Source organism: Shewanella sp. SM23 (genome assembly GCF_025654295.1).
In the GTDB taxonomy this organism is placed as follows: Bacteria; Pseudomonadota; Gammaproteobacteria; order Enterobacterales; family Shewanellaceae; genus Shewanella; species Shewanella oncorhynchi.
This window is the reverse complement of sequence record NZ_JAKKRM010000003.1, coordinates 1-57671: the sequence shown is the minus strand read 5'-3', so window position 1 is coordinate 57671 and position 57671 is coordinate 1. Positions and strand designations below refer to the sequence as shown.

42 protein-coding genes and 1 rRNA gene (1 of these 43 running past the window's edge) are annotated in these 57671 nt (G+C 45.2%); 25 read left to right on the top strand and 18 right to left on the bottom strand.

Annotation, left to right across the window (positions count from 1 at the left end; translation table 11 throughout):
* Both L5L98_RS05020 and sohB read left to right on the top strand, forming a co-directional pair.
* On the top strand, nucleotides 1–303 hold the 3' portion of the coding sequence (locus L5L98_RS05020; RefSeq protein WP_263139027.1) for a VolA/Pla-1 family phospholipase. Its footprint begins 2181 nt before the window's first position; the window shows 303 of its 2484 coding nt (coding positions 2182–2484); the start codon falls outside the window, past its left edge; it ends in the stop codon at nucleotides 301–303.
* A gap of 111 nt (nucleotides 304–414) precedes the next feature.
* On the top strand, nucleotides 415–1431 hold the full coding sequence (gene sohB / locus L5L98_RS05015) for a protease SohB (RefSeq protein WP_263139024.1): 1017 nt from the start codon (nucleotides 415–417) through the stop codon (nucleotides 1429–1431).
* A gap of 87 nt (nucleotides 1432–1518) precedes the next feature.
* Here sohB and L5L98_RS05010 read toward each other — a convergent pair whose 3' ends face one another.
* Both L5L98_RS05010 and L5L98_RS05005 read right to left on the bottom strand, forming a co-directional pair.
* A complete protein-coding gene (locus L5L98_RS05010) occupies nucleotides 1519–2586 on the bottom strand; it encodes a DUF3083 family protein (protein WP_028760986.1) in 1068 nt (355 codons plus the stop codon).
* 145 nt (nucleotides 2587–2731) lie between these two features.
* Nucleotides 2732–3331 carry an arylesterase gene (locus L5L98_RS05005; protein ID WP_168824178.1) on the bottom strand — a complete coding sequence of 200 codons (600 nt, stop codon included), beginning with the start codon at nucleotides 3329–3331 and terminating at the stop codon, nucleotides 2732–2734.
* A gap of 52 nt (nucleotides 3332–3383) precedes the next feature.
* Here L5L98_RS05005 and L5L98_RS05000 point away from each other — a divergent pair, with 52 nt between their 5' ends.
* From L5L98_RS05000 to lepB, 3 genes are all read left to right on the top strand, one after another.
* A complete protein-coding gene (locus tag L5L98_RS05000) occupies nucleotides 3384–4112 on the top strand; it encodes an ABC transporter ATP-binding protein (protein ID WP_263139018.1) in 729 nt (242 codons plus the stop codon).
* Between the two features lie 2 nt (nucleotides 4113–4114).
* Nucleotides 4115–6625 carry an ABC transporter permease gene (locus L5L98_RS04995; protein WP_263139016.1) on the top strand — a complete coding sequence of 837 codons (2511 nt, stop codon included), beginning with the start codon at nucleotides 4115–4117 and terminating at the stop codon, nucleotides 6623–6625.
* 266 nt (nucleotides 6626–6891) lie between these two features.
* Nucleotides 6892–7554 (top strand): signal peptidase I, encoded by a 663-nt coding sequence (gene lepB, locus L5L98_RS04990; RefSeq protein WP_113940751.1) that lies wholly within the window; start codon nucleotides 6892–6894, stop codon nucleotides 7552–7554.
* 75 nt (nucleotides 7555–7629) lie between these two features.
* On the opposite strand, the gene gltS is transcribed toward lepB, so the two are convergent.
* The 3 genes from gltS to folX all read right to left on the bottom strand — a co-directional run bounded on the left by gltS (nucleotide 7630) and on the right by folX (nucleotide 10730).
* On the bottom strand, nucleotides 7630–8853 hold the full coding sequence (gltS, locus tag L5L98_RS04985) for a sodium/glutamate symporter (RefSeq protein WP_263139015.1): 1224 nt from the start codon (nucleotides 8851–8853) through the stop codon (nucleotides 7630–7632).
* Nucleotides 8854–9386: 533 nt separating this feature from the next.
* Nucleotides 9387–10280 (bottom strand): TIGR01777 family oxidoreductase, encoded by an 894-nt coding sequence (locus L5L98_RS04980; protein WP_219234381.1) that lies wholly within the window; start codon nucleotides 10278–10280, stop codon nucleotides 9387–9389.
* A gap of 87 nt (nucleotides 10281–10367) precedes the next feature.
* A complete protein-coding gene (folX, locus tag L5L98_RS04975; protein WP_006082167.1) occupies nucleotides 10368–10730 on the bottom strand; it encodes a dihydroneopterin triphosphate 2'-epimerase in 363 nt (120 codons plus the stop codon).
* Between the two features lie 98 nt (nucleotides 10731–10828).
* Between folX and L5L98_RS04970 the strand changes: the two genes are divergently transcribed.
* Nucleotides 10829–11938: an AI-2E family transporter gene (locus tag L5L98_RS04970; protein ID WP_028760979.1), complete on the top strand. Its 1110-nt coding sequence runs from the start codon at nucleotides 10829–10831 to the stop codon at nucleotides 11936–11938.
* Nucleotides 11939–11944: 6 nt separating this feature from the next.
* Nucleotides 11945–12862 (top strand): class I SAM-dependent methyltransferase, encoded by a 918-nt coding sequence (locus tag L5L98_RS04965; protein WP_263139010.1) that lies wholly within the window; start codon nucleotides 11945–11947, stop codon nucleotides 12860–12862.
* Nucleotides 12863–13662: 800 nt separating this feature from the next.
* Here L5L98_RS04965 and L5L98_RS04960 read toward each other — a convergent pair.
* The 3 genes from L5L98_RS04960 to ackA all read right to left on the bottom strand — a co-directional run bounded on the left by L5L98_RS04960 (nucleotide 13663) and on the right by ackA (nucleotide 18040).
* Nucleotides 13663–14097: a hypothetical protein gene (locus L5L98_RS04960; protein WP_105252133.1), complete on the bottom strand. Its 435-nt coding sequence runs from the start codon at nucleotides 14095–14097 to the stop codon at nucleotides 13663–13665.
* Nucleotides 14098–14575: 478 nt separating this feature from the next.
* Entirely contained in the window at nucleotides 14576–16729 is a 2154-nt protein-coding gene (gene pta / locus L5L98_RS04955) for a phosphate acetyltransferase (RefSeq protein WP_028760976.1), read from the bottom strand.
* A gap of 111 nt (nucleotides 16730–16840) precedes the next feature.
* Nucleotides 16841–18040 (bottom strand): acetate kinase, encoded by a 1200-nt coding sequence (ackA, locus tag L5L98_RS04950; protein WP_105252134.1) that lies wholly within the window; start codon nucleotides 18038–18040, stop codon nucleotides 16841–16843.
* A gap of 141 nt (nucleotides 18041–18181) precedes the next feature.
* Between ackA and yfbV the strand changes: the two genes are divergently transcribed.
* Nucleotides 18182–18625: a terminus macrodomain insulation protein YfbV gene (gene yfbV / locus L5L98_RS04945; RefSeq protein WP_081729091.1), complete on the top strand. Its 444-nt coding sequence runs from the start codon at nucleotides 18182–18184 to the stop codon at nucleotides 18623–18625.
* A gap of 44 nt (nucleotides 18626–18669) precedes the next feature.
* Here the strand turns inward: yfbV and pflA are convergent, their stop codons facing one another.
* Nucleotides 18670–19410, bottom strand: a complete 741-nt coding sequence (gene pflA, locus L5L98_RS04940) for a pyruvate formate lyase 1-activating protein (RefSeq protein ID WP_105252135.1) — start codon at nucleotides 19408–19410, stop codon at nucleotides 18670–18672.
* 63 nt (nucleotides 19411–19473) lie between these two features.
* Entirely contained in the window at nucleotides 19474–21756 is a 2283-nt protein-coding gene (gene pflB / locus L5L98_RS04935) for a formate C-acetyltransferase (RefSeq protein WP_219234386.1), read from the bottom strand.
* Nucleotides 21757–22969: 1213 nt separating this feature from the next.
* Between pflB and focA the strand changes: the two genes are divergently transcribed.
* Nucleotides 22970–23965 (top strand): formate transporter FocA, encoded by a 996-nt coding sequence (gene focA / locus L5L98_RS04930; protein ID WP_263139008.1) that lies wholly within the window; start codon nucleotides 22970–22972, stop codon nucleotides 23963–23965.
* 154 nt (nucleotides 23966–24119) lie between these two features.
* Here the strand turns inward: focA and L5L98_RS04925 are convergent, their stop codons facing one another.
* The 4 genes from L5L98_RS04925 to cysK form a co-directional block, all read right to left on the bottom strand.
* Nucleotides 24120–26897 (bottom strand): TonB-dependent receptor domain-containing protein, encoded by a 2778-nt coding sequence (locus L5L98_RS04925; protein ID WP_263139006.1) that lies wholly within the window; start codon nucleotides 26895–26897, stop codon nucleotides 24120–24122.
* A gap of 695 nt (nucleotides 26898–27592) precedes the next feature.
* Nucleotides 27593–28591 carry a TDT family transporter gene (locus L5L98_RS04920; RefSeq protein ID WP_028760969.1) on the bottom strand — a complete coding sequence of 333 codons (999 nt, stop codon included), beginning with the start codon at nucleotides 28589–28591 and terminating at the stop codon, nucleotides 27593–27595.
* Between the two features lie 152 nt (nucleotides 28592–28743).
* Nucleotides 28744–29817 carry a methyltransferase gene (locus tag L5L98_RS04915; RefSeq protein ID WP_263139002.1) on the bottom strand — a complete coding sequence of 358 codons (1074 nt, stop codon included), beginning with the start codon at nucleotides 29815–29817 and terminating at the stop codon, nucleotides 28744–28746.
* 202 nt (nucleotides 29818–30019) lie between these two features.
* A complete protein-coding gene (gene cysK, locus L5L98_RS04910; protein ID WP_113940761.1) occupies nucleotides 30020–30988 on the bottom strand; it encodes a cysteine synthase A in 969 nt (322 codons plus the stop codon).
* A 250-nt stretch (nucleotides 30989–31238) separates the two neighbouring features.
* On the opposite strand from cysK, the gene L5L98_RS04905 reads away from it, so the two are divergent.
* Together L5L98_RS04905 and L5L98_RS04900 are read left to right on the top strand one after the other, a co-directional pair.
* The gene (locus tag L5L98_RS04905; RefSeq protein ID WP_263138997.1) at nucleotides 31239–32438 is read left to right on the top strand and encodes an RDD family protein; all 1200 of its coding nucleotides are present in this window, start codon (nucleotides 31239–31241) and stop codon (nucleotides 32436–32438) included.
* Nucleotides 32435–33556, top strand: coding sequence for a beta-ketoacyl-ACP synthase III (locus tag L5L98_RS04900; protein ID WP_028760965.1), 1122 nt, complete (start codon nucleotides 32435–32437; stop codon nucleotides 33554–33556). The genes L5L98_RS04905 and L5L98_RS04900 overlap by 4 nt, the downstream gene beginning before the upstream one ends.
* Nucleotides 33557–33655: 99 nt before the next feature.
* Here L5L98_RS04900 and L5L98_RS04895 read toward each other — a convergent pair whose 3' ends face one another.
* Together L5L98_RS04895 and cysZ are read right to left on the bottom strand one after the other, a co-directional pair.
* Entirely contained in the window at nucleotides 33656–36097 is a 2442-nt protein-coding gene (locus L5L98_RS04895) for a DUF5916 domain-containing protein (protein ID WP_411569203.1), read from the bottom strand.
* Between the two features lie 144 nt (nucleotides 36098–36241).
* Nucleotides 36242–37021: a sulfate transporter CysZ gene (cysZ, locus tag L5L98_RS04890; RefSeq protein WP_131523549.1), complete on the bottom strand. Its 780-nt coding sequence runs from the start codon at nucleotides 37019–37021 to the stop codon at nucleotides 36242–36244.
* Between the two features lie 197 nt (nucleotides 37022–37218).
* Here cysZ and L5L98_RS04885 point away from each other — a divergent pair, with 197 nt between their 5' ends.
* The 12 genes from L5L98_RS04885 to L5L98_RS04830 all read left to right on the top strand — a co-directional run bounded on the left by L5L98_RS04885 (nucleotide 37219) and on the right by L5L98_RS04830 (nucleotide 53905).
* Nucleotides 37219–40635, top strand: a complete 3417-nt coding sequence (locus tag L5L98_RS04885) for a chromosome segregation protein SMC (protein WP_263138989.1) — start codon at nucleotides 37219–37221, stop codon at nucleotides 40633–40635.
* A 23-nt stretch (nucleotides 40636–40658) separates the two neighbouring features.
* Complete coding sequence (zipA, locus tag L5L98_RS04880; RefSeq protein WP_028760961.1) at nucleotides 40659–41732, top strand: cell division protein ZipA; 1074 nt, start codon at nucleotides 40659–40661, stop codon at nucleotides 41730–41732.
* 103 nt (nucleotides 41733–41835) lie between these two features.
* Nucleotides 41836–43893 carry an NAD-dependent DNA ligase LigA gene (ligA, locus tag L5L98_RS04875; protein ID WP_263138985.1) on the top strand — a complete coding sequence of 686 codons (2058 nt, stop codon included), beginning with the start codon at nucleotides 41836–41838 and terminating at the stop codon, nucleotides 43891–43893.
* Nucleotides 43894–44140: 247 nt separating this feature from the next.
* The gene (locus tag L5L98_RS04870) at nucleotides 44141–44626 is read left to right on the top strand and encodes a DUF2919 domain-containing protein (RefSeq protein WP_263138984.1); all 486 of its coding nucleotides are present in this window, start codon (nucleotides 44141–44143) and stop codon (nucleotides 44624–44626) included.
* A gap of 222 nt (nucleotides 44627–44848) precedes the next feature.
* The gene (locus L5L98_RS04865) at nucleotides 44849–46051 is read left to right on the top strand and encodes an HD-GYP domain-containing protein (RefSeq protein WP_263138982.1); all 1203 of its coding nucleotides are present in this window, start codon (nucleotides 44849–44851) and stop codon (nucleotides 46049–46051) included.
* 56 nt (nucleotides 46052–46107) lie between these two features.
* Entirely contained in the window at nucleotides 46108–46971 is an 864-nt protein-coding gene (locus tag L5L98_RS04860; protein ID WP_198572821.1) for an NAD(P)-binding domain-containing protein, read from the top strand.
* Between the two features lie 121 nt (nucleotides 46972–47092).
* Entirely contained in the window at nucleotides 47093–47713 is a 621-nt protein-coding gene (locus tag L5L98_RS04855; RefSeq protein WP_263138980.1) for a thiol:disulfide interchange protein DsbA/DsbL, read from the top strand.
* 632 nt (nucleotides 47714–48345) lie between these two features.
* Nucleotides 48346–48612: a DUF4212 domain-containing protein gene (locus L5L98_RS04850; RefSeq protein WP_006082142.1), complete on the top strand. Its 267-nt coding sequence runs from the start codon at nucleotides 48346–48348 to the stop codon at nucleotides 48610–48612.
* 11 nt (nucleotides 48613–48623) lie between these two features.
* On the top strand, nucleotides 48624–50360 hold the full coding sequence (locus L5L98_RS04845; RefSeq protein WP_131523557.1) for a sodium:solute symporter family protein: 1737 nt from the start codon (nucleotides 48624–48626) through the stop codon (nucleotides 50358–50360).
* A 201-nt stretch (nucleotides 50361–50561) separates the two neighbouring features.
* A complete protein-coding gene (locus L5L98_RS04840) occupies nucleotides 50562–52409 on the top strand; it encodes a DUF294 nucleotidyltransferase-like domain-containing protein (RefSeq protein WP_173497354.1) in 1848 nt (615 codons plus the stop codon).
* 1 nt (nucleotide 52410) lies between these two features.
* The gene (locus tag L5L98_RS04835) at nucleotides 52411–53097 is read left to right on the top strand and encodes an exonuclease domain-containing protein (RefSeq protein ID WP_263138970.1); all 687 of its coding nucleotides are present in this window, start codon (nucleotides 52411–52413) and stop codon (nucleotides 53095–53097) included.
* A gap of 214 nt (nucleotides 53098–53311) precedes the next feature.
* Nucleotides 53312–53905 (top strand): lecithin retinol acyltransferase family protein, encoded by a 594-nt coding sequence (locus L5L98_RS04830; RefSeq protein WP_263138966.1) that lies wholly within the window; start codon nucleotides 53312–53314, stop codon nucleotides 53903–53905.
* 87 nt (nucleotides 53906–53992) lie between these two features.
* Here L5L98_RS04830 and L5L98_RS04825 read toward each other — a convergent pair whose 3' ends face one another.
* Together L5L98_RS04825 and L5L98_RS04820 are read right to left on the bottom strand one after the other, a co-directional pair.
* A complete protein-coding gene (locus tag L5L98_RS04825; protein WP_028760951.1) occupies nucleotides 53993–55060 on the bottom strand; it encodes a ketoacyl-ACP synthase III in 1068 nt (355 codons plus the stop codon).
* A 91-nt stretch (nucleotides 55061–55151) separates the two neighbouring features.
* Nucleotides 55152–55823: a GntR family transcriptional regulator gene (locus L5L98_RS04820; RefSeq protein WP_028760950.1), complete on the bottom strand. Its 672-nt coding sequence runs from the start codon at nucleotides 55821–55823 to the stop codon at nucleotides 55152–55154.
* Between the two features lie 467 nt (nucleotides 55824–56290).
* Here L5L98_RS04820 and gmhB point away from each other — a divergent pair, with 467 nt between their 5' ends.
* Together gmhB and L5L98_RS04810 are read left to right on the top strand one after the other, a co-directional pair.
* Nucleotides 56291–56839: a D-glycero-beta-D-manno-heptose 1,7-bisphosphate 7-phosphatase gene (gmhB, locus tag L5L98_RS04815; protein ID WP_105252161.1), complete on the top strand. Its 549-nt coding sequence runs from the start codon at nucleotides 56291–56293 to the stop codon at nucleotides 56837–56839.
* A 594-nt stretch (nucleotides 56840–57433) separates the two neighbouring features.
* A 16S ribosomal RNA gene (locus L5L98_RS04810) occupies nucleotides 57434–57671 on the top strand; the annotation flags it as partial.

The following is a 57671-nucleotide window of genomic DNA, read 5'->3' as shown; positions in this document are numbered from 1 at the left end:
GCAGATCAAGTGCTGCCTAATCGTGTCGATAACTTCCCATTATCGGGCACTGAGCCGCTGATCGCTGCCATCGGGCTACCTTGTGCCGATAGCACGAGCAAAGGTCATGGCGTTGTGCGTTTCGCTAAAGGTCACCACAGTTCGATTGTTGATCCTAAAGAAAAGGAATCAACGGATGGTATGGCCGCGGCTGCCACGGTTGAAATGCAGACTCAAGTGGCAACCTATGCTGCTACTGCAGGTAAGGACGACGTGACGATTTTAGTGACAAACAGTGGGGTCATTGCGACTTGTCCTAACTAATCTTGCCTTAATCGGAAAAACCCAGCCTTTGCTGGGTTTTTTTATGGGCCTTTAGGCTGTTAGAATAGCGCGCAATTGATTGAATGATGTAACGCCCTAACGGAGAACACTTTGGAATTTTTATACGAGTATGGAATGTTTTTGGCGAAAGCCGTCACAATAGTGGTCGCAATCGTTGCCGTTATTATTGTGGTGTTGGCTTCCACTGTAAAACACAAGTCAGATAAGGGCGAGCTGAGGATCACTAACTTGTCTGAAGAGTTAGAAGAACTTAAGCATGGCTTAAAAGAAGAACTTCTGTCAAAGAAACAATTCAAAGCCTATGAAAAGCAATTAAAAGCTGACGAAAAGGCCAAAGACAAGGCCGCAGATGAAGCCTGCACGGGCAAAGTGTTCGTGATTGATTTTAAGGGCAGTATCGATGCCGCTGAGGTCGCATCACTGCGTGAAGAAATCAGTGCAATTATCGCTATCGCAGAAAAAGGCGATGAAGTGGTTGTCAATGTAGAGAGTGGCGGTGGTATGGTGCATGGTTATGGTTTAGCCTCCAGCCAGTTAGATCGCTTACGCCAAGCTGATATTCCATTGACTGTCTGTGTTGATAAAGTCGCCGCCAGTGGTGGCTATATGATGGCCTGTGTAGCGAATAAAATTTATGCTGCACCTTTTGCCATTGTCGGTTCTATTGGTGTTGTTGCTCAACTGCCTAACTTTAATCGCCTGCTGAAAAAGCATGAAATTGATTATGAGCAACATACCGCCGGTAATTTTAAACGCACCTTGACAGTGTTTGGTGAAAACTCCGATGAGGGAAGACAGAAGTTTCAAGAGGAACTCGAAGAAACCCACGTCTTATTTAAAGCGTTTGTTGGTAAGTATCGCCCTGAGCTGGATTTAGTGAAAGTCGCTACTGGCGAGCATTGGTACGGTCAGCAAGCCATTGAATTAGGTTTAGTTGATGCGATTTCGACCAGCGATGATGTGATAATGTCACTCGCCACAGAGCGTACTGTGTACAAGATACGTTATCAGGTGAGAAAGAAACTTGCCGATAAAATTGCCCACGGTGCTTCTTTGTCTGTGAACGCTATTTTCAATCGCCTCATAGAAAAAAATCATCCTATGTAATTCTGTCTATTGGTGAATAAAAGTAAAAACGCCTGCATTTGCAGGCGTTTTCATTTGCTGAGCTTTCGCGGCTAATACCGAAGTGGGTTAGATTTGATAGCTGATATGTTGATGGAAACGTACGATGAGATCTTCACGCTCCGGATCGACACCTATGTCGGCTGCGAAGGCCTTCAGAGCTGTTTCAACATTGTTCATAAAACGACCGAAACCCGAATCGTCACAATCCTTAGTACCTGCCACTATGGTAAAGTGCGCAGCTTCGACTAAGTTATCGGCATCCCAGCGACGGATAACTTGTTGCTCAGTCGCATTAGGATCGAACCCTATCATTTGTACTTCGGCTTTGCTGTCGAGCTTTTCAAACTTACTGTTACGCACAAGTGGTGTTAAGCCGTTCGCTATCATAGCAAGGCGTGTCAGTTGTCTATTCGCTGCCGCTTTGAGGAAGCAGTCTTCAAGATGCTGATATAAAGGCGTAAAGTCAGTGGCTGAGTCAGGTAATAAACCCTGTTTGAGTTTGCGACTCAGCGGCAAGCTCACCGTTACATAGGTAAGAGAGCTAACGTTTTCTGGTAACTCACATTTTCTGGCTTTATATCTTGGGCCGATGGCGCGCAGTTTATAACCATAGGTTTCTTTATAGCCCTTAGCTTTTGCGAACAGATCATAGGATAAATGCTGATGGTCGCGGACCTTAACCTTAAGATCGCTTATTGGCATTAAGGGCATTAATTCAGTGAGCAACTCACGTACCTTGATATGGAAACTGGCGGAATTACTGCGAATATCGTCACCTGTGGCGAGAAACACAATGCGCAGTTTACGGGCGCGATAGTTTTCTTGCGAGAATAAGTTTTGGGCTTCGTGGTAGGCTGGGTTATAAAAAAATAGAATTTGTTCAGTGGTTTGGAAGCAATATGCTTCGGTATGGTAACGCACTACTGGCAGTTTATCGTTAGTGATCACGTGAACATTACGGAGATCGTGTTGTTCTGCCAAATTAAATATCAAACGGCTTAACGTTTGATAACAGCTTTGATAATCGGGATATTGATTGAGTAGTTCATCCGTCACCTTGATTTCGGCTGTGATGTATTGATTGGTACGGGCTTCCTTGGGTATGTACACTTTTTGCTGATGGCTAAGGGACATATTGACTCCTTGTTTGAGTTAACCATTTGCTAACACGAATTTTACTGTTTATCTATAGGGTGAATCTTGCGTTAGAACACGTTTTTATCCGTTGAACATGAGTTTAGCTAAGTAAGCGGTTCGTTAGCTTAAAATAGCAGCTATTTTATTGGGTTAACGCATTTTCTATCCATGGTTGCATCCAAGCCGCAATCTGAGCTTGCGCCTTTTCGTTGGGATGAATGCCATCCCTTTGCATTAATTCTGGATGGGGAGCGATATCCTGCATAAAGAAGGGGATCAACACTATATCTTGGGTTTTAGATATGTCTTGATACACTTGGGTGAACTTTTGGGTATAGCGAGGGCCATAGTTAGGCGGTACCATGATCTCGGTCAGCAGCACTTTTGCGCCGCTATCTTTGGCTAGGGTAATGATTTGGATTAGATTATTTTCGAGTTGCGTTGGGGGGAATCCACGTAAACCATCATTACCTCCCAGTTCAACGACCACAAGGTCGGGAGCAACAGAATCGAGCAAGGCGGGTAATCGGCGTAGGCCGCCCGCTGTGGTTTCGCCGCTCATTGAGCCATTGGTAAACTGATGTTCGGGCAGATTTTTTTGCAGTAGTGCTACCCAGCCTGACTGTTCTGCCATGCCGTAGCTAGCGCCTAAGCTATCGCCGAGGATCAGTATCTTTGCCGCGTGAGCGGGCGTGACCATGAGTACACTCAGTAGGATGAATGCCCCTAGGGTCTTCGCCATTGATTTTAATCTTAGCGATTGATACCAGAACGATTTATATAAGAAGGATCCTATGTCTAACGTCATCTTAAAAAACAGTGCCATTAATGTTGTTAACCTCGAAAAATCAGTGATTACTCAGGAAGGAACGCTCACTATCCTCAAGGGCATTAACTTAGATGTCAAGCAAGGTGAGAGTGTGGCCATTCTCGGCCCATCAGGTTCGGGCAAATCCACCTTATTGGGATTGCTTGCGGCGCTTGATACGCCTACGTCGGGGGAGATTTGGCTCGATGGTGTGGCATTATCACCACTGAATGAAGAGCAAAAAGCGGCACTGCGTAAACAGAAGGTCAGCTTTATTTTTCAATCCTTTATGTTAGTTGATACCTTAACTGCGCTCGAGAACGTCATGTTACCCGCCGAGCTTGCAGGCGTGAGCAATGCCAAGGAAAAAGCGCAGGCCATGTTGGTGCGGGTTGGTTTATCCCATCGTTTGACCCATTTACCCAAACAGCTCTCGGGTGGTGAACAGCAAAGGGTGGCGATTGCCCGCGCTTTTATCTGTGAGCCTACAGTCTTGTTTGCCGATGAACCAACTGGCAATTTAGACAGCGTCAACGGCCATAAGATTGCCGATATGTTGTTTGAGCTTAATCAAGAAAGCCATACAACCTTAGTCCTCGTTACCCATGATCTGCAGTTGGCCAAGCGGTGTGAGCGTCAACTAGTGATGGATAACGGCCATTTACAGGAAGATATCACTCAAACAGAACCGCTAGCTGATGTTAAGGAGGCTTAATAATGGAGTTAAGTCTGGCATGGCGCCTGTTTAAACGCGAGTTACAGCAGGGACAATTGTTATTGATTATCCTCGCTATTACGCTCGCGGTTTTGTCTGTGAGTGGCTTGGCGCGGGTGAGTGAACGTCTGCAAGTGGCAATTAGTGGTCAAGCTTCACAGTTTATTGCTGCCGACCGTATTATCGATTCGCCGGTTAAAATTGATGCGGCGATTTTATCCAAAGCCGAAGCGCTTGGGCTTAAGCATGTGACTAACATGCAATTTAATTCCATGGTCTATTCGGGAGATAAGTTTCAGTTAGTCACAGTACGCGCCGTAGAGTCGGGTTACCCGCTTAAGGGCGATATTGAACTCACCAGCGGTAAAACCAAGGCGTTACCTCAAGCGGATCAAATTTGGTTTGAGACTCGCTTAGGCGGACTTTTGGGTTATCCCAAATCCATCGAACTAGGTAACAGCGAATTTGTGCTCAGCAATGAGATCAGCCGCTTACCCGACGCAGGTTTTAATCCTTTTGCTTCATCGCCTGTGGTATTGATGCGGATGGAGGATGTCGCCAAAACAGGTGTTATTCAACCAGGCAGCCGCGTGACTTATCTGTATCAATTTGCCGGAGATGAAGCCTCGCTTACGGCCTTTGAACAAAGTGTTAAACCGCTTTTGAATAGCACCCAGCGTTGGGTCGATGTGCAATCCGGTGACTCGCCGATTGCGGGAGCCGTTAAGCGAGCGGAGCGCTTCTTACTGCTGGCAAGTTTGATGGGCATTGCATTGGCCTGCGCGGCGATAGGTATTGCCGCCCAGCGTTATTGTCAGCGTCATTACGATGTGGTGGCCATGCTGAAAACCTTTGGCGCCTCGGCAAAGCAAATTCGCCTGTTGTTTGGTACTCATTTATTGTTGGTAACGCTACTGGGAATTGGTCTAGGCCTTATTGGGGGAGGGTTACTCGATTTTGGGATCAGTTATCTCTTGCCACCCGAAATTGCGGCCTATTCACCGCCACTCACACGGCCATTATTACTCGGTATCAGCACTGGGCTCATCAGCGCCTTTATGTTTTCGGCTTATCCATTGATGCGTTTACTGGCTATTCCGCCACTGCGGGTGTTGCAGCGTCAGTTAGAAGGCTTACAGCTTGGTATGTGGCTGCATTTGCTACTGAGTCTAGGGGCTATGGCGCTACTGGGCTATTTGTATTCCCAAAGTTGGACTTTGACTCTGACTGTGGTCGCGGCTGTGCTATTGCTGGCTGTGCTATTAAGTCTGCTTGGATTTGTGATGATACGAGCAGGACACAGTGTTGGTATGAAGACTACCAATCCTTTGCAATTAGCGCTGGCGGGGCTAAGGCGTCGTGCGCGGCAAAATGCGGTGCAATTGGTTGGTTTTAGCGCCGCACTGGTACTGTTATTGACGATTTTAGCGCTAAGACAAGATTTACTTAACGAATGGCAAAAACAGTTGCCCGAAAATGCGCCTAATTATTTCCTTGTCAATATTGCGCCTGATGATGCAAAGCCCTTGAATGATTTCATGACGGCTAAGGGAATAGTGGCGACGGACATTTATCCGGTGATCCGTGGCCGGTTAACCCAAATTAACGGTGAACCGCTGATTTCGAATGAACAGTCCGAAGCGGGTGAAAAGGGAAGAGTGGGCATTTCGCGCGAGTTAAACCTAACGTGGCGCAATACACTGCCTGCTAACAACGAACTGTTAGAGGGGCATTTTAATCAAGCCGCTGATGAAGTATCGGTGGAGTCCGGCGTGGCGGAGCGTCTAGGTATTGGTATTGGCGATAAGCTGACTTACGTGATTGATAATCAAGAGCTCACAGTTAAAGTTGCCAGTATTCGTGCCGTACACTGGGAAACGCTGCAACCGAACTTCTTTATGATTTTCACTCAAGAAGCGCTCGCGCCTTTTGCTTATACTTCGATGGCGAGTTTTTATTTAAATGACCAGTCAACAAATGACCCCGCAACAAACGGCCAAGCGCTGAGTGCCTATGGTACGCCTAAGGATGCAGTGATCCTTGCGCTTATTCAGCAATTTCCGACGATATCTATCATAGATGTTGGCGCTATGGTGGGGCAGTTGCGGCAGATAATTGAGCAAGTGTCGCTGTCGTTGTCTTTAGTGCTGGCCTTAGTGTTATTAGCCAGTGCCTTAGTCTTGATTGCACAGACTGAGGCTGGCATGGCAACTCGGCAACGTGAACTGGCGGTGTTACGTACCTTTGGTGCTTCAGGATGGTTATTGCGCAGTGCAACGGGTTTAGAGTTCGCCTTACTTGGCGGTATTGCGGGTGTGTTAGCCGTAATTGTGGCCGAATTTGCGTTATATCTACTTAAGACGCAAGTATTTGAACTTAATGTATACATGCACTGGCCTTGGTGGGGTATTGCCCCTGTTTCTGGAGCCTTAATCGTCGCCTTACTAGGGGTTTGGCGTTGTCGACAATTACTCAGCCAATCTTGCTCTGAGCTATTAAAGGCTGGAAGCTAGGGCGGTTTGTGAACTCTGTTGATGGGCTAAAACATAAAGCTTATTAAGACAACAAGCTGAGCTAACATTAAAAGCACTGATGCGACATAAGCTCAGTGCTTTTTTGTTATGGGGTTGATTCTGCTGCACTTGAATTGAATATGCTTTTTACATCGGCTTACAAATTGATCTGTGCTTAAGCAGGTAGCAACAGAACTTAGTGCAACGCAATGGGTCTATCTAACTGAGAACAGCGACTAGCTTATATATGCCATAGAGGGAATATTATGTTCAAAGGAATAACAAAACTGCTTAAGGATAATCGCTCCTTTTTTCTGTTTATCAGCTTAATGTTAGTGTTCAGGAGCGCTGTGGCAGATTGGAATACTGTGCCATCGGGTTCTATGCTGCCGACTATCGTCGAGGGGGATCGCATTCTTGTTAATAAGATGGCTTATGATCTTAGGGTGCCATTTACGCATATCGCATTAGTTAAACTGGCAGATCCTGTTCGCGGCGATATCGTGGTATTTGACTCGAAAAAGGCCGATAAAAAGCTGATTAAGCGGGTAATAGCTGTGCCAGGCGATACTGTGATGATGCAGGATAATCGCTTGTATTTAAACGGCGAACTGCTCAGCTACACATCCCAAGCATTGAGTGCTTATGCTCCCGCTGATGTGACAGAAATGCAGGAAAATTTACTTGGTATGGTCCACAGTATTCGCCTTAACCCTGTACCCTCAAGGCTTGCCAATTTTGGACCTGTCACAGTGCCAGATGCGCATTATTTAGCCCTGGGTGATAATCGTGATAACAGCGCTGACTCTCGGGTTATTGGCTTCGTGCCCCGTGATGAGATTGTTGGCCGTTCAAGTTCAGTCGTTTTCTCCCTTGATTATGATGATTATTACCTGCCTCGGCCTGAACGCTTAATGCGTGAATTCTAGTCTTAACTATTTTGAACCATGAAATAGGGCGCCAAAGTCGGCGCCCTATTTTTTAAGTGATTGAGTTATAAACAACTACTTCATAAAGCTCAGATAGCCCTGTAAGACAATTAAGTTGACTATGTCGATAAAGAAGGCTCCGACGATAGGCACTACCATAAAGGCTTGGGGTGATGGCCCTGTGCGTGATACTAGCGCGCCCATATTCATTACTGCTGTTGGGGTTGCACCCATACCAAAGCCGCAGTGGCCGCCGGTGATCACCGCAGCATCGTAATTACTGCCCATGACTTTGAACGTCACGAAATAGGCAAAAATGGCCAACACTGCGGTTTGTACCAGTAAAATTACCAGTAGCGGGATCGCTAAATCAAAAATTTCCCATAACTTTAAAGTCATTAAGGCCATTGAGAGGAAGAGTGACAGCGCGACAGTCCCTATCACATCGATACTTTCGGTATGGGGTTTGTAACCGCGGGTGAGTTCTGTGAGATTAGCGATGAGCACGCCAAGAAAAAGAGCATATACAAAGTCGGGCATTTTTAGCCATGCAATACCCGATTGGCTGATCCACAGCGTGAGCCATTTTGATCCTGCAACACACAACAACAGTACAAACAGAGTTTCTAATATGGTTTTGGCGGTGACTTGGTCTTCTTCTAAGTGATCATAAGTGACTAAATGCGGATGTTCACTGTGATGCTTGCGGCCAACTCCATAGCGAGAAACGAGATTATGTTTACCGATTAATCGCTGCGCGACGGGGCCACCAATGATCCCACCCATGATCAAACCAAAAGTTGCCGCGGCCATAGCAAACTCTAAGGTGTTGATACCGTAGCGCTCTGCAAAGGTTTGTGACCAAGCAACGCCGGTACCATGGCCGCCCGACAGGGTAATTGATCCTGCGATAAGTCCCATGATGGGATCGAGCCCCAATAGGCTGGCTAAACTGACGCCAACGGCATTTTGAATCACAATATACATTGAGGCTACACCTAAAAAGATGAAGACTTTTTTACCACCGCTGAGCAATAGCTTGTAGTTTGCCGAGAGGCCAATGGTGCTAAAAAACATCAGCATTAAGGTATTTTGCAGTGATAGGCTGAAGTCGAGACTGATATTTTGAAAGTGAAGAAATGTGACTCCCGCGGCGACAACAAGGCCACCCACTATGGGTTCGGGGATATTATATTGCCTGAAGACACGTACATGGCGATTGATAGAGTGGCCGATAAACAGCACGAAAATGGCAATTAAAAATGATTCTAGCTCGCCAATCATATAGGTCGTGTGCATGAAAATTCCTTACAAACTGTCTTAGTGCGGGCGTTTCATTGGGCACAATGTCCAATGAGAAGTAACCCATCTTGTTATTAAGTACCTGCTAATGCTGGATGTTAAGCGCTTGATGTCGAGGACAGATCAGTGTCAATCCGATAAAAAATTTAAAGGATGAGTAGGCGCGAGTGTGTATCGTTTTATGGTCTACAGACCAAGAACAGCAGATTAAATAGCCTGTTCCTGAGCATAAATAACTGTCTATTTATGAGGTGTTGCTGAGTCTATCTGTGGTCAAGGCTGAGGCGGTTAATGCGTGCCTCCTATGACCGAATGGAGGCGAGTTTAGCAGAAAATGGACGGATTGTCGCTAAATCATAATATAAATCATGATGTTACATTCTTGTTTTTCTAGTGTTGCTAAAATAATGGCAAGATTGACGTTACAATATACCTGGTTGTTGAGCGGATTTGAGTACTAAGATGCCACCTGCATTAGCCACTGATTTTATCAGCATATTAAAGCTGAGTTTAGGCGCTAGCGTGCTAGCCTATTTGGCTAACACGTTTGTTAAGGCGTTATCGAGATCACTGAATTGAAACTGAAAACCCGCTTCGAGGGCACGTTTGGGGTAAACAAATTGCCCTTCCGTCAGCAGCTCCGACATTTCGCCCATCGCTAAGCGTAATGCAAGCGGTGGGGTCGTGATTAACGCTGGGCGATTAAGTGCTTTTCCGAGCGCTTTGGTAAACACAGCGTTACTCACTGGATTGGGTGCTGTGGCATTAAATATGCCTTTACAGTGTTGTTGAGTGAGTAAAAAATCAATAAGGGAAATGAGATCCTGCACATGGATCCAGCTCATACCTTGGCGTCCATGGCCAATTGGGCCACCGAGTCCGAGTTTAAATGGCGGTAACATTTTCTCTAAGGCACCACCTTTACCTAGCACGATACCAATACGGATAATGCAGACTCGTGTGTGCTCTGAGGTTGCATTTAGCGCTTCTTGCTCCCATTTTCGACAGATGTCATGGCTAAACTCAACATGGGCACCACTAGACTCATCGAGTAATTTATCATCGTGCCGCCCGTAATAACCGACTGCCGAACCACTCACCATGATCTGAGGAGGAGTGCTACTCTGTTGTATTAGCTGAGTTAATCTTGCCGTAATATCCCAGCGACTATCACAAATGCGTTGCTTCTGATTTTTACTCCAACGTTTAGCGACTATGGGTTCACCCGCAAGATTTACGATGGCATCAATGTGATTTAAGTTGCTTAGCACATCGAGACTCTCGAGGTAATGGTGCTGATTGCCGAGCACTTTTTGTGTTTGTTGCACTGAGCGAGTTAATAACGTCAGTTGATGATATGGCGCCAGTCGTTCGACTAATTGGCGACCAATAAAGCCGCTTGCGCCGGTGATCAGTATATTCATGGAACCTCTCTTAATTGGTTAAGCTCTGCGGATATATACCAAAATGCGGTGTGCAACGATCACTTAGTCGGAGTATTTTTAGCCAGATTATTTTTGATAACATAACTCCATCGAGACTGAATCGGCAAAGCGTAGTGCATGGGGTTTGTCTATTTCGACACTGGCAAATTCAACCCAAGGATGTTCACTGGCGATGGCCAGCGTTTGGCTGGTGAGATTTTCGAGTAATGAGAAACGGTTATTCTCAATCAGTTCAATGATCTTTTTGGTGATAGTGCGGTAATTGAGCGCATCCTCGACATTGTCACTGTTGCGGGCACGTTCGGCACAATAATGGATCACGACATTAATGATCACGTCTTGGCGATTTTGGATTTCATCTTCTTTAATGCCAATAAAAGTACGAAGTCTTAAGTTTTTAATGCGTATAATCGCGGTTTCTGGTTTCATAATGACAAATGGCTATCTTAAGCTAAAGTTGCTGAGGTTAAGTGGTTTCAAGGGTTAGCCTAACAATTTTATCTAAGATCAAGAAGGATTTTTAATAAATGACTCGACCTAATGCGCCCTCTGCTGCTTATCGTGGCTTTGCGGTTATGGCCTTTGTAGTGATTATTTTGGCAGGGATTAAGGCGGCGAGCCCTATTGTGGTGCCGTTTGTGCTGTCCAGTTTTCTTGCGGTGATTTGTAATCCTGCAATCGGTTTGATGACAAAGTTCCGTGTGCCTAAATGGCTGGCAGTGATCCTCTTGATGGGTTTTATTGTGTTGATGGGCCTATGGTTAGCCTCAGTCGTCGGCAGTTCTGTCAATGAGTTTTCTAAACAATTGCCCCAATATCGCGATCAGCTGGTGGAGCAGTTTTCGTGGATTATCCATAAATTACAGGCATTAAATATTCAGATTTCGAAGGATCAGGTATTAGCCTATTTTGACCCAGGTATGGCCTTGTCTATGACCACGAATATGCTATCGGGTGTCGGCAATGTGATGGCGAATTTATTTCTGATCATCCTCACTATCGTCTTTATGCTGTTTGAAGCTCAGTCGCTGCCAAAGAAATTGCACCTGGCATTGGACGATCCCGATATGCGCTTAAAGCAGATTGACCGCTTTTTACAATCTGTGAATCAGTACATGGTGATCAAGACGTTAGTGAGTTTGGCTACTGGGATTATCGTCGGTGTGGGATTGACCTTCATCGGCGTTGATTACGCCATGTTATGGGCGGTGATTGCTTTCCTGTTTAATTATATTCCCAATATTGGTTCTATCATTGCCGCCATTCCAGCGGTGTTGTTGGCCTTTATTCAGCTTGGCCCTGCGGCTGCGGGGGGGACTGCACTTTTGTACGTGGGTGCCAACATGGTGATGGGCAATATCATTGAGCCTAAATTTATGGGGCGCGGTCTGGGGTTATCGACCTTAGTGGTGTTTTTATCATTAATTTTCTGGGGCTGGTTATTAGGTTCTGTGGGCATGTTGCTGTCAGTGCCATTGACTATGGTGGTTAAAATTGCCCTCGAATCGAGTAAAAGTGGTAATTGGTTAGCCATTTTATTATCGGACGATATCGAAGATAAGTTCTTGGCCAGTAACACGGAAAATTCAATTCCCAATGGCGATGAAGCCAATACAAGTGCAACTGAGAGTAAGTAGTAGAAGATGCAAAGTTTTATACAAGCGCTAGCGACAATTGAGTTAGGTGATGATGCGGTGCGGTTATTCCACGGCCGCGGTGGGCATTACGTGGGTTATGAGCACCTATGTTTAGATTGGTTTGCACCCGTGCTATTGCTGACCAGCTTTACTCCCTTGGAGGATACGGATTTAACCCTCTGCCAACAGGCGATTGCAGCGCGCTGGCAAGCTATTAGGCCAGATAGCCAATTGAATTTAGTCTACCAATACCGTAGTGCGGGGGAGACGTTTACCCAATTATTGCAAGGTGAAGTGCCTGAGCCGCATATCGTTAGCGAAAATGGTGCACGGTTTCAGGTGCACCTAATGCGCGGACAAAACCACGGACTCTTCCTCGATATGGCTAATGGTCGTGAGTGGGTTAGAGCAAACGCCCGTTATAAAAAGGTGCTTAATTTGTTCGCTTATACCTGTGGTTTCTCGGTCGCGGCATTACAAGGGGGGGCCGATGAAGTTGTGAATATGGACATGAGCAAAGGCGCATTAGGCATAGGTAAGCAGAACCATTTGCTGAATGGCTTTAGCGCGGGAGCCCGTTTTTTAGGCCATGATATTTTTAAATCTTGGGGCAAACTGAAAAAGCTCGGTCCCTACGACATTGTTGTTGCCGATCCACCGAGCAATCAAAAGGGCAGTTTTGTCGCGACTAAGGATTATGTGCGTTTAATTAGGCGTTTACCTGAGTTGCTTGCCGAGAATGGCGAAGTATTACTGTGTCTAAATGCACCTGAACTCGATACCGCTTTCCTGCGTCAACAGGTAGCGGAAGCTGCACCTGCACTCGAATACATAGAGCGCTTAGCCAATCCGCTAGCCTTTATGGATGTGTCGGAAGAGAAGTCACTTAAGGTGCTTCGCTACCGCTTATCGACTCAAGCCTAGGCCTGATTTAGCTTAACTGGCCAGTATTAACTGGCCTTTTTTGTCGGCTTAGGTTGAGTGTTTAGCTTTCTACACTGTCGCTTATTACACAGCACTTATTCTTCAGTAGCTTAATCGCTCAGATAGCTGCGATCGCCCATAGGTTTCAATCACTTTACTTACTTGATGTTGGTCTAAGTGTTTGAGGGTAGAAATTTCACCATAAAGCCTGCCCTGAACATCTAATGGCATTCCCTAGATTCATTTTATGTAAGCGATTTCTGTTAATCGCTTTTGTGTATAAAGCGAATGATGAAATGGCGTCAGCATGGCCTCAATATCCTCGTAAAAAGTGAAAGTCTTTCATGTCGAATCACTGATTGTGAGCTATTTAAATGATAACCAGCTTTAAATGCCAGGCTTGGTGGTACAAAACTGAAAGTTTTCTGTAATTATGGCTTTTGCTTTGTTATACTCCCGCCCACGGAATGTATCCCTTTCCTCATAGGCAAAATGTCAGCATAGAATGGCAAGCCTCTGCGACCTTACCCAATCAAGCAGGAGTTGTTATGGAAGTTCATGAATACGAAAATGCTTATTATCAAGTGAAAGACGATGTACTAACGTCTTTACCTGCTGAAAGCGAAGAAGAAGTGATCCAAGCTTAATCGATAAAGATTAAACTGACGGTACTTATGAGTCGGAAATAACAGAACAAGCACAAAAAAATAGCAACCCTAAGGTTGCTATTTTTTTGGCTGAAAGTAAGCAGAATGATTGTATGACAAGGTATGCGCGGTGAAAGCAGGCAAGAAAGGGGGTTAACCGTTAACTTTGCGCTTTTCAGGCAGAAGTTCGACGATAATCCATTGGCTCCCAATTTTGTGTAGGCGTATGGTCCTGTCATCAATCCATGGTTGACCACCTTTAAGACCTTTCATTTTGACCACAACAATGACGTCTTTGGTAAATTTGCGGAAAAAGTCGATATCGATATCATCAATTTCCATTTCAACATTGGTCATAGATAGGCCGAGCATATTACGCTGTACGGCTGCGGCAATGTGGTAATGGGTGAGCACTTGTTTAATGGGATCGTCGACGTACTGCTTGGCTTGTTCAACATTACGATCAACATAAATCGCTTTAAAAAAGCCTAAGCTCACTTCTTCCGGTGATAACTGGCGTTGCTCTTGCGTTGAGGGATCGCCACAACCGAAGAGGAACAGGAGGGAGAAAAAAAATAGAGTTCGCATAAGTTTTAGTTATTGGAATTTGTTCCGAGTATCGCGATTTTAGCTGTAATGTACAAGTCTTGTCGTGATTCGCTGTCTATTGTGAAAAGCATTGACTCAAACCTCATGTGTGTGGCATATAGTTAGGAGTCATATAAAAAGGTTATCCACAGAAACTGTGGAAAACTATGTTGAAGACTTCAGTGATACTTTGTAAGTCACTGATATTGTCTTGCTTTATTTGCTGGTTAAAAAATGACGCTTTTCTGCTTTCCATTATGCTCCACTTCTACTTGTGGATATTTTTCGCAATTTGCCGAGCTTATTCACACTGCATAATTCGATATTTCTCGTTTTTTCTTCATCTTTTGCAATTTCGACTTATCCATTAAGCGATTCTTGCGATCAACTGTATGGTTTACGCTAAATTTGAGCATAAAAAAAGCACCGGTAATAACCAGTGCTTTTTTGTGCATAACGCTATGCAGATTTAATGCTGTTAGCCTTTCGCTGCGTCGTTTTGTGCGGCTTGAATTGCCGTTAGTGCGATAGTGTAGACGATGTCATCGACTAACGCGCCGCGAGACAAGTCGTTCACAGGTTTGCGCATACCTTGCAGCATAGGACCGATACTGATCAGGTCCGCGCTTCGCTGTACGGCCTTGTAAGTCGTGTTGCCTGTATTAAGGTCTGGGAACACGAAAACGGTAGCTTGACCAGCGACAGGGCTATTAGGTGCCTTAGAGCGTGCAACGTTTGGCATGACTGCCGCATCGTATTGCAATGGACCATCAATAATCAGATCTGGGCGTTTTTCTTTGGCAATACGGGTTGCTTCACGCACTTTATCCACATCAGAACCTGTACCTGAGTTGCCGGTTGAGTAGCTGATCATCGCCACTCTTGGCTCGATACCGAAGGCTTTTGCTGATTCTGCCGATTGGATGGCGATATCTGCTAACTGCTCAGCATTGGGATCTGGGTTAATCGCACAGTCACCGTAAACAAGCACTTGATCTGGCATCAGCATAAAGAAGATGGATGAAACTAAGCTTGAGCCCGGTGCCGTTTTGATCAATTGCAGTGGTGGGCGAATGGTATTGGCTGTGGTGTTAACCGCACCAGAAACGATACCGTCGACTTCGTTTTGCGCCAGCATCATAGTACCGAGCACCATGTTGTCTTCTAACTGTTCACGGGCAACGACTTCAGTTAAGCCTTTGCTGCGACGCAGTTCCAACATAGGTTCTACGTAACGGTCGCGCACCTCTTCTGGATCGATAATGATCACGCCTTCGCCAAGCACTACATCTTGTTGTGCGGCAATACGCAGGATTTCATCTTTTTTGCCTAAAAGTACACAGCGCGCGATACCGCGCTCGGCACAAATGGCCGCTGCTTTAATGGTACGCGGCTCATCACCTTCTGGCAGCACCACAGTCTTGTGGGCGGCGCGCGCCAATTCCGTGAGTTTGTAACGGAAAGCGGGTGGTGACAGGCGATGCTCACGGGGTGAGTTTTTAGTCACGCTTTCAATCCACGTTTGGTCAATGTGGCTGGCCACATAATCCTGCACCAGATCGATACGGACGGCGTCATCAACGGGTACTTCATGGTCGAAACGTTGAATGTTGAGCGAGGTTTGCCAAGTGTTACTGTCGATCAAGAACACAGGTAAACCAGTTTCAAAGGCCTGTTCACACAGCTTAAGAATTTCTGGCTCCGGCTCGTAGCTACCAGTTAATAACAGGGCACCAATTTTGACGCCGTTCATGGCCGCAAGACAGGCTGATACGATCACATCTGAGCGATCGCCTGAGGTTACAAGCAAGGAGTCAGTCTTAATATGAGTGACCATATTCGGAATACTGCGGGCACAAAACGTTACTTTACGCAGACGGCGGGTATGCATTTCACCAGCATTCAGAATGCGTGCACTTAAATGTTTCGCTAAATCCGACGCACGAGGAGCGACAAGATCAAGGTTGTAGGGCACGCTGCCTAAGATACGCAGCGGGCTTTTACCCGGCAGTTGGAACATGCTGGCCGCATCTGAGCGTTGAACACCTTGGTGATCAAAGACTTCAGATAGATCAGGGCGCGCGCGACCTTCGTCGTCAACGGGGGCACCAATCTTGTTGATCACAGCACCAATTAAGCGTTTATTCTTTTTTCCGCCCCAAGAGTTATAGGCGATTTCGAGGCGATTCATTAGCCCTGTGGCCGTATCACTGCCTGGTGTGGCAATAAAAATCACGTCGGCATCCATGGCTTTAGCGATGGCATAGTTCACATCATCGGCGAAGGGATGATTACGCGTTGGCACTAAACCTTCGACAATTAAGGTCTCTGTGTTGCTAGCGCAATCGGCCGCACGGGCGATGATTTGCTCCATTAAGACGTCGATTTGATCGGCGCGAATTAAGGCTTCGGCATGGGCCATGTCGAAGGGCTCTAAGGGATTTACTGTTGGCGATTTGCTCAGAATAGTGGTTGAGCGTTCTGGGCCATTATCGTTTGGACGAAGCTGAGAAATAGGCTTAAAGAACTGAACCTTAACCCCGTGGCGCTCCAGTGCGCGCACCATCCCAAGGCTTAAGGAGGTCAGGCCGACTCCGGTACCTATGGGAATTAACATAATATTACGAGACATAAAAACCTCTAGTTTCGATGGTTTTTGGCAGAATAGTTTCTGCAAATTTGCTTGTGAGTACGGCTACGTAAGGTATAAAGCCGTTTGGGTGAGCAAACGGCTTCGGCCTTTTTATTTGTTGATAAGTTTAATGGAATCTTCGGCGATAACCCATTCTTCGTTCGTTGGGATCACCATGGCAATCGTGCCTTTATCTTGGGTGATGATACCTTTCTTACCGAAACGCGCCGCTTTGTTGCGCTCACTATCGACATGGAAATTGAATATTTCCAGCATGTTGAGCACTTTTTCACGGATTAAATCTGAGTTTTCGCCAATGCCGCCGGTGAAGACGACTGCATCTAAACGGCCCAATGGCACAGTGTAAGAGGCGATGTACTTGGCTAAGCGGTAGCAGAAGATTTCTAAGGCTAAGGTCGCGCCTTTATGGCCCTCGGCGTAACCTTCTTCGATGCCACGGCAATCGTTGGTCAGCTCGGAAATACCCAGCAGACCACTTTGCTTGTTCATCAGGTTATTCACTTCTTCTAAGGTGTAACCCAGTTGATGAACTAAGTGGTAGATGATTGAAGGGTCAATATCGCCACAACGAGTGCCCATGACCAAACCTTCTAATGGGGTTAAGCCCATAGAAGTGTCGACACTTTTGCCGCCTTTGATGGCGGTGACTGACGCGCCGTTGCCTAAGTGAGCACAGATAACATTCGTTTCTTCAATTGGCTTGTTGAGCATTTTTGCCGCTTCACGGCTAACGAATAAATGACTCGTGCCATGCATGCCATAACGACGGATACCGTGTTCACGGTATAACTTGTAAGGCAGGGCGTAGACATAAGCTCTGTCTGGCATGCTTTGGTGGAAAGCGGTATCAAATACAGCAACCTGTGGCAATTTAGGGAAAGAGGCCATTGCCGCGCGGATGCCGATAAGGTGAGCAGGATTGTGCAGTGGGGCTAATGAAGCACAGTCTTCGATGCCTTTAATCACGCTCTCATCGATGATCACTGAGCGAGTGAATTTCTCACCACCGTGAACGATACGATGGCCAACGGCTTGAATTTTTGCTGCTAATTCAGGTTGTTCCGCAAGAATTTTATTAACAATGTATTCAACTGCTTCACGGTGAGCCGTAAATGCACCTAAGGCTGCTTCATGTTTTTCGCCGTTGATTTTCCATTTAATGCGAGAGTCTTCTAAACCAAAACATTCGGCTAAGCCAGAAATTTGGTCGTCACCTGTTTGCGCGTCAATGACGGCAAATTTGAGAGAAGAGCTACCGCAATTGAGAACTAAAACCAGTTTATTTGACATGTGTAAACCCTTTGCCATTGTGTTTAATATAACGATTCAAAATAATGAGGAACTGCGGTGTTTTTACCATATCAGTCTTGGGGCGATTCGCCAGATTGTGCTATGGTAAGAGCAGTATTCCATTGTAGTTGGTGTCTAAGATTGAGCATTAAGATCCTCAAAACCTTAGGTGATGGTCATCAGTATATGAAGACTTGGCCTATGGTTAGACAACTGGGTTTTTATTTTCCTGAGTATCGGGTCGTCCGAGCGACTCAGCTCGCCATACTGGTGATGCCAGTGCTGGCGATTTTTGTGAGCATGAGCCAGCTGTATATTCACGGTTGGGCATTTCTGCCCCAAGCTGTCACTCTCGGTTTATTTTTCATCAGCTTACCGTTACAGGGGCTGCTGTGGTTAGGCTGGCGAGCTCGCCATCCATTACCGTTAACTCTGTTCGACTGGATTAACCAGTTGAGTGCGAAGTTGTCATCCATGGGTATCAATTGCCACACGTTAGGCGCTAAGGCCTGTTACCTCGATATGGCACTGATTTTAAAAATAGCCTTTGAGCGTTTAGATGCCAGTTATTGGGAAGAACTTTAGGCCGTTGCCGCGGTTATCCCTTTTGGCTCTTTTGTTACTGTGGATTAATAAATCGCGTTAATCCCTTGCTGGACAAATACCGCTTTGATCTTTTCCATGGTTTCTCGACTTGGGGGGGATATCCCATCGAGTTGATAGCTTTCGCCCATGGCTTCCCACTTATGTTTACCTAATTCGTGATAGGGTAGTAACTCTACCTTTTCAATGTTTTTCATGGGCTTGATAAACTCGGCCAGTTGTAATGCCGATGCTTCATCGTCGGTAAATCCGCCCACTACGACATAACGTATCCACGTCGCTTGATTACGCTCTGCCAAATACTGCGCAAACTGTAATGTTCTATGGTTGCTGACTTTAGTTAACTCAATATGTTTTTCATCGTCCATGTGCTTGATGTCGAGCAGGACCAAGTCAGTGTGGTCGAGCAACTCATCAATCACTGGCGTGTACTTACGTACAAAACCATTGGTATCTAAACAGGTATGAATACCTTCTTGCTGACAGGCTGTGAATAATTCGGCGACAAATTCGGCCTGTAAAATGGCTTCACCACCACTGGCCGTAACACCACCATTGCTGGCATCGAGAAAAGGCCGATAGCTGATGATTTGACTCATTAACTCATCGACCAGAACTTCTTTTCCGCCATCAAGATCCCAAGTGTCACGGTTGTGGCAATATTGGCAGCGCATTAAACAGCCCTGCATAAAGGTGATAAACCGTATGCCGGGACCATCTACTGTGCCAAAGGATTCCACCGAGTGGATCCGACCGATAACTGCCATTGTGACTCCTGTTAAAATAAGTGAGGCTGTAGCACAGTGTACTACAGCCTTGACTAATTTAGCTTACAGACCTTTTGTGAATGTACGCGTGATCACATCTTGTTGCTGTTCTGGTGTCAGTGAGTTAAAGCGCACTGCATAGCCAGAAACTCGGATGGTCAGCTGTGGATACTTGTCTGGATGCTTAACGGCATCTTCGAGCATTTCGCGGTTCATCACGTTGACGTTCAAGTGTTGGCCACCTTCTTTTTTGTCACTGTGGTCGAAGTATCCGTCCATCAATGCCGCTAAGTTGGTACGGCGAGCATCATCATCTTTACCCAGCGCATTTGGCACGATTGAGAAGGTATAAGAAATACCGTCTTGAGCGTGGGCAAATGGGAGTTTTGCCACTGAGGTTAAAGAAGCGATTGCGCCTTTTTCATCACGGCCATGCATAGGGTTTGCACCCGGTGCAAATGGCGCACCTGAACGACGACCATCTGGTGTGTTACCGGTTTTCTTACCATAAACCACGTTTGAGGTGATGGTCAGAATTGACTGCGTTGGGATCGCATTGCGATACATTTTACGGTCACGAATTTTCGCCATAAAACGTTCAACTAAGTCACAGGCGATATCATCAACACGTGGGTCGTTGTTACCAAATTTTGGATAGTCACCGCTGATTTCGAAATCAACTGCAATGCCATTTTCATCACGAACCGGTTTTACGGTGGCGAATTTGATGGCAGACAGTGAGTCGGCTGCGATAGATAAACCCGCAATACCACAAGCCATAGTGCGACGTACGTCTCTGTCGTGCAGCGCCATAAGCGCGGCTTCGTAAGAGTACTTATCGTGCATGTAGTGGATTGAGTTCAGTGCAGTGACATATTGAGTCGCTAACCAATCCATTAAACCGTCTAAGCGATTCATCACATCATCAAAGTTGAGCACTTCGTCTGTGATCATGTCTGCTTTAGGGGCAATTTGGATTTTCAGTTTTTCGTCTACGCCGCCGTTAATCGCATACAGCATGGTTTTCGCTAAGTTAGCGCGAGCACCGAAGAACTGCATGTGTTTACCCACAACCATAGGGCTCACACAACAGGCGATTGCATAGTCGTCTGATTGGAAATCTGGACGCATTAAGTCATCGTTTTCGTATTGGATTGAGCTCGTGTCGATAGACACTTTGGCGCAATATTTTTTGAAACCGATTGGCAGTTTATCTGACCATAATACTGTGATGTTTGGCTCTGGACTTGGACCCATAGTGTAAAGGGTGTTCAAGAAACGGAAGCTTGATTTCGTCACTAACGTACGGCCATCTAAGCCCATACCGCCGATTGACTCCGTCGCCCAAATTGGGTCGCCTGAGAACAATTCGTCGTATTCAGGGGTACGTAGGAAACGCACCATACGCAATTTCATCACGAAATGGTCAACCATTTCCTGAGCTTGTTGCTCAGTTAAGGTGCCATTTTTCAGATCTCGTTCAATATAGATGTCGAGGAATGAAGAGGTACGACCTAATGACATGGCAGCGCCGTTTTGGCTCTTCACTGCAGCTAAATAGCCGAAGTAAGTCCATTGGATCGCTTCTTGTGCATTGGTCGCTGGACGAGAAATATCGAAGCCATACTTGGCAGCCATTTTCTTCATTTGGCCTAATGCACGGTGTTGCTCGGCAATTTCTTCACGTAATTGGATAACGTTAGATAACTCTTCACCCGCTTCGAACTGCGCTTGCAGTGAGCTAAATTGGGCAAACTTATCTTTCATCAGGTAATCGATACCGTAAAGTGCCACACGGCGATAGTCACCAATGATACGGCCACGGCCATAAGCATCGGGTAAGCCCGTTAAAATACCTGATTTACGACAGGCCATAATTTCGGGGGTGTAAACATCGAACACACCTTGGTTATGGGTTTTGCGCAGTTCTGAATAAACGTATTTAACATCTTCATCCAGTACACGATCGTAGGCGGCGCATGAGCTTTCCACCATACGAATACCACCGTTAGGCAACATAGCGCGTTTTAGCGGCGCGTCTGTTTGTAAGCCAACGATAGTTTCTAATTCTTTGTTGATATAGCCAGCGTCGTGGGAAGTGATGGTTGAAACCATCTTAGTGTCGAAATCAACAGGCGCGTGGGTACGGTTTTCCTGTTTGATGCCTTCCATGACTTTATCCCACAATTTTGTGGTCGCTTCGGTGGCACCGGCGAGGAAGGACTCGTCGCCTTCAAAAGGCGCGTAGTTTTGTTGGATAAAGTCACGTACATTGACTTCAGATTTCCAATCGCCAGGAGTAAAGCCTTCCCATGCGTTGGCAAACAGTTCAGTTTTGTCGGTCATCGTACTAATACCTTCTGGTTGAGATAAAAGGTTATTGGCGATCAGCGTTAAGCGTTAAGCAATGCTGAGTATAAGCCAATAGCTAATTCCTGAAATAAAGCTCCCTTCATGATGACGCCCTATGATGGGAACTGGATTTTGAAGCGCTCGTCACTCCAAAAGTCTGTCTATTGATACCCGATAAGATGACAAATATTCGCTTACTTTGATTATCGGCTACTGATAAATCTTTATAATTGGTAAGACCAATTGTCCATGAGCATATTAACATAGGTCTGTCGCTATCGCATCTTAAACGGCTTGGTTTATGCTCTGTTAATCCCAAATTTGCTAGCTAGGTAGCATTTTTTTACCACAATAGGGAATACGGCACGCTTTTTAACTTGGTGTGACATCTGAACCCCATTATCTCTTAAATCAGCCTGCCTATATTGTTACCATTTACTGTCCACCTTTAGCGAGGATAAATCTATCCTCGTATAGGCTGATTTTGATTGGTGGGAGTCACGGCTCGATAATGGGAGCTGTCACAGTAGGCGCAGTGGTTATGATATTAAAAATAAGTTTGATGTTAGCTATTTGTATTAATTTATTTTTCTTTGCTAACTTAGTGTCGATTTAGGATACGGCATGTCATAACGCCATCAAATAAAGCATGCAATGCTTAAATCATTCAGGAAGGGTTAAAGAGTGGCTAAATACAGTAGTTGGCTATGATGCAGGCAACTTATTACTTGCTGTTGGACTAAACTGTAAATGCTAAAGTATCGGTTCAATTTAATGAATACCGAGAGACACGCGTCAAGCTATTGGTCATTTAATGTGTCATTGCTGAGGTTTGCTTGAATCTATAGCGCATTAATTTAAGCGTTAGTTCGCTAAATATGAGATGGAAACGTGCAGGATATGCATTGTATACCATCTTAATTAAGCCACATTCTCGCGATGAAAATCGGGCTGTCATGGTAAGACCAATTAACCTTTTGTGTTTTTGGCTTCAAAGTTTTCACATTTTGGGTGTGAATAGCATCACGCTTTAGCAATATCTGCTTCACAGCATAAGCGCGTTGTATGATACAAAGCGAGACTTTAGTGAATCATCATTTAAGCAAATCATTATCTCGGTTTTGATTCGTGTTATCTGCGCAATGGCGCTGCTGGAGATACCTATGCTACGCGTTCAAGTTTGTTTATCTGAAGTTGGAGTTATGCAATGAAAAGCCCAAATCCATCGTCATCAGTTCCAACTGTGACAAACAGCGCACATGAAGCGCCACAGGTTTCAGCTCATTTTAGTTGTTACAATCAGGCTGAAATTTACGGGACAAGCAAAGTGGTTAAAGCACCTTGGCAGTCCTTTGGTTTAGCCGTGTTTGCTGGCGCATTTATCGCCTTAGCCTTTGTTTTTTATTTAACCGTAACCACTGGCGCAGGCGATGCGTCTTGGGGTTTAGTTCGTTTCGTTGGCGGAATAGCCTTTAGTTTAGGTTTAATTTTAGTGGTTGTTTGCGGTGGAGAACTGTTCACCAGTTCTGTGCTCAGTACCGTCGCCTGGGCACAAAAACAGGTCACTGGCGCTGAATTACTCAAATGTTGGTGCCGCGTGTATGCCGGCAATTTTGTCGGAGCCATGTTGATGGTTTGCTTGATCACTGCCGCAGGTATGTATGAGCTCGATGGTGGTAATTGGGGATTAAATGCACTTAAAGTGGCACAGCACAAACTGCACCATACTTGGATCCAAGCTTTTAGTTTAGGCATTTTATGTAACATGTTGGTGTGTTTAGGTGTGTGGATGACCTTTGCCAGCCGTGATGTGCTGACGAAATCGTTACTGTTAATTTTACCTGTGGCTATGTTCGTCAGTAGTGGCTTTGAACACAGTATCGCTAACCTGTTTATGGTGCCTATGGGCATGATGATCCAATCAATCGCCAGCCCAGAGTTCTTCGTGTCTTTAGGGGTTACTCAAGCACAATTTGCCGATTTAACCGTGGCAAACTTTATATTCAATAATTTAATCCCAGTCACCCTAGGCAATATTGTCGGTGGCGGTGTGATTGTTGGTTTAGGTTATTGGTGGATAGAGCAGGGTAAAGTCACCTTGGCTGAATCACACAAAGCTCATTATGAACACTTTTCTGCACCACATTCACATACTGAAAAACCTCAGCATCAGAGTGAGATTAAGCTGACTAAACATTCCTAGAACGCCTTTAATTATTAGTCTGAAGTGAAAGTGCCCAGCAGGTAGCTGGGCATTTTTTTATGTCGGTTTACTATGATGTGTAAATAATGAAGTAAATAAAAACGGCATCCGAAGATGCCGTTTTTTGATTAGGTTCTAACTAATAAATGCGAGATTAGAATTTCACATCATATTGTAAATAAACGAAGCGACCGATATTGTCATAGACGGTTTGATCGTAGAAAGGCCATTTATCTACTTCACTGAATGATGGCTGTCTATCCAGTAAGTTGCGAATACCTAAGGTAACTTTGTTGTCATCAGCAAAATAGTAAGCCGTTGTTAAATCAAACTGTACATAAGCTGCCACATGTTGACTTCTGCCTGGGTTAACTAAATCACCATTAGCATTAACTTCAGCGCCTACGTCGTAGTAACCAACTAATTGGCAAGACTTGTTACCTGTATTCCGCTTATCATACATTTCGTACCCAGGGAGGTAACGCATATTAAGTGAGGTTACAAAATCATTTTGTTCTAATGAAATGCTGCCGTTAATACGATAGTCGCGCATTGAATTATCAGCAATATCATCACATAAAGGTTGTACCGCTGAAGATTGTGTTTTATAGCTTAGGAACTGTTCTGCTTGTAAGCTTGACTTCAAAGTACCAAATGAGAACTCACTGCTATATTGAAGATCATAGTTTAAGCCAGTTGCACTTTGTTCTGTCAGGTTTTGTCTGTTAGTTTGAACATAACCGTTTCTTTCTGAGTCCGTTAGACGGCCTTCTGAGTTACGTACGACTAAGTTTGTCAAATTTCCTTTTGCTTCTTCATCCAGAACCTCTTGAATAGCAAGGCTACCTACAACGTCGTCTATTTGAAGTGACCAGAAATCGACAGATAGTGATAAGTTGTCTGTAAGCTGATAAACCGCACCTAAGTTGTAAGATTTTGATGTTTCAGGTGTTAGCTCTGGATTGCCACCGCTTTTCGAGTTTAACTCGATGCGCTGACAATCTGGGTGGCTTTGAACATTGCCAGCAGCATTACACAGCTTAGTATCAATAGCTTTAGTAACACCAAACGATGTTGATAGGAATAAATCGCTTAGGTTTGGTGCTTTAAAGCCTGTTCCGTATGATGCTCGTAGCAATAAGTCGTCAATAGGGCGATATGATACTTTGGCTGAATAAGTCGTATCACTTGCATCCGCTAGTTCCCAATCCGCTTTATCTTGGCGAGCAGCTAGGCTGACTTCTAGATTCTCAAGTACGGGTAATGAAAGTTCGATGAAACCTGCAAGGTTATCAAATTTACCACCACCGTTTGAACCTGCACCGCCGATCACTTCACCATTTACAGAGGCTGGATCTGAGCGGTCGGTATATTTCTCTTGGCGTATATCTAAACCAGTAGCTAAACCAATTTCACCACCAGGTAACTCAATTCCTGGGAGCAGTCCTGATAAGACAAGAGAAGAGAAAGAGACTGTATATTCGCCTGTACGATGAATTGATGCTTGTAGATCTCGGCATGTATCAGCTAATTCTGCTGAATTACAGTTATTAATAACGAATGGATTCAGTTTTGACTTAGGATCATTGAATGCATCTGCAACACCTGCGGATAATAATTGACCCGCTGAGCCAATTTGACGGTTGGTTAAACGAGAAAAACCAATATCAAAGTCTAAGCCCCAATTATCGTCGATGTTATAATTTAAACCACCAACAGTTTCGAATGTTTCGTTTGTATTGTCTTTTTCACGATTCCCAAAATCAAGGTAACGACGGCCGACAATAACGTTGGCTTCACCCGCTTCAACTAAACGGATAATTTCTTCAGCTTTTGCTTGGTCATCTTTATAACGGTCATTTCGTAAAAAATCCGCTAGGAATGGACTGTTAGATACATCGACTTGACCTGGAGCCGGAGCATTAGAGGTTTTAGTATATGCACGAGTGTAACGGAATTGACCATTAAACGTTAGGTCATCATTCATCTCATGATTGATACTAGTGAAAATTGACTGTCGTTCTGACTTAGGTTGTAGTTGGTATAAAGAAGATGTGTCAAATAAACAACGAGTACCAGAAATACTTTCAGGAGGGCAACTAGACCAAGGGGCTTCACCTTGACCTTTTGCAGCATTATCTAAACGCTTACCATCTACTAGTGCTGAGTTAATATTGGTAAAGCCAGGGATACCCCAAGGAGAACGGCCTTCACCACCTTCATGTCCTTCAATGAATGAAGTTCTACCAAACTCACGATCGGAGCCTTGTATTACATCGCGTGCAAAATGTTCTGCTGAGAATAAAATGCTAGTTTTTTCGTTACTTGCACCAGCAACAATTGATGTGGATAATTCGTTCCCATCCCAATGTTCAGATGCTGCGCCATATTTAGCACTCAATGCTACACCGTCGAAGTCTTTCTTAGTAATAATGTTAATTACACCAGCAACGGCATCAGAACCATAAATTGCAGAAGCACCATCATTAAGAATGTCGATTCGCTCAACGGCTGCCATAGGCACTTGGTTTACGTCAGTAAAAATACCGCCTGCGGTATTTTTTGCGATGCGACGGCCGTTCAATAGAATAAGTGTATAATCTGAATCAAATCCTTTTACACCAATTGATGAAGCACCAGCTGCTTGACTTAAGGTTGATGATTCGTTAAATCCACCAGACGCAGCATTAGTTCTTAAAAACTCAGAAACAGTAGAGAACCCTGTTTTTTCTATGTCTGCTGCAGAAAACATAGTTATTGGTGTTGATGTTTCTAAGTTAGTTCTTTGAATACGAGAGCCTGTTACAGCAATACGTTCAACTTTGGCGCCGTCTTCAGCAGCAAATACCGCTGTTGTTGATAAAGCTGCAGTAGTTGCTCCACCTATTAATGCAAAGCGAACGGCTTTGGCTAATGTAGAATTTGTGCGCATTTTATTCTCCCTTAACACATGTTGTATGTTTATTTTTTATTTTTCTTAAATGGTAACTTATGTAAATAACTAAGCGCTCATTTAATTGAGTTCAGGATATAACCACAAGAAAATAACAAGTGCAACATTGGTCACGCTGGGGTTTTGTTTGAAATTTGTTACTTAATCTATTTTTAAAATAGAAATTGAAGAGGCTGTGTGCGTGTGTGTGTGTGATTAAGGTTTTAATTTGAGGTTTTTGTTTTTTATTTGAGTTAATTGCTTTTGTTTTGACTCTTATTTGTTTTTAATTTGTTGCTATTTGTTTTGTTTTTGTGTTTTCTATTTTGTTGTTTTCAATAATAGTTTGAAACTATTTTATGTGAAAAAGTAAAAATTAATAACGATATGGTTTGTCATTCCATATATTTTAGATTGGATGGTTGAGGAGTGTTATATCAATAAGGGTTTGCATGCGGTTTAATTTTGTATGGTGATATTTTTACACCGCGTCAGGAAGCTAGAAGTAAAATTATGGAATGAAATGTTGTAAAGAATAAAAACTAATCAAATGCTATTTCTGATTATTTAATTTTGACTGTTTAAATATAAAGGCGAAGTGAATATCTATTCACTTCACTTTCGGTTTATTGTTTAGTTTTCTGAGTGAACAATTCATTTGTATGGTTAATGATTTTTACAAAAAGCTGTTCTGTTTATTTGCTATTTAGAACTGATTTGTGCTCTACCACGTTAAATTGCAGTGGAAAGTAGTGTCCTAAATAACGTAGGGCGACATAGGCAACCACTAAGGTGGCGATTACCAGTTCGAATTCTGCTAAGTATTTTATCCATATCGCTAACTCACCCATGTTATTGAACTGCGTTAACCAAGCTGCGGTTTTAAAGAGGGCGGTTGCACCGATCACCATAGGGAAGGTAAAGGCTGCGTAGCCTGGGCTAAAGGGCAGTTTTAGTAGGTGAAAGAAGGCCAAGTAGATGATGCTGGTCATCAGAATGGCGATGCTCAGTAGTAAGGCGACTAAGGGAATTGATGCCTGCTCACAAACAGTCAGATAGCCCGCGAGTGATAAACTGGCGGGAGCTGCGAGAATGGCAATGGTTGGTTTAGCTGCATCAGGTATCGCCTGACAGAAAATGAGACGATAGAGCATCAAAGGTAGCATGATTAAGTAGGCTAACATTCCAAAAACCAAAATGGCGTTTGCTAACCATTGGTAATCAGACACAGGGAAAGACACCGCCGCGACGATAATGCCAATGGGTGGTACGAACCAGCTCGGAACCATGTGCTCGAGTTTAAAATCAATGGCGCGATAGTAGATAAACGCGCTTAGGAAGATCACATGGATACCAATGGCGACTAGCCACAGGGTTAAGCCAGCTTTGGGGAAATAGTCGCCGAGTGATTTAGACACCACCATCAAGCCCATGGCGAAGGTGGGGATCACACTACCAATCACAGGGTGACTAAGCTCGTCCTTTAAAATATTAGGATGAAGCATGAATTTACCCATGAGCAATAACAGTAACACAGAGGCTATGATGGCGCCTGTGAGTTGTCCTGCGCCATTAAGTGAAGGTGTCATGTTCTCCCATGTCCAACCTAAGCTGGCAATTGCCAGTGCCAACCCAGCCATAGGGCTGGGAAGTTTAGCTGCGTGGGATGTCCAGCGTTTGCGTTTTGAAGTCATTTTGAATACCTCTCAATACTGACAATGCTTAACATCGCTTTTTTGGGGCGCTGTTTTGATGTATTTAGTGTACTGCGGGTATCAATGATAAATAAATTTGATTAATTTTATTCATTGCATAAGTTTTGTTTACTTTGATGTTGCTATTAAACTTAAGGTTTGAGTTTACAACGCAGTAGCGTGTGCCCTAGGCCAAGATTGTCTGTGTCTTCATCCACATACAGTCCCGCTTGGTGAAGCAGGGCCAATAAATCCTTAGAGTGATACATGCGGCTATTGCCATTGGCCATGGCGCTGAAATAAAGGCTAGTGGCATTTACGCAATAGGCGGAGGCGGCCGATGGCTGTCTATCCCAAAAGGTTTCGACGATAAAGAGTTGGCTGCTTGATGTCATTGCCTTTGCCGTGCGTTGTAAAATGCTCAGGATTTGGCTTTTTGAGAAGCAATCCCGAAATTGACTCATCCAGTAAGTATCGGCGCCTTCGACAAAGGGTTGGGAGTCGTCCAGCAGATCGGTGGCAAAGGTATGCACTCGTGCTGCAAAACCTCGTGCGAGTGCATTTTGTGTGGCTACCTCAAGTTGCCCCGGAAAATCCATAATTGTGACTTCAACGTTCGCGTCATAATCACAGCAGCTCAGTGCCCATTTGCCCGTATTGCCGCCTATATCCACTAAATGGATTGGCTTATGGGCGAACACTAATGGCAGAAGCTGTGGAAAGGCATGATCCGAATAGTAATGATCGAAGGCAAACCAGCTCTGTTTCGCTTTGGGCGGTAGATCTTTTAAGGCGGGGTAGATGGTATTCCAGTCACCAAACACCTTAAGTCCTGTGGCCTTACCTTCGAGTAGCGCGGTATCAAGATTAAAAAGGCCTTGATAGCAAACATCCTGCACAAAGTTAAGATTGATGGCTGCCATGTCGTCATGGAGTAAAAAGTGCCCCGTTTTATCGAGCACATAGCCATTTTTATTTTGCCAAACTAAACCCATACTGAGTCCCATATCCAACAATACCCCCAAGGCATATTCACTCAGTGGGGTGGATTGCCTTAACTCGGCTGCAGTGATCCCATGCTCGGCCGCTTTATCTATTTGGGCTAGCACATCGAATTTGAGTAGGCAGTGGGCGACTTGAAAGCTGATGGGGCCAAAGGCAATTTTTTGAGCTTCAAACTTCGCATTGAAGGCGCTGATGTTACTTGGTGTTCGGTAAAAAGACATAAAAAGGAATGAATTGGCGAGCGGGTCCGTTCTTTATAACCAAGTTAGCCGTGAAAGCCAGTTGAGATACAAAGAACTATGAGCTGTATCCAAACTTGAGCAGTAACTTATTTATGCTCTGTAATCGAGATCTAAATAATGGAATGCCATAAATAAAAATACCCAGCCAAAGCTGGGTATTTTAAGGACGATAAAACGTCGTTTATTGAACGTTTTCTTCGTCGCCGAATTGACCTTGGAACAAGACTGAAGATAGGTAACGCTCGGCAGCCGATGGCAAAATCACCACAATGGTTTTGCCTGCAAACTCTGGCAACTCAGCGATGCGGTTGGCGGCGACAACGGCGGCACCCGATGAAATACCCACTAAAATGCCTTCTTCTTGCATTAAGCGGCGGGCCATGTCGATGGCTTCATCGTTAGTTACAGCCTCAACACGGTCAATCAATTCTAAATCTAAGTTACCTGGGATAAAGCCTGCACCAATACCTTGAATTTTATGCGGCCCTGGTTGCACAGGTAAGCCAGCTAAGGTTTGAGCTATAACAGGAGAATCTGCTGGCTCAACCGCCACTGAGGTGATGGTTTTACCTGCCACTTTTTTCAAGTAACGGCTTACACCAGTAATTGTACCGCCAGTACCTACACCGGCAACAAACACATCCACTTCACCGTCGGTATCATTCCAGATTTCTGGACCTGTGGTTTTTTCATGGATTTCTGGGTTAGCAGGGTTATTAAACTGCTGCAATAAAATGTATTTTTCAGGAGCCGATTGGCGAATTTCTTCCGCTTTATCAATCGCACCTTTCATGCCTTTCGCGCCTTCAGTCAGCACGAGAGTTGCGCCTAGGGCTTTGAGTAGCTTACGACGCTCTAAACTCATGGTATTTGGCATGGTCAGGGTCAGTTTATAGCCACGGGCCGCGGCAACATACGCTAATGCAATACCTGTGTTGCCTGATGTCGGCTCAATCAGCTCATGATTTTTTGTTAATAGACCTTTCTTCTCGGCATCCCAAATCATATTGGCACCGATACGGCATTTAACACTGAAACTTGGGTTACGGGCTTCGACTTTGGCCAGCACTTTACCTTGGCTAACACGGTTTAAACGTACTAGCGGTGTATTACCAATAGTATATGAATTATCTTCGAAAATTTTGCTCATGGATTGCTTGCTCCTATGTTGGCACTACTGAATCATAATCTGCTGTGGCGCTTTTAGAAGTGATTGTTTGTTCTTCTTTATTCGATTTGGTTATTAAAGGGTGTGCTGTTATTCGCAAACCCTGATTGGCAGCCAGTTTAACTGTGTTAACCTCTTGCTAACATAAAAAAGATTGTGGCATTAACAGGGATAACTTCTTGATGTCTCAATCGTAAAACTAGCCTATCACTCGTATCGGACAAGCGCAAAGATGAAGCAGCAACAAATGGATCTGGGTAAAGATCCAAAAACGATGGTAACACCAAAGGCATTTACCATTGCAGCATCCGTGTTATACACCCCATTGGCGACACCGTTGAAGCGGATGTTAGCCATACTGATTGATGGCTTGCTGATCACTGTGTTAGCTGAGCAGATGGATTGGATGTTTGTCTTGCTGGTGGTCAGTATTATCTGGATTGAAAAGCGCAGTCGTAAGTTTGGTCGTTTACTCAAGTGGGGACTTTATGCCTTGATGTTGGTTTTTATGTTGCTGACAACCGCTAATAATCTGTTTGATTTTAATGGAACAGACGTTAAAAGCAGTGAGGGAGTAGAGCAACAATTGGCATTAGGTGAACAAATTATTACGTCACTACCAGCATTGATGTCGTTGAGCCAGTGTAATAATTATGCTTGTGGTAAAACTCAAGTTCAGTCCCTACATGAAGCGATAAAAAATGCTTCAGGATCAAAGGGCATGACAGAAAATGATCAACGTGAAATAGTGCTAGCAACCATAGCCAACAGTAGTTTGCCTGCCGTAGACAGTGAAAAGTTACAGGCGGAGGTGCTTAATGGCAGCCTATGGCCTGTTATTACACTTCCTGTTGCGTTGGCGACAACAGATTCTCCGCCTGAGCCACTTCAGCCTATTCAAGCTATTTCGCCGGATGTACAGCTGCAAAGTGCGGCTGATGCAGTGAATGTGAGCTCTTCGCAATATTCTCGCCTCAGAACCGTTGATGAAGCTACAACCCATAGTGTTGTCGCTTGGGTGAAAGGCTTTCTGAGTGATATGGGGCTGGGTTTTGGGTGGGCAGCGTTTTACTTTACCGTCTTTACTGCACAATTTGATGGTCAAACCTTAGGTAAGAAGATGCTGGGCATTCGGGTGATCCAGCTCGATGGTGCCAACATCAGTTTATGGGCCGCGTTTGGCCGTTATGGTGGCTATGCCGCAGGCTTTACCACAGGCTTACTTGGTTTTATGCAAATATTTTGGGATGCCAATCGGCAGGGGATCCAAGATAAAATATCTTCAACAGTCGTGATAGACTTAGTGCAAATGCATAAAAAGCAACGATTAGAGCAACAAGCGCAGGGGCAAAATGAGTTAGCACCTGTGCTTACGAGTGATGATGCATCCTCTGCTCACCTTACAACCAGTACCCGTTTGGAGCATTTATGAAACAGGTCGTCATTTCGGGGAGTGGCCTATTTACGCCGCCCCACAGTATTTCCAATGAAGCCTTAGTTGAGAGCTTCAATGCTTATGTGGATATTTTCAATCTTGAAAATGCAGGCTTAATTGAGCAAGGCCATGTTGCGGCTTTGTCCTATTCATCGAGCGAGTTTATTGAAAAAGCCTCAGGTATCAAGCACAGATATGTGATGGTGAAAGAGGGCATTCTGGATCCCGAAGTCATGATGCCGTTGATTCCTGAGCGCAGTAGTGACGAATTATCTATGCAGGCCGAGATTGGCCTTGAAGCTGCCTTGATGGCACTAAAGAATGCCAATCTCAAGGCTGAGCAAATTGACTTAGTGATTGTTGCCTGTGCTTATACTCAGCGTGCGTATCCTGCTATGGCGATTGAAATTCAACGTGCACTGGGTACGCGGGGTTATGGTTACGACATGCAGGTAGCGTGTTCATCGGCGACGTTTGCAATTGTCGCCGCGGCTAATGCCATTGCTACGGGTTCTGCCTCAAGAGTGTTAGTGATCAACCCTGAGATTTGCTCGGCACAGGTGAATTATCGCGACCGTGACAGCCATTTTATCTTCGGTGATGTGGCGACGGCTCTGGTACTGGAAGAACAAAGCTTAGCCCAGTCTGATCATGTGTTTAAGATCCTCTCGAGCCGCTGTTTTACCGATTACTCGAACAATATTCGCAGTAATTTCGGTTTCTTGAACCGCTGCGATCCGAGTGCGGCCCATCAAGCCGATAAGTTATTCCACCAACAAGGGCGCAAGGTATTTAAAGAGCTGTTGCCGATGATTTACCAACATTTGGATGAACATCTGGCCGAACAAGCGTTAACGCCACAGTCCTTCAAACGTTTGTGGTTACATCAAGCGAACATCAACATGAATCAGTTTGTGGTGAGAAAGTTGCTTGGGGATGATGTGTCAGCGGAACAAGCGCCCGTGGTACTAGATGAATACGCCAATACGGCTTCCGCGGGTTCTGTTATTGCATTTCACAAGTTTTCCGGTGACTTTAAGACTGGCGATTTAGGTTTATTGAGTTCGTTTGGCGCAGGATATTCTATTGGCAGTGTTATTCTGCAGAAGGTCTAAGATTCTCACCGCCATAATAAAAAGCCCACATCGAGGAAGATGTGGGCTTTTTATGTCAGTTGTTTGCCTAAGTTGCTTTCTGTTTAAGGCAATGATTGTTTATAGCAGCCATGCGTAACTTAACTTCATAAAGTAGGTTTTCTCGTCCCGCGTCAGGCGGCTTAACTCATCATTAGCCTGCAAACTATCAGAGTATCCAAGGTAGAACACACTCTGCGGATTGAGTTTATAACCGTAGAGGAGTTCATTACCTAAATGCGCTTCCTCACTCTGAGGCGCCGAATATAAATACTGCGCCACATTGCGATTTATCCGGGTGTAAATGCTAGAAAGGCGAATAAAACTGTGTAGACTGAATTGCCAGTTGAGGCGTACATCGCTCAGATTAGCGGTAAAAAGCGCACCTTGTTCCACATCCATTTGCTGATAAAGATGGGAGATATCGATAGAAAGTCCATTAGCAATTTTCCAATTGATATTCGGGTTCATTTGCGTTTTAGTGCCCAGCCTATCATTGATAAAATCAATTTCATCGCCGTAGTACATTTCAAGCTCCATACTCAGGGGCGATAACGGGGTTACTGCGCCATAAAACCACACTTGGGTTTCATCATATAGTTGACTATTTCCGGCGATAGTGAGCTGTGAAGCATTGCGGCGAGGGCCCACACGTTCACGGGTTTCTACACCAAAGGTGATTTCGCTTTGTAATGCGCCGAGGATTTCGATGTAGGCTTCATACTCTTCTTCAAGTCGTTCGCCTGCTTGGTTATGAGTGATATCCCAATCTCCCGCTAATTCCACCTTGTTAAAGGTGCCCGTAGGATACCAAATCAAACCCGCACCAGCCTCAAAGGTGCGGTAATCGATTTTTTCGACAAAGCCTAAATCGGCACGAAAATCGGGATCAACTGCGTTGTATTCACTGTAAGCAAACCAATTTCGCTCTTCGTGTTTAAAGGTTAACTGATATAAATTGCCGCCAAAGCGGCTATCAGATTGGCTACGTAATACTTGTTCGTTGAGTTGGCAGTGACCGAGTTCGCAATCAAGCTGAGATTGGCCACAGGGCAAACCATTACTAGGGTCATTTTCAGTATCAGTACAAAATTGACGATAAACTCCCGTGGGGTACTGAGTATCTGATTGGGCCACTTGCGCAGTGAAACTGTCCTGTGGTGTTGGTTGATATTTCGCATCCAGACTAATGACATAGTTGTGGTAATCGGGTTGGCTGTTAATCCCATAGTGTGGGTTATTTGCTGTACCATTGTGAGTGTTGTCACTGCTCGTTTTCGCGGTAAGTAATCCACCGATGGAGAAGGTTTTGCTCATGTCGAAACGATAACGTCCCGCAAGGTTCAAACTTTCTTGATCAAGCGAGGCAACTTCTGAGCTTAAATTTCCCGGTACCAAAAACGTGGTTTGGCTATCGTTACTCGCTAGCAGAGCTAAAGTATGATCATCGCTCTTACTTGTCAGTTTTATACCATAGTCTGGTGCAACAATATTGCGGGTGTGCAGCAGATTCACCTGTGTGTCGAAATAGTCTTTATTATCCAAAAAGAACGGCCGTTTCTCATCATAGAACAAGGAGAAAGTGCTGTTCACATCGAGCTGGCCAGCATCAGATTCGACTTGGGAAAAATCGGGATTAATGGTGGCATTGAGTAAGGTGCTGGAATTAATGCCCCAGCGTAAGTCTACACCTGGCTCGAGATTGTTATCTGCTTCCCAGCCATCCGCCTGTTTATGTTCGTTACGGTTGGCGATAAAAGTCGGGGTGATTTGTACATCCTGTCCTTGTTCTGCCCCCGCTAAGCCAGAAGCCACACCTAACTGACAAAGTTGACAACTCGTATTTCGGTCAATCTTATGGGTCGATAGGCGATGTTTTTCATTGCGTGGATAATAACGAATTAACTCAAAGCCCCATTCTTGTAGGCTTTTCTTGTCGTCAAAGTTGAACAGTCTCAGTGGTAATTCGACTTCGACCTGATAGCCATCGGCGGTGATCTTGCCTGCGGATTTCCAAATCCCATCCCATGCTTCGCTTTCTTCACCCGTTAATTCGTTTTCAATTGAGTCTAATTGCACGCCAAGGGGATTAATAAAAAATTGGTATGCTAAACGGGCATTATTAAAAGTATCGAGTTTAATTCCGACTAAATCATCACTCCACAGCTTGTCTCTGTCCTTGAGGGTTGCCCGAATGAGTTTGGGATTAATGTCTTTGGCAGTAAATGCCACAAAAAGACTGGTTTTAGTCGCATAGACTCGCGCCTCGGTTTTCACTAATGCGGCAATGTTTTCCCCTGGTTGGGTTTCGTATTTGAGCTCTGTGACTGCGGCTTGTTGCCAAATGGCATCGTCCAACTCACCGTCGATATTGGCAGCACTGTTAAGTGTTGGAATGGCTAACTGAAATTGGCTGGCATAGCCAGCAAGACAAGTTACAGGTAGAAAAGTAAGACTAGATAAGATTATGGCTAAGATTGATTTCAACAAAAAAGACTCAAATAACACATTCGTGGCGCGCATTTTGCCAGAAAACGTGAAGTTAACAATAGCGAGTAATTGTTACAAGGTTTGCGTTGATTTTAACGAGGCGAAACATGATTGGATTATTGGGTCTAAAAAAATTGGGGAGCAGTGCTGAGCCATGACTCAGCACTGCTGGTGTTACTACTCGGGTGCGATTGCATGGTTGCGATACGCTTCACGATACTTATCGACCCACATGGCCGTCGCGCCACAAATCGCCACTGGCATGACGATAAAGTTGACTATGGGGATCATCGAAAATAGCGTCACAGTGGCGCCAAAGCTAAAACTGGTGCCACGGGTTTGATTCAAGGCAAAGCGCATATCTTTAAAACTGACCTTGTGGTTATCGAAGGGATAATCGCAGTACTGAATCGCCATCATCCAAGCGCTGAACAGAAACCATAAAATCGGCGCCAGCGTCTGGCCTACCATAGGCACTAAAAACAATAACAAAAATACCAGTGCGCGGGGCAGATAGTATTTGAGTTTGATCCACTCACGCCCAAGGATACGAGGTAAGTCTTTGATTAAATCAATACCAGAACCGGTATTCAGCTGCTTACCAGTTAACAACTGCTCGACTTTTTCAGCCAACAGACCATTAAAGGGGGCGGCGAGCCAGTTCATGACGGAGCTAAATACAAAAGCAAGCATCACCAGCATAGTGGTGACGGCGAGTGGCCAAAGTAAAAAGTTTAACCAGCTTAAGTACTCAGGGAGCTGCGCATTCATCCAAGTGAATAGCGTATCTAACTGGCCTATGGCTACATAAATGACGCCAGCAAACAGCAGAAGGTTAATCATTAGCGGAATAAATACGAAAGTGCGCAGGCCTTTACGTGTGATTAAACCAAAGCCATCGAGAAAATAATTAACGCCACTTTTGGCTGGGAAGGGCAAGGTTTTTTTCTGTGTCATATCGTTTTTCCAAAAAGTTAAGCGACAGCTATATGCGATTGTGATCAACTCATGGACAGATGACAAGCTAAAAGCCGCATGAATTCAATAAAAAGCGTTACAAAATGCTGCCTGCTTTGTTAAAGTTGCCAGCAGAATGCATTTGCACCGCTCGGCTCATTTTCGGGCCAGACTTCAGAGACGCGCTAACTGGCACCATGAGATTAAAACAGATAAAACTTGCCGGCTTTAAGTCGTTTGTCGATCCCACGAAAATTCCTTTTTTACAGGCATTAACCGCCATTATTGGCCCAAATGGCTGCGGTAAATCGAACGTGATCGATGCCGTGCGTTGGGTGCTCGGTGAAAGCTCGGCGAAGCACCTACGCGGTGATTCTATGGCCGATGTGATATTTAACGGTTCAAGCGCGCGAAAACCTGTGTCTGTGGCGGGTGTTGAACTTATTTTTGAAAACAAAGAGGGTCGCCTCGCTGGTCAGTATGCCAGTTATGAAGAAATCGCCGTTAAGCGTCAGGTGAGCCGCGACGGTGAGTCTTGGTATTTTCTCAATGGTCAAAAGTGTCGTCGTAAAGACATTACCGACTTGTTTATGGGCACAGGTCTTGGCCCGCGAAGTTATGCCATTATCGAGCAAGGCACTATTTCCCGCCTGATTGAATCTAAACCCCAAGACTTGCGTACCTTTATTGAGGAAGCCGCCGGGATTTCCCGCTATAAAGAGCGTCGGCGCGAAACTGAAAACCGTATTCGCCATACCCGCGAAAACCTCGAGCGTTTGGGCGATATTCGCAGTGAGCTCGGTAAGCAGTTAGATAAACTTGCGCAGCAGGCTAAAGCCGCTAAACAATATCGTGAGCTTAAACAGGCCGAGCGTAAGACCCATGCTGAACTCCTTGTGATGCGCTATCAAGAGTTGCAAGATCAGATGGCGAGCCTATCTGAGCAGATAAGTGCTATTGAAGTGCAGCAAGCGGCGGCGCAGTCACTCGCGCAAACTGATGAATTACAGACCACTGAATTGCAAGTGCAACTCGCGCAATTGGCGGAGCAAGAGCAGCGAGCGGTTGAAGCCTATTATCTGACCGGTACTGAGATCGCTAAGTTAGAGCAACAGCTACAGAATCAAAAGCAACGCGACGCCCAGCTCGAAACCCAGTTGGCGCAAGTCAAAGAGCAGATCCAACAAAACACCGATAAGCTTAACGGCTATAAAGCGAGTCTTAGCGCGTTAGAGCTTGAACTTGCCAAACTTGGGCCACAGCATGATGAGCAACAAGAGCTCATGGATGAGCTGCAATCCCAATGGGAAATGAGCATAGAACGCAGTCAGCAGCAGGCCGAAGTGGCGCGCCAACAGGCAGCGGATGTTTCTCAGCATAAGTTGCAGCTTGAACTGCGTCGCAGCCAGTTAGCGCATCAGCAGCAATTACTGCAACACAAACAGCAGCAAAGTCGTGAGCAGCAGGCGCAACTTTCGGCGTTAATGGACGGTGATCTCGCATCGAGTATTACACCATTGCAGCAAGATATTGAGTCTTTGGATGATGCGCTCACACTGCAAAATGAAATTAATCATCAGCAAGAACAAAGTGTAAGTGCAAGTACGCAAGCCTTAGATGAAGCCCGCCATAGCGCTGAGCAAATTCAGCAGCAATTAACCGCGACTAAAGCGCGCCATGAGCTGGTTGAACAATGGTTGACTAAGCAAGAACAGCAGAGTGATAAACCGCAGTTATGGCAGAGTTTAACCGTTGGAAATGGTTGGGAAACTGCGGCGGAACTCGCCCTTAATGGCTTGTTGACCTTGCCCGTTGGCGTCACTGAAACTGAAATGGGGTTTCAAGCGTTAGCGTCACAATCAAGCCAAAGTGAATTTTTACAGGCTAAGGTGAATCTCGCCCCTTGGTTAGCGGGGCTTAAGTGGGCAAAGGATATCCATGCAGCGAAAGAACTGCTGCCACAGCTAACATCCGATCAACGGATTGTCACTGCCGACGGTTATCTACTGGGACAAGGTTTTTTAATCACGAAAACAGAGGGCGCCCAGTCACTGGTGCAACTCAGTAAAGAGCAAGCTCAGTTAGCGAAAAATATCCTCGATTTGCAACAATCCCTGCAGATTCGGCAAGACAAGATGACAGATCTTGCGGCTATTTTGCAGCAACAAAGACTGCAACTGACCGATGGCGCGCAAAAATTACATCAATTGCAGTTAGACAAAGCGACTAAGTCGATGCAGCTTAGTGGTTTAATCGAGCAAGTGAAGGCGCGCGTCGAACAGCAAAGTAAACTTGACGCGGCTTTAAGTACGAGTTTGATTGATATTGAACGCTTAAGCGAGCAATGCGAATTATTAGCAGAACAAGAAATGGAGCTCGATGAGACGCTGCAGGCTAGTGAAGATATTCAGCGGCAACTCATCCAAGACACACAGGCCGATAGTGTGCGCCATCAAGCATTAAAAGGGCGTATTACTGAGGTAGAACGTCAATTATCAGCCACTGCGACGGGTTTGCAAGCCGTGACGATGCGCATGGCCGTGAGCACGGAGCAAATTGAATTACAGCAAGTGCGTGTCAATGAACTCATCCACTCCCGCGAGTCTGTGTTAACAGAACTTGCCAAAGTTGCCCAATTGAGTGGGGTGCAAAATAGTGTGCAGCTGACTGAACAGTTAACGCAGTTACTAAAGCAACAACATGAGCAACAACAGGGCTTAAAAGAGGTTCGTCAGCAGCAAAGTGTGCTCACAGACACATTAAACAGTATAGGAATAAAGCAAAAACAAGAGCTTGGTAAGCTTGAGGACTTGACTCAAAGCCTGAGCACGTTAAAGTTACGTCGTGAAGGAATAAAAGGCCAAGCGAATAGTCAGCTGGAAGCCTTACAAGAACAGCAAATCATTCTGTCTGAAATCCTTGGAAACTTGCCGGCAGAGGGGATGCCAGACAAGTGGCAGAGTGATTTAGATCAAATCCGGCAGAAAATTGTTCGTTTAGGTGCCATTAACCTTGCGGCGATCGAAGAATTTGAACAGCAAAGTGAGCGAAAATCTTATCTTGATCATCAAGATGACGATTTAAATAAAGGGCTTGCAACCTTAGAGGAAGCGATCCGTAAAATAGATAAAGAAACCCGAAGCCGCTTTAAGACGACATTTGATTCAGTCAACGAAGATCTCGGACGCTTATTTCCGAAAGTGTTTGGTGGCGGCCGAGCTTATTTAGCGTTAACTGACGACGATTTGTTAGAAACGGGCGTGACTATCATGGCCCAACCACCGGGGAAGAAGAACAGCACAATCCATCTTCTTTCGGGTGGTGAAAAAGCATTAACCGCTTTATCATTGGTATTCGCCATTTTTAGGCTGAATCCTGCTCCCTTCTGTATGTTAGATGAAGTGGATGCGCCATTAGACGATGCCAACGTAGAACGCTTCTGTCGATTGCTAAAAGAAATGTCACAGAGCGTACAGTTTATTTATATCAGCCATAACAAAATAACCATGGAAATGGCGGATCAACTTATTGGCGTGACTATGCACGAGCCCGGTGTGTCTCGTATAGTTGCGGTAGACATAGAGCAAGCGGTGGCGATGGCTGACGCTGGATAACTAGAAGAAAGACAGGGTAACCAATGGAAGATTTGCAACTAGTATTGTTCGTTTTAGGCGCCATAGCCATAGTTGCTGTGCTGGTGCATGGATTTTGGTCTATCAGAAGACAACAGCCTAAGTCATTGAAAGATAGCCCAATGAGCAACTTTTATAAGAAACAGGCTGAGAAAGGTGAGCCGAGTCCGAAGCGGATCGATTCAGAAGGGTTTGATGCCGATGGTATTGGCGCCGTACGCGTGCGCAAAGCCGGTGAACTTGCACCTAACAACGAAACCCCTGCGGCCAATCCTTATTTGAAGCAGGAAGTAAAGCTAGAACCTAAGCCTGAATTTAAACCACAAGAGTTTAAATCAACAGAATTTAAACCAGAGTTGAAAGTTGGCCCTAAACACGAGCCTGTGACAGCTCAGCCTGATTTTAGCTTGCAGCCACCCGTGGCAAAAGAGCAACACCGTGGCCCGAAAGTCTCGCGTCAAGAGCCCGTTTTGAACACTCAAGCGAGCACGCAAACTCCGCCAATGGGTCAATCCCATGCGGCTATCGTCGCGCAAAAAGCGGCTGAGCAGGAACATGCGTTACGTAGTGCAGCTCCGCAGCAAACGGCCTTGTTTGACGAAAATGAATATAAAGAAGATAGCTATCAAGAAGAGGTTGTCGAACAAGCCGCTGAAGATGAGTTAGGTGAACCACGCGACGTACTGGTATTACACGTGGTCGCTAAAGAGGGTCTACAGCTTAACGGCGCCGAATTGCTACCTTGTTTCTTAACCTTGAATTTTAAATATGGGGATATGAATATCTTCCATCGCCATGTGGATAATGCTGGCAATGGTAAAGTATTGTTCTCGATAGCGAATATGCTAAAGCCTGGCGTGTTTGATCCGGATAATATGGAGCAGTTCAGTACCCAAGGTGTGGTGTTTTTCATGACTTTGCCTTGCTACGGTGACGCCCTAATGAACTTCTCGATTATGCTTAACTCGGCGCGCCAACTTGCGGATGATATCGATGCGGTCGTGCTTGACGGACAACGCCAACCTTGGGGTGAGTTCACTAAGCAAGATTATTTACACCGCATTCGCGCTAACGCTTAAGCCGACGCCGCAACTTGGCGGTTAATAGATTGATGAGGCCGCTATTGCGGCCTCATTTTTTGTGATCTTCTTTTTGTGATCTAAAGAATTCTGGATAAAGAATATGCAAGACATTCAACTCGATACACTTCTGTCTAAAGACGTCACCCCAGAAAACGCATCGCAGGTGATGCAGGCGCTCAGCCAATCGCTGAACGAGCACAACATTCGTTACTATGTGGACGATGCTCCGAGCATTACCGATTCTGAGTACGATAGGTTGATGCAGCGTTTACTCAAGTTAGAAGCCTTGTATCCCCATTTGATTGTCGCTGATTCACCGACTCAAAGGGTGGGCGGATTAGCGCTCGCCAAATTTGATCAAATCACGCACCTTAAGCCTATGTTAAGCCTAGATAACGCCTTCGATGAGGCGGATTTCAGTGCTTTCCATAAGCGTGTCACCGATAAAGTCGGTGAGGTGAGCTTTTGTTGCGAGCCTAAACTCGATGGCCTTGCCGTGAGTATCTTGTATCGCCATGGTGTGCTCGAGCGTGCGGCGACGCGCGGCGATGGTTCAGTGGGTGAAGACATCACTGAAAATGTTAAAACCATTAAATCGATCCCGCTTAAATTACGTGGTAATGACTTCCCTGAACTCGTTGAAGTGCGCGGCGAGGCTTTTATGCCAAAAGCCGCTTTTGAAGCTTTGAATGACAGGGCGCGCGCCAAAGATGAAAAACTCTTCGTGAATCCGCGTAACGCAGCAGCCGGTAGCTTGCGACAACTTGACAGTAAAATTACTGCTGCCCGTTCATTGGCTTTTTATGCCTATGCGCTCGGTGTGGTGGAGCCCGATTCCCATCCGTTAGCTAAAACACATTTTGAACAGTTGCAACAGCTTAAGTCGTGGGGCTTACCCGTTAGTAGTGAAATCAAAGTCTGCGCTGAACTAAGCCAAGTCTATGACTACTACAAAGATATTCTCAGCCGTCGCGGCGATTTAGCCTTTGAAATTGATGGCGTAGTGATGAAAGTTAACGACATTGCCCAGCAGCAACGTTTAGGTTTTGTGGCTAAATCTCCCCGCTGGGCGATTGCCTATAAATTCCCCGCACAGGAAGAAATGACCCTGCTCGAAGGGGTTGATTTTCAAGTGGGCCGCACAGGTGCTGTGACGCCAGTCGCGCGCTTAAAGCCTGTGTTTGTTGGTGGCGTGACGGTATCGAATGCGACGCTGCACAATGCCGATGAAATTGCCCGTTTAGGCATTAAGGTCGGTGACACTGTGATCATCCGCCGCGCTGGCGATGTTATCCCACAAATTGTTGCCATAGTGCCTGAAAGACGCCCTGAAACAGCGACAGACATTGTATTTCCGCATAATTGCCCTGTGTGTGGCAGTTTAGTCGAGCGCCTTGAAGGTGAGGCTGTGGCTCGCTGTAGCGGTGGTTTATTCTGCGAAGCGCAGCGTAAAGAAGCGATTAAGCATTTTGCATCCCGCAAGGCGTTAGATATCGATGGCATGGGCGATAAAGTCGTCGAGCAATTGATTGATAAAGAGTTAGTTCAAAGTCCTGCGGATCTGTTTAAGCTTACCGCTTCTATGATGACTATGCTCGACCGTATGGGGATGAAGTCGGCAACCAATTTAGCCGCGGCGATTGAAGCGGCTAAAACCACGACCCTGGCACGTTTCTTATATGCCTTGGGGATCCGTGAAGTGGGTGAGGCGACGGCAGCAAACCTAGCGGCACACTTTGCCAGTCTAGATGCGCTGCGGGTGGCAACTGTGGAGCAGTTAACTGAAGTGGAAGATGTTGGTGCTGTTGTTGCCCAGCATGTGGCCCATTTTTTTGCCCAGCCCCATAACCTTGAGGTTATCGATGCCTTAATCGCTGCTGGTGTGCATTGGCCCGCCATTGAAGCACCTAGTGCAGATGCCCAGCCGCTTAAAGGTCAAACTTGGGTATTGACTGGCACCTTAAATCAGCTCAATCGCAATGATGCTAAAGCGCAGTTGCAGGCGTTGGGGGCGAAAGTGGCAGGCAGTGTCTCCAAAAATACCGATTGTTTAGTGGCTGGTGAGGCGGCAGGTTCAAAACTGGCTAAAGCGCAGGAGCTTGGTGTTAAAGTGATGGATGAAGACGAGTTGTTAGCCCTTCTCGCCGCGAACGCTTGATTGGCGTCATTTCAGAGAGGGCGTTGGCTTGATGTTGATTCAATGCCGGCTGTAACGGCTGCAGCCTTGTATCAAGGGGTGAATACCGCCGAATAGCAGATATTAAATAGCGCCTGGCCCAAGGCGCTATTTTTTGTCTGAAAATAATCAAGGTGCGGAAAGATTATCTGCTTTGGCTATTGAATTAACCGCGATTGGCACCATCTCCTTGATATGCTGTTTTAGATTTTGCTGATTGGAAACCTATTTGAATTTTAGTCACATCACTTGGCTCGATGATAAAGGCCACATTAAACCGCCCATCTTTTTATATGCGCTTTTGGCTTATCTCGCGCGTGGTTGGTGTATTTTTATCGCCTCGCTGACTCAGATGGGTGATCGTTCTGAGTTAGTGCGGATTTTTTACCCTGAAAAGTCAGATTTTTTGTTAGCACTCGGGGCGGGACTTGGCGCGGTTTTGATTTATCTTGTGGTGATAGCTGAACGTCGACGTTCGCCCCAATGGTTAAGACCGATTTTTGTGCATTTAAAATGGGGGTTGTGGTTGCTGTTGATTTTTGATGGCGTCTTGTTGGGTCAGCGATTGATCCATGGCCAATTTCTGTTTCATTGGAGTCTTGCTTTAGATGCTTTAATGCTGTTTTGGTCGAGTATTTATCTTATTAAATCGAAGCGACTCAGCTATTACCTCCGTGATTGGCCAAAAGAAGAAGCTAAAGAACTTCAGCCTTAGTTTTTATCGTATTGTTATATAATAACTTTATTTAGAACTGAGCGGTGGGGCACATGACGATGTGTTCTATCCCTCAGTTTGATAAGGATTTTTACCTTATTTATCCATTGAATGCTTTGAATCATCTATAGTTATATGTACTTAGCTTAAATGTGCCCTGTTGGATACGCAGATGAGGCCATCTGTTTATACCCACATTACATTTGAAAGGAGTCATATTGCGTGGCAAAAGTACCTCAAAAAAAGTTGTTACTGTCAGAAATTCAACTTGGCATGAGAGTCAAGTTGCCTTTGTCATGGACGAACCACCCTTTTTTATTTAACCGTGTTGATATTAGCAGTGCCGCTCAAATCGAAATGATCCGTGGCTTAGGCGTTCCCTATGTTTTTTTGTTATCTGAATTGAATGCCGAACTGGATATTGTTGAAGAAGATGACATCGAAGATGAGATAGCAGTTGAACCCGAGCGTGATCTTAAGGCCGATACCCGTAAGGCGATGCGTTTGAGTCAGAAGCGTTTTTTAATGAATGTGAATAACTGCCGTAGTGTGTTTGGTAAAATAGTCAGCGATCCTGAAGGCGCCTATCGTTTATCGGCGGCACTGGTTGAAGACTTGCTCAGCCATCTACAGGAAGTTGAAAAACCTTTCCTCACTTTGGTTGGAATGGATGATAACGATGTCAGTGTGACCCAGCACGGCGTCTCCGTGGCAGTATTAGCAATGATGATGGGCCATGCACTGGATTTAAGTCCAAGGGAACTGCGTGATATTGCTCTTGGTAGTTTGTTACATGATATTGGTAAACTTAAGGTACCTGATGTTATTCGCCGTAAGCGTGGAGCCTTAACACCTCATGAGTCAAATTATCTGCAAATGCACCCTAATTTCGCCTATGACATGCTCAATCGTTCCGGATTATTCCCAAAAGAAGTACTCCACATTGTGCTACACCACCATGAGTTTATTGACGGTTCAGGTTTCCCTGATGGGTTAACTGACCATAAAATTCCTATCATTACGCAGATCGTAAGTTTGGCAAATGACTACGATCAACAGCTCAGTGGTCAACAAATATCCTCCCCTCAAGTCGCTTTAGGTTATTTGTTTAAGAATCGGGCCACTAAACATGCCGAATCTTTAATCGCTATTTTGGTTAAAATTCTCGGTATTTATCCACCAGGAACCATAGTGAAACTCTCCGATGGCTGTATCGCAAAAGTCATGATGACGACTAAAGATGTGAGTCAACCCCAAGTGTGGGCCTGCAAAGAGGATGGCAGTGAACCATCGCTGCGTTTTTTAAGTAATGAAGGCGTGACAGTACAAAAAGCCATCAAGGCGGAAGAGTTGTCCGAGGGGGCTATTCGTACATTACAAGTCGATAAAGGGATTAGTTTTTATTTTAGTTCGCTACAAACTTGAATCTTATACGCTAAGTTCCGTATTCTATCCGCTGATGTGATTCCCTTAGGGCTAATATGGCGAATGTAAAAGCAGAAAACAGCGCAGTAAAATCCAGTGTTGCTTTGGTCGGTTGTGGTTGGTTTGGTTTTGCTTTGGCAAAGCAACTTGTCCATGAGGGCTATCGAGTCACTGGCTGTAAGCGCAGTGCCGAAGAATTATCGGTATTAACTGAAGTCGGGATTGAAGCCTATCCGCTGCAATTGGGCCACGAAGCATCCTCTGCCCCCGATGCTCAGGCGTTAAGCGGTTTATTTCAGACCGATTATTTAGTGGTCAATATTCCTCCCCGATTAAAGCGTGGTAATGCCGCTTATCTTGAAGAATTACAACAACTCATCGCATTAACTCAAGGCTGGCAATATCAGCGGATTGTGTTTATCAGCACTACGGGTGTATATCCGACCCAAGATAAATTGATGACAGAAGCCGATGCGATGGCAGAATCAAGCGATAGCCAAGTGCTGTTAGATGCTGAAGCTTTATTTCAAGCATTGCCCCATACCTGTATCGTTCGTTTTGCTGGACTCGTCGGTCCTAAACGTCATCCTGGGCGTTTTCTTGCTGGAAAAACCGATGTGAGTGGGGCGAATGTCGCGGTAAATTTAGTCCATCTTAGTGACTGTGTGCGCGCCGTTAGCGCAATTCTCGCGGCAACTCATTCTGGATTATCAGTGGCGCCGATTTATAATCTTTGCGCACCTTCACATCCGACTAAAGCTGAGTTTTATCAAGCTGCTGCCGAATCTCTAGGTTTAGTCGCGCCAGAATTTAATCAACAATCTATGCCGAGTAAAGTCATCCAAGCTGACGCGATTGTCACAGATTTAGGCTTTCGATATCAGTATGTTTCGCCGCTGGATATGCTAGCGGCATGTTGAGAAAGGTTCATTACTGTAAAAGGTAAAAGTCGAACTTTTAGGTTATCTTTGGGTCCCAAGTTTGCTTGAGCAAATGTGTCATCCTTATTTAAACAAACGACGAATAAAAAGAGACAATATAATGAGCGTGTTTAATCGAGTTCGACCTATAGCAGTATTTGCGTGCGGATTAATGCTGAGTGCCAGCTTTGCCCTGCAGGCTGCAAGTTTCGAAGAAGGCAAGGATTATGTCACTGTGGCGGGCATTACCGAAACGCAAAAGCCAGTGCTGCGGGAGTTTTTTTCTTATAACTGTACACATTGTTATAAGCAAGAACCGCTCATTGAGTCGACAGTAAAGCTGCTTGGCAAAGATGTGGCCTTTGAGCGTACCCCCGTTGGTGCAGGTCGTCCTGCTTGGGAATTGAGCCAGTTTGCCTATTATATGGCGCAAAAATTAAAGATGACTAAGCAAACCCATGGTGCCATTTTTAAGCAAATTCATGAGAAAGGTGAGCAATTTACCACCCTAGAGCAAGTAAAAGCCTTTTTCATTGCCCAAGGCGCTAAGGTGGGTGATGTCGATGCCGCGATGAATTCCGTCGATGCTAAATTCACTCTAATGAATTATGACTCTCAAGCTGAGCTTGCAGGGATCAAGGGGGTACCGTCATTATTGGTTAATGGCCGTTATATGCTGACCTCAACCGCACATACCGCAGAAGAATTGGCGGCGTTAGTGAGGTTTTTAGCTGCGAAGTAACGGCATTTTATAGACGGACGGCACGCGATGTATCATGCGATGAAAGCCGCTTGTTGCGAGTAACGCTTAGTCACGTTTCCTCAAGGTAGATTGAGTAACCCAGCATAGGCTGGGTTATTTTTTGTTGTAAACCTGCAAAGAGGCAGTGAGTCAAACCCTAACATTTTGACGAAATAACATGATGAAATAAAACGGTAAGCAATTGGCCTGACCTAGGTTTGATGAGAGATTTAACGTCTCTAATTGATTGAGAAACTCATGATTAAAACCCTCAATAATCTAGGCTAAAAATCTTAAATCATCTGATTTTTAGCCAGTCTAGAGCCGTATTAAAGGTCATTTAAATTTCTAATTTCCCTAGTTCAGACAATAAGTTATTTCTATTTATTGGATGAAAATCCTCTTTCTCCATTCACATCCCACTCATTCATGTTCGACATTGGTCTAACCTGTTAAAAAAGTTAAAACCGTATCGAAATGTAATATCATTGTTAACTCTTTGAATTTGTTTCTATTCGCTATTTGCAGACAGTGTTTTGAATCACGGGTTAGACGAAAGTCGTGATTGTGCTCACACCAGCTGTTGCTAGATTAAACATGACTTAAAATTAAAACAGCACAGGGGAGTCACTATGGGTTTTGAAAACAACGACAAGGCAAAGGGTTATTGGCGCGAGAATATTCGTCTCGTACTGAGCTTATTAGCCATTTGGGCGGCAGTTTCTTTTGGATGCGGCATTTTATTGGTTGATGTACTCAATGAAGTCCATTTCATGGGATTCAAATTAGGTTTCTGGTTTGCACAACAGGGATCTATGTATGTATTCGTTGCGCTTATCTTTGTCTACGCGGCAAAAGCCAACGCCTTAGATAAAAAATATAACGTACAAGAAGACTAAGGAGCTTTGAGATGGATGTTCAAACACTCACATATATTATCGTAGGGCTCTCATTTGCGCTCTACATTGGGATTGCAATCTGGACCCGTGCGGGTTCAACCAAAGAGTTCTATGTTGCTGGCGGCGGTGTTCACCCTGTTGTGAACGGTATGGCAACGGCGGCAGATTGGATGTCAGCGGCGTCATTTATTTCGTTAGCGGGTATTGTGTCTTTCGTCGGTTACGATGGTAGCGTGTACTTGATGGGCTGGACGGGCGGCTACGTATTGCTTGCCCTTTGTATGGCACCGTATTTACGTAAATTTGGTAAGTTTACTGTGCCAGATTTCGTCGGTGAGCGTTATTACTCACAGGCGGCACGTACAGTCGCGGTTATCTGCGCTATCTTTATTTGCTTTACGTATATTGCAGGGCAAATGCGTGGCGTGGGTGTTGTGTTCTCGCGTTTCCTTGAAGTGGATGTGGATACGGGCGTATATATCGGTATGGCGGTCGTGTTCTTCTACGCGGTACTCGGTGGTATGAAAGGGATTACCTACACTCAGGTTGCCCAATACTGCGTACTGATTTTCGCCTTTATGGTTCCGGCTATTTTCCTTTCAGTGATGATGACAGGCCACTTAGTTCCGCAAATTGGTTTTGGTGCTGAGTTACTGGATGCCGCTGGCAATAATAGCGGTGTATATTTGTTAGAAAAACTCAATAACGTTTCGGTTGAGCTCGGCTTTGCACCTTACACCGACGGTTCTAAGAGCATGATAGATGTGTTCTGTATTACGGGTGCCTTGATGGTGGGTACTGCGGGTTTACCCCATGTTATCGTGCGTTTCTTCACTGTACCTAAAGTGAAGGATGCACGTATCACTGCCGGATGGTCGCTTGTTTTTATTGCGATTATGTACACCACAGTGCCTGCGTTAGCAGCGTTCTCCCGCGTGAACATGATTGAAACTATTAACGGTCCCGATTCTAAAGGTGTGGCTTATGAGTCTGCACCAGATTGGATTAAGAACTGGGAAAAAACCGGTTTGATTAAGTGGGATGACAAAAATGGCGACGGTAAAATTTACTATTCGTCAGGTAAGATTGAAGATCCCGCTAGCAAAAATGAAATGAAGATTGATAACGATATTATCGTACTTGCTACGCCAGAAATCGCTAATTTACCAGCTTGGGTTATCGCCCTCGTGGCGGCGGGTGGTTTAGCAGCTGCGTTATCAACATCTGCAGGCTTGCTATTGGTGATTTCAACGTCGGTTTCACACGACCTATTGAAAAAGAATTTAATGCCTAACCTTTCCGATAAAAAAGAGCTGCTATATGCTCGCTTGGCGGCAGGTATTGGCATTGTGATTGCGGGTTACTTTGGGGTGAACCCTCCTGGTTTCGTGGCGGCAGTGGTGGCATTCGCCTTCGGATTAGCGGCTTCCTCACTGTTCCCTGCCATTGTTATGGGTATTTTCTCTAAGACAATGAATAAAGAAGGTGCGATTGCCGGTATGTTAACGGGTCTACTGTTTACTGCTGGTTATATCATCTACTTCAAGTTTGTTGATCCAACGGCTAACATAGCTGCTAACTGGTTCCTGGGTATTTCACCAGAAGGTATTGGTATGGTAGGCATGTTAGTGAACTTCGGTGTAGCAGCGATAGTGAGTCGAGTCACTGCGGCAACACCACTGCATGTTCAGGAGATGGTTGAATCGATTCGTTTCCCTAAAGGTTCGGGTGAAGCAAGCGGCCACTAACCTTACTGCGTAATGGTGAGTATCAACACAAGAGAGCGCTTCAGCGCTCTTTTTTTATTGCCTCTTTTGGCCTGCCTTTATCACTCTGTGGGGAGTCACTTTATTATGCTTGCGGCTGACTTTAGTCGAATGTAGCGTAGCGACAATGCAGGCTATAGTGATGACATCTCAGTAAAAATTCGCCTAAAGAAGGTGTTGCCTATGAATGCCAGTGAGTTACAACCCGTAGTGCAATTTCTACAGGGACTTGTGCCCTTTGATGCTCTGCCTGAGGATGTAGTCGTGCGCTGCGCTAAGGCTGTTACTGTTGGGTATTACAGCAAAGCCTCTGGTTATGTTAATTTCGACGCGAATTCGCCTAAGTTGTATATGGTGCGTAGCGGCGCCTTTGAGGTGCGCGATCCTGACGGTGTGTTGGTGGATAGAGTGGGCGAGGGTGAGTTTTTTGGCTTTTCTACTTTGTTATCAGGGGAAAAAGTCGTTAATAAAGTCGCTATTCTTGAAGACGGTCTAGTTTATCATCTGCCCCAAGCCTTGTTTGATAGCCTTAGGAGTGAGAGTCGTCACTTCGATAAGTTTTTTACCCGCGCCTTCGCAAAGCGTTTACGCCATGAGGCCCGCTTTAAGGCAAAGGATCTGACGACCACAAGTCGGATAAGTACCTTGATGTCTTCCACTCCCATCGTTATAGATGCCCAAGCTAGCGTGACTCAGGCGGCACTCTTGATGCGAAATCGCCGAGTATCGTCCTTATTGGTGACGGATAATCATAAATTGGTTGGCATCTTAACCGATAAGGATTTGCGTAATCGCGTGTTAGCAGCAGGGCTTGATGGCAGCGTTGCTGTGCATCAAGCTATGACGGTTTCACCTATCTCGATTTCCTCCAATGCCTTGATTTTTGAAGCCATGCTGCTGATGAGTGAGCATAACATTCATCACTTACCTATTATCGATCAAGATAAAGCTATCGGTATGGTGACCAGTACTGACATCTTGCGCGGGCAGGGCTCACAACCGCTACTGTTGATTGGTGAGATTGAACGGCAGCAGGATCTTGCCAGTTTAATTGGTGTCAGTAAGCAAATTCCCCTATTGCTGCAAAATCTTATTAGTGCCGATGCCAGAGCTGAAGAAATTGGTCGAGTGTTAACCTCTGTCACCGATGCGCTGACGCGGCGATTAATTGTGCTCAATCAACAATTGCTTGGTGAACCGCCAATGGCCTTTTGCTGGTTGGCATTTGGCTCGCAGGGACGACAAGATCAGGCTGCGTGTTCAGATCAAGATAATGGCTTGTTAGTCGCAGAAGAGATGGATGATTTTGCTAAAGGTTATTTTGATGCCTTAACCCATGCCGTGTGCGCAGGGCTTGACCAATGCGGTTATGAATTTTGTCCCGGCAATATTATGGCGCAAAATCCCCAATGGCGGATGTCACTCAAACAGTGGCAACAGGTATTTGAAAAATGGGTCATAACGCCTGAGCCTAAGGCGTTAATGCACGCCAGCATCTTCTTCGATATGCGATCGGTTTACGGTCCACAAACCCTTTTTGATGCCTTACAGGATAAAGTCTTAGCTCAAACCCGCGATAACGATATTTTCCTCGCGGGTATGACAGGTAATTCCCTGGTGGAGTCGCCGCCGCTAGGATTTTTCCGCAAATTTGTACTCGAGCGGGATGGTAGCGAAGTTAAAGGCATAGATTTGAAACATAAGGGCAATGCATTGATCAACGATATTGCCCGTGTTTATGCCTTGTCTGCGGGCATTAAAGAAGTGAATACTGCAAAACGTATTCGTGCCTTGATGGATGCGAATATTCTCAATCGACAAGATGCGCTCAATTTGGCTGATGCCCACGAGTTTATCGCCCATATGCGGTTATCGAACCAAGGTTATCAACATAATCAAGGGGTAGAGGTGAGTAATTATTTGCTGCCTGGGCATTTATCTTCGCTGGTTCGTCATCAGTTACGTGACGCTTTTAAAGTCGTACATGAGGCGCAGGCGGGGATGAAGATGAAATTTATGCGAAGCTTTTGATATGAATACATTGTTGCTGAAAACTCAGCTCAATTGGCGGGCGCTGCGTTGCCAACATCATTTATTTAAAGGCTATTATCAGTCGCTGTTGCCTCTACTGGCAATGCCGTTATCCGAAGCGCCGTTAATGGCGATGGATTTGGAGATGACAGGGCTCAATCCGCAGCAAGATCAAATTCTCAGCATTGGATTGGTGCCGATTGAGCGCGGTGAGATCCCGTTGGTACGCGCCGAGCAAAAGTTAGTGCAAATTCGCGGCAGCGTAGGCCAAAGCGCGACGATCCACGGCATTCTTGATAATCATTTGGTGCAAGCTGTCACCATTGAGGAGGCTATGGGCTGGTTTATCAATCAAACCTATGGCCGTGTGCTGGTGGCACATCATGCCCCTTTAGATTGTCGTTTTTTACAGCAGGATTTATTGACGATTTATCATCAAGCCCTTGTTTTACCTACAATTGATACTTTAATGATTGAAAAACACCGTTTACTACGGGAGCACTCAGTGATTAAAGAGGGGAGTTTGCGCCTTGGCGCTTGTCGCGAGCGTTATGGTTTACCCATTTATACGGCCCATAGCGCGCTGACCGATGCCTTAGCTTGTGGAGAATTATTACTCGCGCAAATGGCCGCCATGGGCGGTGCGGCAAAGCTTACCGTGGCTGATTTATTGCAAAAATCGACTTAGTCAGTGTTAACTGAAATCACTCTTTGTGGTGAGTGAATCTATTTGAGATGGATTGGTTTCACTTTGATTTCAATTTGATTTCATCTTAGGTTAATCACTGACAAGCTAAACTCAGTTGACATTTAATCTTCTGTTCAAATTCAACCTGCCGTTGATTTGGCAATCCAACCAACTTGTACTTCACTCTACTAAGTTGAGTGGGTAGGAGAATATGATGCCGTTACCTTTACTTTGGGTGGGTGGTGCCGTAATCGGTGCGGTTTTGCTGGCCGATGAGCGCCAGCAGCGTCAACAGCTTGAGCGTGACAGATTACTCGGTAAGGCCCCTAAGTACCCCGTTGCCAAGCGCGCTATGGTGGCACCGCCGAGTCAATGGCAAAAGGGATTAAAACCAGTATCGCCAATTCCTGGCAGTATCGTCTGTTGTTATGTTTTTGGCGTGATTGAGCATACTGGCATTTGGCTTGGTGATGATTGCCTCGTAGAGTTACATGGCTCAGGGCTGGTACGGGCTGTATCGGTAAAGCGTTTTTTAGCGGGACGGACCGGTAGCCAAATCTATATTGCCTGTAATCACCAACATCAGCCTCTTATTGCCGACTCTGTGTTGCCCCGCGCTGAACAGGCGATTTATCAGTATCGGGAATATGATTTATTCGACAACAATTGCCATCGATTTGTTTGGTCTTGTATTAGTGGCAGCGAAGGCGTGATTAAAGGCTTTAACGAGTTAAATCAAAAACTCGCCGAACATTTTAATCAAGCTATCTATTGGGATGAGATGATCATTAGCAAGCTGAATGAATAAGCTCTGTAGTCATATACTAAAAAAGCCATCGATTAAGATGGCTTTTTGTTTTAGTGAAACACTATGTAACCGTTTTGCAGAAACCGTTTACGGCTTACAAAAATAATCTACAGCGCGTTTAACTAACTCTATGCCTGTTTTGTCACAAGGCGGTAACTCGGCATCACTGATATTGATAGGTGTGACGCGATTTCCCCATTGCAGCAAGAGTGCAGCAGAGGTTAAGCCTGCGCCAAAGGCACAAGAGAGTATGGTTTGATTCGGCTTGATAATGCCTTGTTCTAACGCATCACAAATGGCAATTGGAATCGTCGCCGCCGAGGTATTGCCATAATTAGCGATGTTCACGAAGGCTTTTTCTTTCGGGATTTTCATTCGGCTAACTAAGGTATCAATAATACGTTCGTTGGCTTGATGCGGGATCACGAGATCCACTTCATCCTTATCAACACCACATTTTTCAAGCACTTTAGTGCTCAATTTATTCATTCCGTTAATCGCACGCTTGAAGATTTCTTGGCCATCGAATTCAATGAAAAAGTCCAATGAGTCGGCTGAGAATCTGTCCATCGCCGTGCCAAAGCCCGCTTTCAGAATATCACGACCTTCAGGATCGTTATTTAGCTCATAACCGAGCACGCCACCGGCAACATCTGTCGCTTCAACCACAACGGCACCCGCACCATCACCAAATAGCACTGCAGTTTCGCGGCGCGACCAATCTAAATAGAAAGATAAACGTTCAGCACCAATGACTAATACTTTCTTGCTCTGGCCACTCTTGATTTGTGAGCTGGCTAAACCTAAGCCATATAAGAAGCCACTGCAGGCAGCATTGATATCGAATGCGGCACAACTGGCGCCAATATTAGCTTGTACAGTGGATGCAATATTTGGGATCAAAGTGTCTGGGCTGGCACTGGCCAGAATGATCATGTCGATTTCACTGCCATCAATACCCGCTGCTGCGAGCGCACGTTGTGCTGCAACTGAAGCGAGTTCAGAGGTGTTAACATGACTGATATGGCGCTGGCTAATGCCGGTGCGAGATTTAATCCATTCATCGGATGTCTCGATAAAGGTCGCAAGATCATCGTTGGTTAGAGTGGCTGGTGGAACACATTTGCCCCAACCTGTGATAGTGGCGTACTGCATGGTGGTTTCTCTCAAATAAAAAAGGCAGAACCTGAGCGCTGCCTTGAATCGACAACAAAGCTTATCGGCAACTCTAATGGCCGTCCGTGATCTAGACCACCTGTTTGGCGACGAGATCTCGAATTGTCATTGCGGCATGCAGAATATGATGACGCAGTAGCGCCGTCGCTTTTTCTGTTTCTCTCAGTTTGCAGTGGTTGAGTAAAGCTCTGTGCTCATGCTCTGCAGCAGGAATCCCCCCCGCGAGCAATAACTGCAAACGAATGTATCTATCACAATTAGTATTGAGGCCGTGAACAACCTCAAGGGTGTGTGGGCGATTAGCCGCCTGATATAAGCAAGTGTGAAATTGCGTATTCAACTCGCTCCAACTGGCGACGGCATCTTCATGTTTGAAGGCCGACTCCAATTGTTCGAGTACACGTTCTGCTTTTTCTAAATCAGCCTCTTGAAGTCGTGGGATCGCTTTCGCAAGCAGATCGGTTTCGATCATTGCACGTAATTCAAAGAGTTCGGTGACTTGTTCGACGGATAAAACTGTCGCAGTCGCACCTTTATGGGGCTCAAACTTAACGAGTCCTTCAGCTTCGAGTTGCAATAACGCTTCTCTCACCGGAATACGGCTGACATTTAACGCTTCAGCCAAGGCACTTTGTCTGAGGGGTTCTCCTGCGGCTATGTCACCTGAAAGAATTCTCTCTCTGAGCACTTCCACAACTAACTGGGTGCGGGTTTTGTGGACGATAGGCGTAGTTCGACTCATTATTTCCGTCTATTTCGGGTATTTTCTCGTTATTTGCCCAAGATTACCGTTAAAAACACCACAAATAAAGGGAAATGCTTGATTGAGTGCAGCATCTCAGAGACTAACAATGCCCAAAAGACGGGGTTTTTTGTGGTTTTCTCTTACGATTTGAAGCGCATTCCTTGCGAGCGGCTTCGATGGCAACGGTGGCAATTATTTGTAAAAATGCTGTTCAGCTTCTTCGATTGAGTATTTTGATTAAAACAGTGCCATTACACATTTCACTGCTGGATTTTTTGGACTCTGATTTGGTGGGACAATTGCTATCTCGCATAGACACAAGCTGTACATAGAGATTTGCCTGTACAGCCACGAAATATCACTAACGCGCAATTTAGCGCTAAAAGCATAACTTCGCGGTGCAATTTCTGATAATGAATGGAATAATAGCGTGATAACGCCTTAGGCGATTTGGGAGTATTACAGTGAGTCGAGCAGTATTTTTAGACCGTGATGGTGTGATTAACAAAGACCATGGTTATGTCCACTTAGTGGATGACTTCGAATATATTGACGGTGTGTTTGAATCTTGCCTCTCTTTAAAAGAAATGGGCTACAAGTTAGTTGTCGTCACTAATCAATCCGGTATTGCCCGTGGCATGTATACTGAAGACCAATTCCACAGCTTAACGGAGTGGATGGATTGGAACTTTGCCGACAAAGGGGTCGAGCTCGATGGTATTTACTATTGCCCGCACCATGCCGAGAAAGGAATAGGGGAATATAAGGTTGATTGTGATTGCCGTAAACCTAAGCCGGGTATGCTCAATGATGCGGCGCAATTCTTAAAAATCGACTTAGCGCACTCAGTCATGGTTGGCGACAAAGCCGAAGATATGCAGGCTGCGAAAGCGGCGGGCGTGACTACTCGTATATTAGTGCGCAGTGGTAAGGTTATTGCTGATGACAGTGATGCCACAGTGGTACTCGACAGTATTGCCGATGTGCCGTCTTACTTAAAAAGCCTAGGCTAGTCGCTACGCTACTACTTATAAGCAGATAAACATTTGCTTATAAGTTCATCTCAAGTGGCTACTATCACAGTAGCCAGTAGCGTGGGTTATTGCTCTTGTCATTTCTAGCGTTGGGTTAACCTCATCTTTTACCTTAATCCAGCACTAATTCGATAAAATTGGCGTTAAAACACACTTTTAGTTTAAAAAGTGTGCGCTTGAATCGTTTTTCGTAATTATTCGCGCCAAAGGGGTTGCGGTAAAATCTGACATCCCTATAATGCGCATCCACTGACCCAGCGGGGTCAAGGGTTAAACGCTGAATAAGCTGATAACCATGCTCTTTAACAATTTATCAAGCAAATCTGTGTGGACACTCACAGGTGTTGAGTTAATCGAAACTGCTCGCCCTTAGCATTAGCTTAGGGTTGGCAGTCAAAAATTTAAATCAATGTTTTCAAGTCATTCTCCTCAGCGAGAAGCGTGACTGAGTGTTCATAGTAATATGTACATACAGTAATGTATGGATTGAAACGCGATGCTTTTTAGTGAGCAAAGCGAATCAAAACAGTAGAATTCATTGAGCCGTTTGACGTCAGTCAAACAACAAAACTTTAATTGAAGAGTTTGATCATGGCTCAGATTGAACGCTGGCGGCAGGCCTAACACATGCAAGTCGAGCGGCAGCACAAGGGAGTTTACTTCTGAGGTGGCGAGCGGCGGACGGGTGAGTAATGCCTAGGGATCTGCCCAGTCGAGGGGGATAACAGTTGGAAACGACTGCTAATACCGCATACGCCCTACGGGGGAAAGGAGGGGACCTTCGGGCCTTCCGCGATTGGATGAACCTAGG

Excerpts from the sequence above, each read along its gene's own strand:
- L5L98_RS05010 (WP_028760986.1), bottom strand. The coding sequence starts at position 2,586 with ATGTCCCTTAGCCATCAGCAAAAAGTGTACATACCCAAGGAAGCCCGT.
- L5L98_RS05005 (WP_168824178.1), bottom strand. The coding sequence starts at position 3,331 with ATGGCGAAGACCCTAGGGGCATTCATCCTACTGAGTGTACTCATGGTC.
- L5L98_RS05000 (WP_263139018.1), top strand. The coding sequence starts at position 3,384 with ATGTCTAACGTCATCTTAAAAAACAGTGCCATTAATGTTGTTAACCTC.
- L5L98_RS04995 (WP_263139016.1), top strand. The coding sequence starts at position 4,115 with ATGGAGTTAAGTCTGGCATGGCGCCTGTTTAAACGCGAGTTACAGCAG.
- lepB (WP_113940751.1), top strand. The coding sequence starts at position 6,892 with ATGTTCAAAGGAATAACAAAACTGCTTAAGGATAATCGCTCCTTTTTT.
- gltS (WP_263139015.1), bottom strand. The coding sequence starts at position 8,853 with ATGCACACGACCTATATGATTGGCGAGCTAGAATCATTTTTAATTGCC.
- L5L98_RS04980 (WP_219234381.1), bottom strand. The coding sequence starts at position 10,280 with ATGAATATACTGATCACCGGCGCAAGCGGCTTTATTGGTCGCCAATTA.
- folX (WP_006082167.1), bottom strand. The coding sequence starts at position 10,730 with ATGAAACCAGAAACCGCGATTATACGCATTAAAAACTTAAGACTTCGT.
- L5L98_RS04970 (WP_028760979.1), top strand. The coding sequence starts at position 10,829 with ATGACTCGACCTAATGCGCCCTCTGCTGCTTATCGTGGCTTTGCGGTT.
- L5L98_RS04965 (WP_263139010.1), top strand. The coding sequence starts at position 11,945 with ATGCAAAGTTTTATACAAGCGCTAGCGACAATTGAGTTAGGTGATGAT.
- L5L98_RS04960 (WP_105252133.1), bottom strand. The coding sequence starts at position 14,097 with ATGCGAACTCTATTTTTTTTCTCCCTCCTGTTCCTCTTCGGTTGTGGC.
- pta (WP_028760976.1), bottom strand. The coding sequence starts at position 16,729 with ATGTCTCGTAATATTATGTTAATTCCCATAGGTACCGGAGTCGGCCTG.
- ackA (WP_105252134.1), bottom strand. The coding sequence starts at position 18,040 with ATGTCAAATAAACTGGTTTTAGTTCTCAATTGCGGTAGCTCTTCTCTC.
- pflA (WP_105252135.1), bottom strand. The coding sequence starts at position 19,410 with ATGGCAGTTATCGGTCGGATCCACTCGGTGGAATCCTTTGGCACAGTA.
- pflB (WP_219234386.1), bottom strand. The coding sequence starts at position 21,756 with ATGACCGACAAAACTGAACTGTTTGCCAACGCATGGGAAGGCTTTACT.
- focA (WP_263139008.1), top strand. The coding sequence starts at position 22,970 with ATGAAAAGCCCAAATCCATCGTCATCAGTTCCAACTGTGACAAACAGC.
- L5L98_RS04925 (WP_263139006.1), bottom strand. The coding sequence starts at position 26,897 with ATGCGCACAAATTCTACATTAGCCAAAGCCGTTCGCTTTGCATTAATA.
- L5L98_RS04920 (WP_028760969.1), bottom strand. The coding sequence starts at position 28,591 with ATGACTTCAAAACGCAAACGCTGGACATCCCACGCAGCTAAACTTCCC.
- L5L98_RS04915 (WP_263139002.1), bottom strand. The coding sequence starts at position 29,817 with ATGTCTTTTTACCGAACACCAAGTAACATCAGCGCCTTCAATGCGAAG.
- cysK (WP_113940761.1), bottom strand. The coding sequence starts at position 30,988 with ATGAGCAAAATTTTCGAAGATAATTCATATACTATTGGTAATACACCG.
- L5L98_RS04905 (WP_263138997.1), top strand. The coding sequence starts at position 31,239 with ATGAAGCAGCAACAAATGGATCTGGGTAAAGATCCAAAAACGATGGTA.
- L5L98_RS04900 (WP_028760965.1), top strand. The coding sequence starts at position 32,435 with ATGAAACAGGTCGTCATTTCGGGGAGTGGCCTATTTACGCCGCCCCAC.
- L5L98_RS04895 (WP_411569203.1), bottom strand. The coding sequence starts at position 36,097 with ATGCGCGCCACGAATGTGTTATTTGAGTCTTTTTTGTTGAAATCAATC.
- cysZ (WP_131523549.1), bottom strand. The coding sequence starts at position 37,021 with ATGACACAGAAAAAAACCTTGCCCTTCCCAGCCAAAAGTGGCGTTAAT.
- L5L98_RS04885 (WP_263138989.1), top strand. The coding sequence starts at position 37,219 with ATGAGATTAAAACAGATAAAACTTGCCGGCTTTAAGTCGTTTGTCGAT.
- zipA (WP_028760961.1), top strand. The coding sequence starts at position 40,659 with ATGGAAGATTTGCAACTAGTATTGTTCGTTTTAGGCGCCATAGCCATA.
- ligA (WP_263138985.1), top strand. The coding sequence starts at position 41,836 with ATGCAAGACATTCAACTCGATACACTTCTGTCTAAAGACGTCACCCCA.
- L5L98_RS04860 (WP_198572821.1), top strand. The coding sequence starts at position 46,108 with ATGGCGAATGTAAAAGCAGAAAACAGCGCAGTAAAATCCAGTGTTGCT.
- L5L98_RS04855 (WP_263138980.1), top strand. The coding sequence starts at position 47,093 with ATGAGCGTGTTTAATCGAGTTCGACCTATAGCAGTATTTGCGTGCGGA.
- L5L98_RS04850 (WP_006082142.1), top strand. The coding sequence starts at position 48,346 with ATGGGTTTTGAAAACAACGACAAGGCAAAGGGTTATTGGCGCGAGAAT.
- L5L98_RS04845 (WP_131523557.1), top strand. The coding sequence starts at position 48,624 with ATGGATGTTCAAACACTCACATATATTATCGTAGGGCTCTCATTTGCG.
- L5L98_RS04840 (WP_173497354.1), top strand. The coding sequence starts at position 50,562 with ATGAATGCCAGTGAGTTACAACCCGTAGTGCAATTTCTACAGGGACTT.
- L5L98_RS04835 (WP_263138970.1), top strand. The coding sequence starts at position 52,411 with ATGAATACATTGTTGCTGAAAACTCAGCTCAATTGGCGGGCGCTGCGT.
- L5L98_RS04830 (WP_263138966.1), top strand. The coding sequence starts at position 53,312 with ATGCCGTTACCTTTACTTTGGGTGGGTGGTGCCGTAATCGGTGCGGTT.
- L5L98_RS04825 (WP_028760951.1), bottom strand. The coding sequence starts at position 55,060 with ATGCAGTACGCCACTATCACAGGTTGGGGCAAATGTGTTCCACCAGCC.
- L5L98_RS04820 (WP_028760950.1), bottom strand. The coding sequence starts at position 55,823 with ATGAGTCGAACTACGCCTATCGTCCACAAAACCCGCACCCAGTTAGTT.